A 57,301-nucleotide genomic window follows, 5' to 3' on the forward strand; every position below is an offset into this window, starting at 1 on the left:
CACATCCGTGTTCATCAAGGGGCTGTTCAGCGCGTTCTTGGCGCCCTGACCCTGCCGACGCCCGTCACGCCAGTTGTTGAAGAAGGGGTCGTCGAAGAAGTCACCGAAGATCGAATTGTTCATCAATGCGGGAAACATAGCCATAATCACATCTCCTGATTCTTTAAAGTCATAGTTTCTGCGGACCGAAACCCCAGGTGGACATCCTGACCTGTCCTCCCGGGCTCCCTGCCCTTCACTTTGTCCAAACTGTGGAACCGTGGTTTCATGCCCAATGTTCTCTCTGGGAATAAAAGTTGAGTCATAGTGACTCAACTTTGGCAAACAGTCTTGTTTTCCGTCCTCGTTCTCTCACTTTTCGGGCTTTGAATGACCACATGTCAGACATTAACGGCCGAAATTCTTGTGACACGACTTTGAAACATTTAACATAAAATGAGATTCCGCGAGCCCCCGTTGGCTCTTGAGGGCGGACCCAATCGTATGTTGACCGGACGGACCGGCCATTCCTAGTCAAAGGAGCTCAGATGCTCACCAACGAATACATCAAGCGCGTCTACCAGCAGGTTGAGAAGCGCGACGGCGACCAGCCGGAATTCCTGCAGGCTGTTCGCGAGGTTTTCTCCAGCCTGGAGCCCGTGGTGGAGCGGCATCCCGAGTATGAGGCCAATGGCGTGCTGGAGCGCCTGGTCGAGCCCGAACGTGCAGTCAAATTCCGTGTGGCATGGACCGATGACCAAGGCCATGTCCAGGTCAACCGCGGCTACCGGATCCAATTCAATTCGGCCATCGGCCCCTACAAGGGCGGCCTGCGCTTCCACCCGACCGTGACGGAGTCGGTCATCAAGTTCCTGGGCTTCGAGCAGATTCTGAAGAATTCGCTGACCGGACTTCCCATGGGCGGCGCCAAGGGCGGATCCGACTTCGACCCCAAGGGCCGCTCGGATGCTGAAGTCATGCGCTTCTGCCAGGCCTTCATGACTGAGCTGCAGCGCCACATCGGACAGTTCACCGACGTGCCTGCCGGCGACATCAACGTAGGGTCCCGCGAGATTGGCTACCTGTTCGGCCAGTACAAGAGACTGCGCGACGAGTACTCGGGTGTTCTGACCGGCAAGGACCTGACCTTCGGCGGCTCCCTTGCCAGGACCGAGGCCACAGGATACGGTCTGTGCTACTACACCCAGGAGGCTCTGCAGACGCTGCGCAAGGATTCCTTCCAGGGCAAGACCGTCGTCATCTCCGGTTCGGGCAACGTGGCCATCTTCGCCACCGAAAAGGCCCAACAACTTGGCGCCAAGGTGGTGACGGCATCCGACTCCAACGGATACGTCTACGATCCCAACGGGATTGACCTTGATGTCGTCAAGGACATCAAGCTGGGTCACCGCGGCCGAATTCGCGAGTATGCGGACCGCGTGGACTCCGCTGAGTACCACGAGGGCTGCAAGGGGGTCTGGACTGTGCCCTGCGACATCGCCCTGCCCTGCGCCACGCAGAACGAAATCGATGAGGAATCAGCAAAGGCCCTGGTCGCCAACGGATGCACCGTGGTCTGCGAGGGCGCCAACATGCCCTCCACCCCCGAGGCCATCCAGGTCTACCAGGACAGCAAGGTGCTCTACGGACCCGCCAAGGCCGCCAATGCCGGCGGCGTGGCAGTCTCCGGTCTGGAGATGAGCCAGAACTCGCTGCGCCTGCAGTGGACCTTCGACGAAGTGGACCAGCGGCTGAAGGACATTATGACCGGGATCTTCCAGAAGTCCTACCAGGCCTCCAAGGAATACGGGCATGAGGGCGACCTGATGCTGGGCGCCAATGTGGCCGGCTTCACCAAGGTGGCCGATGCCATGGTGGCCCAGGGCATCCTCTGAGATAGGACTTAGCCCATCTGAACAGAAGGGGTCCGACCTGCAGAAATTGCGGGTCGGACCCCTTATTGCGCTTTAGCGAACAGCAGGACTCAGGCGACCAGCTGGTCGATGACCTCGGGATCGATCCTCTGGCGCGGGTTGAAGTCCTTGGAGCCCAGATACCGGTAGATGCTGGCCTGCAGAGCCCTGGCCTCCGGATATTCGGTCAGATTCTGCAGGCCCATGGAGGAGAGCAGAAGTCGGCCCTTGCCGCAACGGCATTCCAGCAGCTGCGTCATGGGTCGCAGGTAGGCGTAGCTGTCCATCTCAGTGATGATGGACTGGTAGCGCTCGGGCAGGATGATCGCCCGCTGGGTGGCCATGGGCCACCACTGCCAGTCGGTGTGCGAGTCGGTCGGAAAATCGGCGAAAACAGGATGGTCGGCCTGAATGAACTGCCCCATGGTGCCGCTCTGGTCCTTGAATGTCCCCACCGACCAGAAGTCCGTGGAGAAGTGGGCCTGAACGGATTTGGGCAGGGACTGGGCCGTGGAGTCGGGACTCAGATAGACCATGCCCCCCTGGTCCAGGACCCGACGTGCTTGCTGGTCGAATCTCCTGGCCTCGTACAGCCCCTCTGGCCGGTCAAGTTGGCTGTCTTGGTAGACCCAGACCGGATAGACGTTGGTCACACCATCAATTTCCAGACTCAGACGGCAGCGTTGGTTGCCCTCAATGCCGTCCAGATCCAGTTCGAAGGCTCCCAGATCGGTCAGCTTGCCCACCGGGCAGGTGACCTGACGGAAGACACACTCCAGATCAACCCCCTGGCCCTGCAACCGCAGCCGCAGATCACCCCGGAGGGTGCGTCGGCCGTAGTTGGCCACCTTGACCGTCCCTGAAAGCCTCTCCCGGTTGGTATAGGCGTAGCGGTCCATGACTGCCAGAGGCAACTGGTCGGCGAAGAAGGACCGGAAGCGTTCAGGGCGGGCGAAGGGAAAGCGCTTGGGATACAGATGGGCATCCATCATGCCCACCAGGGCCGTGCCCTGCCCGGGAAAGTCCTGAAGACCCAGCAGTGAAAGCCCCGACATGGAGGGGGTCCGCAGGACGGACTCCACCTCCTCCCGGTAGCAGATCCGCGACAGTTCGCCTGTGGCGGCCACCCAGTCCAGCCAAGTGCTCTGGTCCAGGCCAGATTCACGGACCCTGTCACGAATCATTGCATAATTGTCAGGACGGGTGACTCCGGTGAACTCCTCGATCTCCCGGAAGTCCGGCAGCACCTCATACTGACCGACCTCGAAACCGTAGACCGGCACCGTGTACTCTTTGCGGACTGCCTGCATGGAGTCCTCGAAATTGTGGGCGGTGCCCGGATGAATCGCGTTGGTGGAACCACGCATATTGGCGAAGCAGCAGCGCAGGTCGTGGCCCTTGTAGGACTCGGAGGTGTAGACCTCGTTGCAGTCATCGCTGCCCAGCTGGCCATAGTGCGGGTTGGAGGAGTTGGCATAGAGCCGGGTGTCGTCAATGCTACGGGCATCCTTGATGAGCTGAGCCATGCGCTGGTGGCCGGTCGCATCCGCCCACAGCTCGTTGCCCAGGGTGAGCATGACAAAGGAGGGGTGGTTGGCCAGGAAGAGCAGTGTCTGCTCCAGTTCGGTGCGGTAGTAGCGGTAGCTGACATCCTCCCGGAAGGCATGTTGGTGGTCCCAGTGGGAGAGCTCGGGCTGCATCATCATCCCCATGCGGTCCGCCGCGACGAAGGCTGCTTCGGGCGGGCAGTGCGAGTGGAAACGGACCACATTCACTCCGTATGACCGGTAGGCCTCCAGAACACGAATCCAGGAGCCCACGTCCATGGGAGGGAAGCCGGTCTGCGGAAACTCAGCGCAATTGGCTTCGCCACGCAGGAAGAAGGCCCTGCCATTCAGAGCCAGTCTCCCCTGCTCATCGGCTGCGAAGTCTCGGATGCCGAAGTCCGTACTGACCCGCGAGAGCACCCTGGATCCGTCCGGCATCAGAAGTTCAACTGTCATGCCATGCAGACAGCCCTGGTATTCGTCCCAGCGATCCGCTCGGGCATCGAGCGGCAGATTGGACCAGGTCAGTGTTCGCCGCCCAGGTTCCAGATCTGCAGCGACCTCCAGAGGCTGGGCCAGCGCATCGGAAGAGAGCCTCAGGCGGCCATGGAATCCTTGGCCCGAATCCACATCAACCTGTACGGTCAGCACATCGCCATGGGGGTAGACGCGAACGCTATCGACAAAGGTGTCATCCTCCACACGCAGGCCAATGTTTCCCAGAAGTCCGTTCCAGTTGGTCTGGGTGTGGTCAGTGGCGGTCGAGGAATCCAGAATGGCATCGTGGGGCATGCCCTGATAGGCGTTGTCGGAATCCACCTGCAGCAGGTCATCGCCGGTCAGCAGCCCAGTAAGCTCGAAGATATGCGGGGTATTCAAGGTCTGAGGCCGATATGGCTCAACCAGGCGTTCACCGACCCTGACCTCCAGGCGACGAGCGCGCTCCACCTCGAAGAAGACCCTCTGCCCCGGCTGCGGGGTCCATCGAATCTGCCGGGACAATCTGACTGTCCCCTCGAAGGTGTGCCGCCTGGTCAGCCGGGAGCCGATGGGTCCGGGCTTGCCGCTGCCATAGTCAGCAGACAACTCCTGATCATCATGTCCGAGTCCGTTGGTGTCCAGTGTGCCCGGCAACAGGACGGTTCCCTGCAGCTCAGACGGGGACTGAACCTGCCAGGCTCCAGTCAATGCAATCTTGGTCATGCCTGCCTCCCGGTAAGAATTGCTCTATGATCCAACTCGTCAGTGAACAACCCGGCCTGGATATGGCCGGCATCCAGTTCCAGCACTTGTTTCAGGCACTCCCGAGCCTGATCGATCTGCCCTGTGCCGATGCGCGCCAGGGCCATCAGGTAGAGGCAGTGGACCCGGTTCATGCGGGTATAGTCCGCATCGAAGGTCAGGAAGTCAGGCAGGGAGACTGCGAAGTAGTCCTTTTCCACCTTGTCGTCCAAGTGCTGCTCGCCGAAGTCCAGCAGACGGTAGTAACAGGCATTGGCCGGACCCTGCTCGCCCAGGGCCTGATGAGCCAGCCCTTGGAAGAGAACCATCTCGGCGGGCTGATCGTTGTAGTAGAGCGACTCCCCCACCTGTCCGGAACCCAGGCAGGCCAGACGGAACTCCTGATCCGCAGCTTTCTCGTCACCTGCGGCTCGCCTGACCAGCCCCAGGTAGTAGTGCAGATCGTTGTCCTTCTGACCTTCCAGTTTGCCTTCGCCCAGGTTCTCCGGATAGGTCATGGCCCGTTCCAGCAGGTCAGCAGCCCGGTCCCAGTCCTGGGCCGCCATGGCATCCTTGGCCATCAATGTCAGGGAGATTCGGTATTGGGCGGTGATCTTGCCCTCGCCGCCCTCCCAGGGGTGGAAGCGTCGGTCGTTCATCAGCTGATAGGCCCGTTCGTAGCTGCCAGTCTGGTTGAGCAGGCTCAGGTATTCGATATAGAGATCGTCCCTGCGGGCCACAACCTCTGGATGCTTCTCAAATTCTTTCAGTCGACGGGCGAAGTTCCAGCCCATCAGTCTATGAAGCTGATCCCGCTCCAGAAAGACCCGTGCATCTTCGGGATCCAGCTGGCAGGCGGTCTCGATTTCCTGGTCGGCGGCCTGCCAATCGTGCCGCTTGTTGCCGTAGGCGATGGCCAGGTTGCGGTGAACGGTGGCGAAGTCGGGGTCCAGTTGCTGGGAATGCTCCCAGAGCTTGATGGCCCGGTCCGCCAGAGACTTGTCGTAGTAGAGGCAACCCAGATAATAAGCTGCCTTGGGACCATCGACCATGGTCATGGCCGTGCGCAGGGGGGCGATATCATCCAGGGAATTGGGGAAGCAGTAGTCCGAAGGCGCCGCCTCCGCGGCTTGGAAGGCCTGATAGGCCTGATCCTTCCGACCCAGCAGGTGCAGATACCAGCCTTGATAAAACCGGACCATAGGCTGATGCTGATCGGCCTGGCTCAGTAGTTGTAGAGCCTCCTCATAGGCGCCGAATGCGGCATAGTCACGTGCCGTCCGCAGCAGGTTGAGGTAATCCCCGCGCATCAGTCTGGACAGCTCGTCCGGATCACCGCCTGCCAGGACCCGCTCGTAGCCGGATACGAAGTCGAAACGATCCAGGGCCAGGTTCTCGCGGACCGCTTGGTCCGCCTGATCCTGCCTGCCCAGCCGACGCAGCAGATAGGCCTTGAACCCGCGGGCCCTGATGTTGTCGGTGTTGCGGGTCAGGGCACGCTGGACGAAATCCAAAGCCTGCTCCAGCTGGCCGCGACATGCCGCGATACAGGCCAGGCAGAAGAAGGCCCGTTCCTTTTGGGCATCATCCCAGGTGGCCTTGTAGAAGGCGTCGTAGGCCTCGTCCATTCGTCCCTGATAGCTCAAGGCGAGACCCAGATTGTAATGAGCCTCGGAATCATAAGGTTGGCTGTTGCGCCAGGTCAGCCGCTTGATGGCCGTGCGGAAGTGCTGTTCTGCTCCGACGAAGTCGCCGCGTCGAAGCAGGAGTCGGCCATAGGCGTTGTTGATGCGCGCATCGCCCGGGTCACGCTTGAGCCCCTCCAGGTAGTAGGGATCAGGCCTGTAAGTGGCATGGCGGTACTGTTCCAGGTGCAGACCGGTCAGCAGCAGTTCCTCATTGGTGGCGATACGCTCCGGCCGATCGGCGGCCTGGGCCGGCTCGGGAATCTTGCCCCCGGCTGGTGGCTGCGGACGATAGCTGACCAGGAGCCCTCCTTGAGCGTCCTCCACCCGGGCTGTCAGTGCAGTGGCCGGACGATCGCCTGTCTCGAATTCGGCCCTGACCTGATTGTCGGGGCCAAGAGTGCCCTGCCACTGGTAAAGGATGGATCCGTCATCTGCAGCGACCTGGATGTGCGCATCCTTCTGAACCCGTGTGGCATAGACGGTGACTCGCCCTTGCCCGGCCTTCAGCCCCTGGGCCTCGATCCCCTCATGCTCACCGGCGGCTCCGAAGGTCTGCTCGGGGCCGACTTCCAGGTTGAGGGCCGCATCCACACTGGCGTTCTTGACCAGACCCACCTGCTTGTAGGGCATGAAGTACTGGGTGAAGGTCTTGCCCTCGTATGGCTTGAGCCAGGTGAAGTCAGGCTGGTTGTCGGTGAAAACCCCGGTCATCAGCTCAACGTAGGGGCCGTCAGCATCGGTCAGATTGCGATCCCAGGCGTGGCCGAAGTCCCCGCAGCCCCAGGTCCACTGCTTCTTGCCCGGGGATACGTGATGGTCAGCCACATGCAGAATGCCAGCCTGCCGGGAGAAATCGTAGCCGCCGACGAAGTCATAGTCCGAATGGGCGGCCATATAGGAGGTGGGCACCGGCACGTTCTTGTAACGGCTGATGTCCACTCCCTGGGAGTAGTCGTGCTTGTAGTAGGTTCCCGTGGCGATGGGATAGCGGGAGACGTCGCGCTTGCCGTGGTCCATGACCGCAGTGACATCGGGTGGCATGACGGTCCTGGTGTGTTCGTTGACCGCCACGGCCGGGTTGGCCCACCATAGGAAGGACTGGGGCAGTGGTGTGCCGTTGTAGAGCCGGGACGAAATTTCGATGACGCTGACTCCGGGATGCAGGGCGATGGTGGTGGTGACCTGGGTGCCGTAGATGCGGTCGGTATCGTGGCAGACCACAGCCTTGCCACCATCCGGCAGGTCCTTGAGCGTGCAGTCCACCGGAAGGAAGGTGCTGGGCCGATGGTGCTGCGGCCAGTTGAACTCGATGCCGCCGGAAATCCAAGGGCCGGTCAGCCCTACCAGAGCAGGCTTGATGACCCGGTTGCGGTAGACGAAGTCATAGTCATTGGTCTTGTCCCGGGCATACTGGATTCGTCCGCCCAGCTCAGGCAGGACGGTCACCTCAAGGTATTCGTTCTCCAGGATGACCGCCTTGTAGTCCTGATTCTTGCATTCATCCGAGATGGTCTCGATGACCGGGTAAGGATAGACCCGTCCCGAAGAGCCCTGGTAGACTCGATTTTCAATAAATTGTGGATTCTTGTCCGGTTTTCCAATCCCGTAGGTTGGAATCGTAAGCTCTGTGACTTTTACTGTGACGCCCATGGTCATCAGCCCCTTGTCTGCTCAGCAAACTGTATATATTTGCTCTCAGTCTATAGTCGGAATCGGGCCTCAGAACCGCATAAATTGTTTGAAAATATTAAAAAATTGCTACTGGGTCGCCATGACTGACCAGCATCTGTTGAGCTCGGGTCGAATGCTGAAAATGCACGGATGCATACACATGAAAGGGGGTCGCCCCATCAAGGACCGACCCCCTAGGCTGACGTTCACTTAATGCCGGATCAAGCCTTTCAACATCTTCCTGCGATCTTCGGCAATCCCGTAGAGCCCTACTCCAGCTCCAGGGCTCCGGTGTAGAGCTGATAGTACTCGCCATGCTTGGCTATCAGCTCATCGTGGTTGCCGCGCTCGATGATCCGCCCATGGTCCAGGACCATGATCACATCAGAGTTGCGAACTGTGGAGAGCCGGTGGGCGATGACGAAGACCGTCCGGCCGCGCATGAGTGCGTCCATGCCCTGCTGGACCACCTCCTCGGTCCTGGTATCGATTGAGGAAGTGGCTTCGTCCAGGATCATGGCCGGAGGATCGGCCACAGCCGCCCTGGCGATTGAGATCAGCTGGCGCTGACCCTGGGACAGTCCGCTTCCATCCCCCTCGAGCACGGTCTGGTAACCCTGGGGAAGCATGCGGATGAAACTGTCGGCATTGGTCATCCTGGCAGCTTCAACGCATTCCTGGTCCGTGGCATCCAAGCGACCATAGCGGATGTTATCCAGGACAGTGCCGGTGAAGAGGTTGACATCCTGAAGGACGATGCCCAATGAGCGGCGGAGGTCAAGCTTGCGAATGTTCTTCACATCGATCCCGTCATAGAGGATCTGGCCCTGCTGGATGTCGTAGAAACGGTTGATCAGGTTGGTGATCGTGGTCTTGCCGGCCCCGGTGGCACCGACCAGCGCCACCTTTTGCCCAGGCTTGGCGAACCAGGTGATGTCGTGCAGAACAGGCTTGCTCGGGTCATACGCGAAGCTGACGTCGGTGAACCGCACATCCCCCTGGAGGAGGGTGTATCGCCCGTCAGGAGAGGTGATTGCCTGATCCTTGGCCTTCAGGGCAACGTCGCAGGCATCGCCGGGAAGCTTCATGGCGGCCTCCAGGGAGCGCCTGCCGTCGTCGTCGGCTTCGCGCTTCCAGGCCCAGTGCCCTGTCTCGTGGTCGACGGGGGTCATGGTCCGGCCGTCCGAGGCCAGTTCGACGCTGACCAATCTGACCGTACCCTGATCGGACTCGACGGGCTGGTCCATCAGGTCGAAGATCCGGGAGGCACCGGCCAGGGCCATCATGACCATGTTGAACTGCATGGAGACCTGGCCGATGGGGTTGATGAAGGAGCGGGAGAGGGTCAGGAGGGAGACGATGGTTCCCAGGGTCAGCGGCCCTGCCCCGGTCAGTCCCACGTTGCCCATGCCAGCGATGCCGGCCAGCCCACCGACGATGGCCAGGATGACATAGAGCAGGTAGCCCATGTTGCCCACGACCGGCATGGTGACATTGCCGTAGGTGTTGGCCCGGGCCGAGGCCTGGAAAAGCTCCTCGTTCCTCTCCTCGAAGACCTTGGCGGTAGCATCCTCGTGGTTGAAGACCTTGATGACCTTCTGTCCGTTGACGGCCTCTTCAACGAAGGCGTTCACCTGGCCCAGATAGCGCTGCTGGTGAACGAAGTACCGACCGCTTCGGGTGACCAGAACCCGGACCACCACAATAAGAACCGCCGCGAAGACCAGGGTCAGGACGGTGAAGGGGATGGAGAGCCAGAGCATGGAGATCAGTGCCGCCAGGGCGGACAGGACGGAGGAGACCATCTGCGGGAAGGACTGGGAGATTGCCTGACGGAGGGTATCCGTGTCGTTGGTGTAGCGGCTCATGGTGTCGCCGTGCTCATGGGTGTCGAAGAAGCCGATGGGCAGCTCCTGCTGGTGGGCGAACATCTGGTCGCGGATGGTCTTCAGGGTGCCCTGCTCCACCTTGACGATCAGCCAGTTCCAGAACCAGGAGCAGAAGGTCCCCACGGCATAGAGGCAGCCCATCAGAATCAGGGTCCTCATCAGCGGTCCCCAGTCAGGGTCGGAGGCCCCGACCAGGGGCAGGATATAGTGGTCGATCAGTGGCTGCAGGAAGAAGGCGGATGCGGCCTGGGCCCCGGCACTGATGATGATGCAGACCACGATCACCGCCAGCTGCCAGCGGTAGGCCAACAAGTAGCTCAGGAGGCGACGGGTCGTTCCCGGCGCGGCCTTGTCCAGACGGGGTTTGCGGTCCTTGAATGATCCGTCACTCATGGTCCTTGTCCTCCTCGCTCTGGTTCCTGGTCTGTGATTCGTAGATGGATCGGTACTCCTGACAGGTTCGCAGGAGCTCCTGGTGGGTGCCCTTGTCAAGAATCCTGCCCTCCTCCAGGACCACGATCATGTCCGCGTCCTCCACCGAGGCCAGACGCTGGGAGATGATGATCTTGGTGGTGTCAGGAATCTCCTGGCTGAAGGCGCGGCGGATCAGCTGGTCGGTCTTGGTGTCCACGGCGCTGGTTGAGTCATCCAGAATCAGGATGTCAGGCTTCTTCAGAAGGGCCCGTGCGATGCACAGACGCTGTCGCTGGCCGCCGGAGAGGTTGGTGCCGCCCTCGTCCAGGTAGGTCTGATAGCCATCGGGAAACTCCCGCACGAAACCGTCGGCCTGGGCCAGGGTGCAGGCGCGCACCAGCTCTTCGTCAGTGGCTCTGGGGTTGCCCCAGCGCAGGTTCTCGGCGATGGTCCCGGTGAAGAGGACATTCTTCTGGAGCACCATGGCCACCTGGTCGCGCAGGACGGTCAGATCATACTGGCGCACATCCACCCCGCCCACCTGGAGGGACCCTTCGGTTACGTCATAGAGACGAGGAATGAGCTGGACCAGGCTGGACTTGGAGGAGCCGGTCCCGCCCACGATGCCCAGGGTGGAGCCCGAGGGAACATCCAGATTGATATGGCTCAGAACGGGACGTTCGGACCGGTCCGAGTAGCGGAAGGTCACATCCTGGAAGCTGATGGATCCATTGGCCACCTTCATGACCGGCTTGGCGGGATCATGCACAGTGCTGACCTCGTTCAGAACCTGGCAAATGCGCTCGGCCGAGGCCTGGGAGATAACCACCATGACCACGATCATGGAGACCATGTTCATGGCCATCATGATCTGGATGGCATAGGTGACCAGAGCGGTCAGATCGCCTGTGGTCAGCCCCAGGGCAGCATTGTTCCCAGATGCCACAATCTGGGAGGCGCCCATCCAGGATATGACCAGCAGAGAAGCGTAGATGCAGAAGTTCAACAGTGCCGGGTTCAGGCTCATGATTCGCTCGGCCTTGCAGAAGGCTCGGTAGATGGCCACGGAAATGCCGTTGAATTTGTGCTCCTCGTAGTCCTCTCGGTTGTAGGATTTGACAACCCTGATACCTTGGAGGTTCTCATCCACCACATTGTTGAGGTGGTCGTAGGTATGGAAGACCCGCTCGAAGATGGGATGAACCAGCAGGGACAGGCCGATCAGCCCGAAGCCCAGGATGGGGATGGCAATCAGGAAGACCAGAGATATGGGCCTGGAAATCCTATAAGAAAAGAGCCAGGCCACAATGACCATGATCGGCGCCCTGACCCCTACCCTGATGACCATCTGATAGGCGTTCTGCAGATTGGTCACATCGGTGGTCAGCCTGGTGATGATGGACCCTGTGGAGAAGCGGTCGATGTTGGTGAAGCTGAAGGATTGCACCTTGGCGAACAGATCGCTGCGGACATTCCTGGCCAAGCCGGAAGAGGCGATGGCCGCGTACCGCCCGGACATGAACCCGGAGAACAGGGAGACGGCCGAGCAGGCCAACAATATCAGCCCGAACTTGAAGATGGCCGGCATGGACCTCCCCGAGACCCCTTGGTCGATCAGGGAGGCCATGATGGTCGGGATCACAATCTCTAGAACGCTCTCAAGAAAGACGAAGGCCGGAGCCAGAAAGCTGGCCTTCCGGTATTCGCGCAGGGAGCGCAGGATGGTTCGGATGGTGTGCTTCGGACGCGCTGGTTCCTGTTTATCCGATCTGACCACGGATGCCGTAGACCCCTTCAAATGGACCTCTTCTGTTTCTGTACTGGTTTCTCTATCTTTTACGGCCAATCACCGACATGCAACACCCTCGAAAGAGGGCCTGAATGCACCTAGGCTATCATCCTGTCCGCCAGGGTTGGGGGGACGCGCGGGGATTTCCGCCCTCCACAAAAAGAAGCTGTCACGCCCCTTGGGGTCATGCAGCTTCTATGCTTCAGTTAGTCCTATCAGCGAGTCTTACCAGTGTGTCCCGGACAGGGCATTCTCAGAGTTGATTCAGCTGTCGACAGGCCTCTCGCCCAATAGGCTATGGATTAGCGCTCATCCAACTTGGTGATGATCTCCTTGGAGATCTGGTCGACCTCGCCCTGGCCATCCACTGCAACCAGAAGGCCACGGGACTTATAGGTGTTCAGCAGCGGTGCAGTCTCCTTGGCATAGATATCCAGACGCTTGGCGATGGCCTCGGGAGTATCGTCTGCCCGCCCCTCTTCCTTAGCCCGCTTGGCGATGCGCTGCATGAGCACGTCATGGTCGGCATCCAGGGCCACCACAGCCGTCAGTGGCGTGCCCAGCTCTTTGAGCATCTTGTCCAGCGCCTCGACCTGGGAGGCCGAACGGGGGTAGCCGTCCAGAATCCAGCCCTGGGCTGCGTCGTCCATGCCCAGCCGGTCCTTGACGATCTTGTTGGTCAGCTCGTCTGGCACCAACTCACCCTTGTCGGTGTAGGCCTTGGCCTGCTTGCCCAGCTCGGTTCCGTTCTTCAGGTTGTAGCGGAAAATGTCACCGGTGGAGATGGCCGGAATCCCATAATGCTTGCTGAGCAAAGCCGCCTGCGTGCCCTTGCCAACACCTTGAGGTCCCATGATCAACAGTCGCTGTGCCATTCCCTATCCTTTGTTCGATGTTCTTGTTCTATTGTTCTTAGCTCTCCGGTCCCAGACGGCCTTAGCTGTCTTAGCCGCGCAGAACCTTCATTTACGTATGCTAGCGGCTACCTGGTCCAATACAGGTTCCACTCACTAAGCTCATGCAAACTGTCTCCCGGATATAACAAGGTCCGGCCCCATGCCGCCAAGGGCCGGGGCCGGACCTTCAACTGTCTTAGTCTGACACCACTTGCGGGTGTTCGGAAGAAGGGTCAGCCCTCCTTGTGTTCGCCCTCCAGCAGGAAGCCGGTGTACTGGAACTGCTCGGTCTGCGCCCTGGCCTGTCGCAGGGTATCCAAGCCGACACCAGCGATAATCAGAATGGTGGTGCCGCCGAAGGGCAGCTTGGAGTTGATCTTCAGCAGCATGATCAGCACCGTGGGAATCAGAGCCACAAAGAGCAGATAGATGGCGCCCACCGTGTTCAGGCGATTCATCACGTATGACAAGTACCGGCTGGTGGCCCGTCCGGCCCTGATACCCGGGATGAAGCCACCATACTCCTTCATGTTGTCGGCCGTCTCATCAGGGTTGAAGGTGATGGACGTGTAGAAGAAGCAGAAGAAGACAATCATGACCGAGTAGAGCACGATGTACCAGACCGAGGTCGTATTTGCCATGTTGGCATCAATCCACTTGACCCAGCTCTGATCGGAATTGCCGAACTGGGCAATAAGGGTCGGAATAGCCAAAATGGAGGAGGCGAAGATCGGTGGAATCACGCCGGACATATTGATCTTGAGCGGCAGATAGGTGGAAGAGCCGCCGTACATCTTGCGACCAATCATCCTGCGGGTGTACTGGACAGGGATGCGGCGCTGAGCCAGTTCCACGTAGTCGACCAGAATCAGAATAACCAGCAAAACGGTCACGACAATGCCGAACTTGACCCAGTCGCCGTCCTTGCCATTGGTCCCCCAACCGATGTTCCAAAGCTGGGGCAGGAAGCCGGAGCAGATGGAGATGAAGATCAGGACGGACATACCATTGCCGATGCCCTTGTCGGTGATCAACTCGGCCATCCACATAATGAAACCGGTGCCGCCGGTCATGATCAGAACCATGACGGCCATATTCCACCAGGAGCTGTCAGGAATGACCTGCTGTTGACAGGCACCGCCGAAGAGCGCACCCTTGTTGGCCGTAACCAGAATGGTCGTGGACTGCAGCACCGCCAGGCCGATGGTCAGATACCTGGTGTACTCGGTCAGTTTAGCCTCGCCTGACTGGCCTTCCTTGTGCAGAGCCTCGAAGCGAGGAATGACCACGCGCAGCAACTGCACCACAATTGAAGCAGTGATGTAGGGCATGATGCCCAGTGCAAAGATGGACAGCTGCAGCAGGGCTCCGCCCGAGAACAGGTTCACCAGACCGATGAAGTCCTCATTGCCGGCCGTGGTGATGCACTTTTGCACGGCGGGATAATCCACGCCTGGGGTAGGTATGAACGACCCGATGCGATAGATGATGATGATGCCAAGAACGAAGAAGATTTTCTTCCTCAACTCCTTGGTCCTGAAGGCCTGGATTAACGTCCTCACCTAAGTTCCCTCCCTACGCGCCCGCGCGTTGGTCCCGGTGCATCGCACCTTCTTGCTCCGACCAGCTTAACCGATGGCTCCGTCAAATCCCGACGGCAACCAGGCCGGAAACGAGTTCCGGCCCCCGCCCGCTTGGAGCGGGGAGGGCCGGAATCATCTGCCTTGCGGTCTGTCCCCTATGAGTATCAGTCCTCGGAGACGGACCCGCCTGCGGCTTCTATCTTGCTTCTGGCCGAGGCCGAGGCCTTGACGCCCTTGAGGGTGAAAGCAGCCTTGACGTCACCATCACCCAGGACTTTAACAGGGCGGCCCTTGCGGACCGCTCCCTTGTTGACCAGATCCTCGACAGTGACTTCGCCGCCCTTGGGGAAGAGCCCCTCCAGAGCACCCAGGTTGACCACCTGGTACTCCTTCTTGAAGGGGCTCCTGAACCCGCGCAGCTTGGGCAGCCGCATGTACAGGGGCAGCTGGCCGCCTTCAAAGCCCGGACGGACCTGGTAGCGAGCCTTGGTGCCCTTGGTGCCACGACCGGAGGTCTTGCCCTTGGACCCCTCGCCACGACCCACACGGATGCGGTCGCGCTTGGCGCCTGGAGCGGGACGCAGGTCATGCATCTGCAGGATGGTTGGCTCTTGCTTGTCGCTGGCCATAATCAGTCTGCCTCCTCTACGTTCACCAGGTGGCGGACCTTGTCAGCCATTCCCCGGTAGACGGGGGTGTCCTCACGCAGGACTGACTGGCCGATCTTGTGAAGGCCCAGAGACCTGACGTTCTCCTTCTGGCGGTCAGTGGCGTGAGCCACGCCCTTGACCAGGGTGATCTTGATCTGCTTGGTCATCACTCACCTGCCTTCGACTGCTCGTCAGCCTTGGCCTTGGCCTCTTCGCGCTCCTTGCGCTCGTCGGCGATGCCGGCTGCACGTGCGCGCAGGAGGGAGTCGGGGGCGACCTCCTCCAGGGGCAGACCGCGGCGTGCCGCGATCTCCTCGGGTTCCTCCAGCTGTTTCAGGGCAGCCACAGTGGCCCGCACCATGTTGACAGCCGTGGCCGATCCCATGGACTTGCTCAGGATGTCGGTGATGCCGGCGCACTCCAGGACTGCACGAACCGGACCACCGGCGATAACGCCGGTTCCGGGGGCTGCAGGCCGCAGGAGAACCGTGCCGGCCGCATCGTGCCCGATCACTGGATGGGTGACGGTGCCCCGGATGCGGGGAACAGTGAACATGTGCTTCTTGGCGTCCAGCTGACCCTTGGAGATGGCAGCGGGGACCTCACGGGACTTGCCATAGCCAACGCCCACGGTGCCCTTGCCGTCGCCCACGACCACCAGGGCCGCGAAGCTGAAGGTTCGGCCTCCCTTGTGGACCTTGGAGACGCGGTTGATGGTAACGACCCTGTCGAGCATGTCGTCACGCTCGTCGCGATCGCGACGGCCACGACGACCATCCCTGCGGCCGTCACGGGAACCGCTCCGACGACCACCGCGACGATCATCGTTCCGGTCGTTCCGGTCCCTTCTGCCACCCTGGCTGGACTGAGCGTTTGTAGAATCTTCAGTCACCTGGGTTGTTTCCTTTGTAGTTTCGTTGTCGCTCACAGTGCCAAACCTCCCTCACGGGCGCCTTCCGCAACCGCTGCGACCCTTCCGTGGTACTTGTTGCCACCACGGTCGAAGACCACGGTGGTGATGCCGGCCTTCTTGGCCTTGGCCGCGATCTGCTCGCCCACCTTGCGGGCGGCCTCGGTCTTGGTGCCCTTGAAGGAGCCGTAGTCCGAAGCCATGGTCGACTCGCTGACCAGGGTGACGCCCCTGGTGTCGTCGACGATCTGGGCGATCATGTTGCGGTTGGTCCGAGTGACCACCAGACGGGGGCGCTCTGCCGTGCCGGAAACGTGCTTGCGCAGACGGGCATGGCGGCGCAGACGGGCGATCTTCTTGCCTTTGCCTAGTATCGAGACCGTCATATCACTTACCAGCCTTTCCAGCCTTGCGCAGGATGTGCTCGTCGGCGTACTTGATGCCCTTGCCCTTGTAAGGCTCGGGAGCACGCAGGGCGCGGATGTTGGCCGCAGCCTGACCGACAGCCTGCTTGTCGATGCCGGAGACGACCACTTCGTTGGCGTTCGGCGTCTCGAAGGTTATACCCTCCGGGGGGTCGACGGTGATGGTGTGCGAGTAGCCCAGCGAGAACTCAAGGGACTTGCCCTTGGCGACCACGCGGTAACCGGTGCCGACGATCTGCAGGTGCTTGCTGTAGCCCTTGGAGACCCCTTCGACCATGGAAGCCACGATGGAGCGGCTCAGTCCGTGCTTGGCCTTGGTGGTGCGGTCCTCGTCTGCGGGGGTCATGATGATCTCATTGCCCTCGACCTTGCCGGTGATGCCCTCGGGCAGCGTGTACCCGTCGGAGCCCTTGGGGCCCTTGGCGGTGAATTCCTGGCCGTTAAAGGCCACCTCCACACCTGCCGGGACGGCGATGGGGAGCTTACCGATATGCGATGCCATGTTCAGCTCTCCTTTCTCACCATACGTAGGCGACGATTTCGCCGCCGATGCCCCTGTCGAGGCATTCCTTCTGGGTCATCAGTCCCGAGCTGGTCGAGATGATGGCGATTCCCAGCCCGCCCAAGGGCATGGGCAGGGAATCCGACTTGGCGTACCGGCGCAGGCCGGGCTTGGAAACACGCTTGATTCCCTGAATGGACTGGTGTCCATCGGGGCCATACTTGAGCGTGATCTCCAGATCCTGCCCGACGCGCGCCTCCTTGGCGCGGTAATCGGCGATGAAACCTTCGCGCTTGAGAATCTGCGCGATGTTCGCCTTGAACTTGGAGTACGGCATGTCGACTGTTTCATGCTTGGCCGCACTCGCATTACGCAGACGTGTCAGCATGTCTGCGATGGGATCTGTCATTGTCATGTGGGCTTATGCCCTTCCTCGCCGTGGTTTCCGCCGCCGGGCAGCAAGCTGCCGCGACCGCGGACCTTCAGCGTCGATCTTTACCAACTGGACTTCGTCACACCCGGCAGCTCGCCGCGATGGGCCTTCTCGCGAAGGCAGATGCGGCACAGGCCGAACTTGCGATAGACGGAATGAGGACGACCGCAGACCTGGCAGCGCGTGTAGCCACGCACCTTGAACTTCGGCTTGCGTGCCGCCTTGTTTCTCAGAGCGGTTTTTGCCATATCAGTTCTCCTTGAAGGGGAAGCCCAGCTGCTTGAGCAACGCCCGGGCCTCCTGATCGTTCTTGGTGGAGGTCACCACGGTGATATCCATACCACGCTGGTGATCGATCTGATCAGGATCGATCTCGTGGAACATGGACTGCTCCGTGAGGCCGAAGTTGTAGTTGCCCTGGCCGTCGAACTGACGGTCGCTGATGCCGCGGAAGTCGCGGATGCGGGGCAGAGCCAGGGTCAGCAGACGATCCAGGAACTCCCACATGCGCACGCCGCGCAGGGTGGCGAAGGCGCCGATGGCCTGTCCCTCGCGCAGGTGGAACTGCGCCACGGACTTCTTGGCCTTGGTGATCTTGGGCTTCTGGCCGGTGATGGCCGTCAGGTCCTTGACCGCGCCCTCAATCAGCTTGGAGTCGCGTGCCGCGGCACCCACGCCCATTGAGACCACGACCTTCTCGATCCTGGGCACCTGCATGGGGTTGGAGAACTTGAACTCCTTCTCCAGCTCGGGGACGATGCTCTCGCGGTACTGCTGCAGCAAACGAGGGACTGCCGGTGCTTCAACGGTGGTATCGCTCATGACAGCTCCTTGCCTGACTTCTTGGCGAAGCGGGTGCGCACGACCTTGACCTTGCCGTCACGCGCCTCCTCCTTGATGTTCACGCCGATGCGAGTCGGCTTCTTGGTCTCCGGGTCGATGACCATCACGTTGGAACGATGGATGGGCGCCTCTGTCGGAACAATGCCCGACTCCTGACCCTGCTGAGTGGCCCGCACATGCTTCTTGACGATCTGAATACCCTCGACAATCAGACGGTCATTGGGCAGAATCCGCAGAACCTTGCCCTCCTTGCCGCGATCCTTGCCGCGGATGACCTTGACCTGGTCGCCTGTCTTGATCTTGGCTACCACTTCAGATCACCTCCGGTGCCAGGGACACGATCTTCATGAAGCGCTTGTCGCGCAGCTCACGACCGACCGGTCCGAAGATACGAGTGCCGCGGGGTTCACGACCGGTGCCGAGGATGACTGCCGCGTTCTCGTCGAACTTGATGTAGGAGCCGTCATGCCGACGATGCTCCTTGACCGTACGGACGACGACCGCCTTGACGACCTCGCCCTTCTTGACCGACCCGCCGGGAATGGCATCCTTGACGGTGGCGACGATCACGTCGCCAATGCCGGCATAGCGTCGCTTCGACCCGCCGAGCACGCGGATGGCCAGAATCTCCTTGGCACCCGTGTTGTCGGCGACCTGAAGCCGCGATTCCTGCTGAATCATTGATTCTCCTTAGCCGCGCTGGTTCTCCGCAGACACCCCGCGCCAGGGCGGGATGAAATGCGGAGCCTGGCCGAACTTGTTACTTGGCGCGCTCGACAATGGAGTCGAGACGCCAGCGCTTGGTCTTGCTCAGAGGACGGGTCTCCATGATACTCACGAAGTCGCCCACATGGGCCTCGTTCTTCTCATCATGGGCCTTGACCTTGCGGTTGCTGCGGACGACCTTGCCGTACAGGGGGTGGGTCGAACGCTGCTCCAGCTCAACGGTGATGGTCTTGTCCATCTTGTCGGACACGACGTAGCCGCTGCGAACCTTGCGGAAGTTGCGCTCCTGCTTGTCAGCCATGCTTACTTCTCCTCAGCTTTGCTCTCGGCCTTTGCTTCGGCGGGCTCCTGGCTGATGCCCAGCTCGCGCTCACGCAGGACGGTGTACATCCTGGCGATGTCGTGCTTGACGGCCTTGAGGCGGGAGGTGTTCTCCAGCTGACCGGTGGCCGACTGGAAGCGCAGGTTGAACAGCTCTTCCTTGGACTTCTTCAGGAAATCCTCGATCTCCGCATTGGTCTTTTCATTCAGATTCTTGATGGAATACTCGGCTGTTCCTACTGACATCAGATGTCACCGCCTTCACGTGCAATAATCCGGCACTTCATGGGAAGCTTGTCAGTAGCGCGACGAAGGGCCTCACGGGCCACATCCTCGCTCACGCCGCCAATCTCGAAGAGCACCCGGCCGGGACGGACATTGGCCACCCAGAACTCGGGCGCACCCTTGCCGGAACCCATTCGGGATCCCAGTGCGTGCTTGGTCAGGGGGCGATCCGGGAAGACCGTGATCCAGACGCGGCCGCCACGCTTGATGTACCGGGTCATGGCGATACGGGCCGCCTCAATCTGCCGGTTGGTCAGGTAGGCAGGAGCCAGGGCCTGGATGCCGTAATCGCCGAAAGCGATCTCGTTGCCGCCCTTGGACATGCCCGAACGACCCGGACGATGCTGCTTGCGGTATTTAGTCCTCTTTGGGATAAGCACGGCTCACTCCTTTGCTTCGGTTGCGACGGGCGCCGAGGCGGTCTGCTCCTGAGCCGCCGCCGGCGGCGTGGCCACACCGCTGTTCTGCTTGGCTGCATCCTGCTCGCGGCGGGTGCGTCCCTCGGAGGGACGGACACCACGACGGGGACGACGATCACCGCGCCGACCGGGGCGGTTGTTCTGCTGAGCCTGCTGCTCCTCGAACTGACGCTCGGTCATATCGCCCTTGTAGATCCAGACCTTGACGCCGATGCGACCGTAAGTGGTTCTGGCCTCGAAGAAGCCGTAGTCGATCAGGGCGCGCAGAGTCTGCAGGGGCACACGGCCCTCGCGGTAGAACTCCGAACGGCTCATCTCGGCTCCGCCCAGACGACCTGACAGCTTGATTCTGATGCCCTTGGCGCCTGCGCGCATTGCATCCTGCTGAGCCTTGCGCATGGCCCGGCGGAAGGTGACGCGGTTGGTCAGCTGCTCGGCGATGCCCTGAGCCACCAGCTGGGCATCGATGGAGGCGTTCTTGACCTCGAAGATGTTCAGCTGGACCTGCTTGCCGGTGATCTTCTCCAGCTTGGCGCGCACACGCTCGGCCTCTGCTCCACGACGACCGATGACGATGCCCGGCCGGGCGGTGTGGATGTCGACGCGCACACGGTCGCGGGTCCGCTCGATGACAATCTTGGAAACGCCTGCGCGCTCCAGGTCCTTGTTCATCTCCTTGCGGATCTTGTCATCCTCAAGCACGAAGTCGCTGTAACGCTCCCCCGCCTTGTTGGAGTCGGAGTACCACTTGCTGCGGTGCTCCTCGGTGATGCCGAGTCGGTACCCAAACGGGTTGATCTTCTGCCCCATTATCGGGCTCCTTCCTTGTCGGCCACCACGACGGTGATGTGGCTGGTCCGCTTGTTGATGCGGGCCGCACGACCCTGGGCGCGGGCGCGGAACCGCTTCAGGGTTGTTCCCTCGTCCACGTAGGTCTCACGAACCACCAGCTCGTTCTCGCGGAAGGGCTGGTTGGCCTTGTCCGCCTTGACGCGCGCGTTGGCGATGGCGCTCTCCAGGCACTTGCGGACCGGAACGGCCGCATCCTGGGGGGCGAACTTCAAAATGGTCACGGCCTCGGTCGCCTGCTTGCCTCGGATGAGGTCGACGACGCGGCGAGCCTTGCGAGGCGTCACGCGAACGTGACGTGCAATTGCCTTAGCTTCCATGTGTCTCTACTCTCCCTCGCCTCAGCGGCGTGCTTTCTTGTCGTCCTTCACGTGACCCCTGAAGGTCCTGGTGGGGGCGAACTCGCCGAGCTTGTGGCCGACCATGGCCTCGGTGACGAAGACCGGGACATGCTTGCGGCCATCGTGCACAGCGAAAGTGTGCCCGATGAAGTCCGGGGTGATCATGGAACGACGGGACCAGGTCTTGATGACGTTCTTGGTGCCCTTCTCGTTCTGTTCGTCGACTTTTTTCTGCAAGTGGGCGTCGACGAATGGGCCCTTCTTGATGCTACGAGTCATCTTTCCGACACTCCCTTACTTGCGGTTCTTACCATTTGGACGACGACGCACGATCATCTTGTTGGAGGCCTTCTTGGGCCTGCGGGTGCGGACCTCGCCCTTGCCCCAGGGAGACACTGGCGGCTTGCCGCCACGAGTGCGTCCGCCATGCGGGTGGTCGACCGGGTTCATGGATTCACCACGGGTGATGGGCCTGCGTCCCATCCAGCGGGCACGTCCTGCCTTGCCAAGCTGGACGTTGGCGTGGTCATTGTTACCGACCTCACCCACCGTTGCTCGGCAGCGGGAGTCGACATTGCGAATCTCGCCTGAGGGCATACGCAGCTGGGCGTAGGCCCCGTCCTTGGCCACCAGCTGGACGGCAGCACCGGCCGAGCGGGCGATCTTGGCGCCGCCCAGGGGCCGCAGCTCGATGGCGTGGACGATGGTGCCGGTGGGGATGTTGCGCAGGGGCAGGTTGTTGCCGGGCTTGATGTCGGCCTGGGGACCGGTCTCGATGACGTCACCCTGCTTGATGCCCTGCGGGGCGATGATGTAGCGCTTCTCGCCGTCTGCAAAGTGCAGAAGGGCGATGCGGGCCGATCGATTGGGATCGTATTCGATCTCAGCAACCTTGGCGGGCACGCCGTCCTTATCCCAGCGACGGAAGTCGATGAGGCGGTACTGGCGCTTGTGCCCGCCGCCGCGATGGCGGCTGGTGACGCGACCATAGGAGTTGCGTCCGCCGGTCTTGCTCAGCTTGCGAACCAGCGACTTCTCGGGCTTGGAGCGCGTGATTTCGGCGAAGTCCGAAACCGAGGCGTTGCGACGGCCCGCGGTCGTCGGCTTGTATGTACGGATAGCCATAATCTAGTTCTTCCTTAACTTTTCTCGGCTAGCCTTCAGTTGTTGGTACCGAAGACATCGATCGACTGGCCCTCGGCCACCTTGACGATGGCGCGCTTCTCGGCGGCGCGACGACCCCAGCCCGTACGGGTCCGGGTCCGCTTGCCCTGCCGATTGAGGGTGTTGACCGATGTGACCTTCACGTTGAAGATCTGCTCGATGGCCTGCTTGATGGCAACCTTGTTGGCATCAGGGTCCACCACGAATGTGTACTGGCCGCGGTCCGAGTTGGCGTAGCTCTTCTCGGAGACGACCGGGCGCAGAATGATGTCGTGTGCTGGCTTGTGAATAGCTGCCATGAAAATCAGGCCTCCTTGACGGTCTCGGACTTGGCGCCGCCCTTGGCAGCCAGGAAGGCATCAAAGCCATCCTTGCTGAAGACGACATCCTCGGCCGTGACCACATCGTAGGTGTTGAGCTGATCGGCGAAGAGGACATGGACGGTGGGCAGGTTCCTGACGGAGAGCCACTCGTTGATGTTCTCACGGGACAGCACGACGGTGGTGAATCTGTTGTCGACCAGGGGCAGCAGGGCTGCCTTGGCGGCCTTGGTGGACGGGGTCTCGCCAATGCCGAAGTCGACCACATGCACGCGTCCGGCGTTGACACGGTCGGACAGGACGTAGCGCAGGGCTGCGGCCTTCATCTTCTTGGGGGTGCGCTGGGAGTAGTCGCGCGGCTGCGGGCCGTGGACAATGGCGCCACCTGTCCACTGGGGAGCGCGGATGGAGCCCTGACGAGCACGTCCGGTGCCCTTCTGCTTCCAGGGCTTGCGGCCGCCGCCGGAGACGGTTGAACGGGTCTTGACCGAATGCGTGCCCTGACGGGCCGCAGCCAGCTGGGCGACAACCACCTGGTGGATCAGCGGCACATGCGAGCGGACATCCTCCTCGGCAATGCCGAAGATCTGCTCGGGTGCGTCCACGGTCCCGGTGTTCTTGCCCTGGGCGTCGGTGATGTTCAGAGTCAACTTAGCCATGGTTTCAGGCTCCCTTCACTGCCGAACGGACCAGGACGATGGCGCCGCGGGGCCCGGGCAGGGCACCCTTGATGGCGATGACGCCCTTCTCGGCATCTGCGGAGACGATGGTCAGATTCTGGACGGTCGAGGTGTCGTGACCCATGCGGCCGGCCATCCGCTTGCCCTTGAGGATGCGGCTGGGCGTTGCGCAGGCGCCCACTGAGCCGGGACGACGCTCGTTCTTGTGCGAGCCGTGGGTGCGGCGGTAGGACTTGAAGCCCCAGCGCTTGATGGTGCCGGCAAAGCCCTTGCCCTTGGTGGTGCCGGTCACGTCGACCTCGCTGCCCTCGGGCAGCAGGTCCAGGCCCAGCTCCTGGCCGGGCTGATAGCTGTCGGCATCGGCGGTGCGGACCTCGACCAGGTGGCGACGCGGGGTCACTCCGGCCTTGGCGAAGTGACCAGCCAGCGGCTTGGTCACCTTGGTGGGGTCGATCTGCCCGTAGCCGATCTGGATGGCCTGGTAGCCGTCCTTCTCCTGGTTCTTGACCGCGGTCACCACGTTGGTGGACACGTCCACCAGGGTCACCGGGACGAAGAAGCCGTTCTCGTCCCAGACCTGGGACATGCCCAGCTTGCGGCCCAGGAGAGCCTTGCGGTTCCTCTGCTCTTCAGCCATGCGGTTTCCTCCTCCCCTACAGCTTGATCTCAATGTTGACGTCCGCCGGCAGATCGATGTGCATCAGCGAATCCACAGCCTTGGGCGTGGGATCCACGATGTCGATCAGACGCTTGTGAGTGCGCATCTCGAAGTGCTCGCGGGAGTCCTTGTACTTATGAGGAGAACGGATGACGACATACACGTTCTTCTCAGTCGGCAGCGGAACGGGGCCAACCACAGTTGCGCCCGCGTTCGTCACCGTCTCGACGATCTTCTTCGCCGATTGGTCGATGACCTCATGGTCATAGGACTTTAGCCTGATGCGGATTTTCTGTCCCGCCATTGCCGTCCGCCCTTTCTAGCGATCTATAAACTGATTACCCAGTCTGTTTCGAGGGCACGGAACGACAGCCACAGGAGACATTCCTCCCGACAGGCCTCAGCCGGATCCATGCGCAGCCCTGGAGAATCCCGTGGGGATGGGACTCCTCGCTGCACCCGCTATTGTGATTGACAAAATGCGAGCCCAAAACAGGCAACTTTCTTATTAAAGCACGAGGGTTCCCCTAGAAGAATCCGGGCGTGTCGCGCCGCTTCCAGGTGAACCCTCGGTTCAATTCTGGCCTCGTCAGGCCCCTTGTGAGGCCTCCTGGACCACATCCTCGCCCTGGCGGGCAACCCTCATCCGGTGGCCCTCCTCCTGGCTGACCCCATAGTAGGCGGCCACGGCGATGTCCTTCATGTCCTCAATCAGCGGAATGCGCGGGTTGGCCGGCGTGCACTGGTCCTCATAGGCTCGCATGCCGATCTGATCCAGGGACTGCCAGTAGAGGTCCTCGTCCACTCCGGCCGCCTGGAAGGAGTCATCCATGCCCAGGCGCTCGTCCCTGTAGGATTCCACAGCACGGGCCAAGAGCTCCACACCCTCCTCGGGAGTAGCGGATTCGATGCCCAGTACGTGCGCCATCTCCCGGTAGTGCTCCGGGGCCACATACTCGCTGTACTTGGGCCAGCTGGTCGGCTCGTCCGGAATCCGTCCATTGTAGCGGATCACATAGGGCAGGAGGATGGAGTTGGCGCGCCCATGGGCCACATGGCAGAGGGCTCCGATGGTATGCGCCATGCCGTGGCACATGCCAAGGAAAGCAGAACCGAAGGCCATGCCCGCCATGGTCGCCGCATTATGCATCTTCTCCTGGGCGCGCACCTTGGCCTCGCCGCCGGCAGTGCCTACGGCAGGCTCCAGGTTGTCCCAGATCAGCTTGGCCGCATGCAGGGCCATGGCGTCGGTGTAGTCATTGGCATAGACGGAAACAAAAGCCTCCATGCAGTGGGTCAGGGCATCGAAGCCCGAGTCGCAGGCCAGCTGCTTGGGCTGGGAGCGGGCCAGAACCGGATCGACGATGGCCACGCTGGGGGTCAGGGCGTAGTCGGTGATGGGGTACTTGTATCCGGTCTTATGATCGGTGATGACCGCGAATGGGGTGACCTCCGAACCCGTGCCCGAGGATGTGGGGATGCAGACCAGCCTGGCTTTGGTGCCCAGGGGCGGAATCTTGAAGGCCCGCTTGCGGATGTCGAAGAACTTCTCCCGAACATCGGCAAAGGAGATCTCCGGGTGCTCATAGAGCAGCCACATGATCTTGGCCGCGTCCATGGGGCTCCCTCCGCCCACGGCGATGATGGTGTCGGGACCGAACTCATGGCGCATCATGGCCGCACCGCGCTCCACCGTCTCCACGCTGGGCTCCGGTTCCACGTAGTCGATGATGCGGAAGGTGACCGGCTCGGGCCGGGCCCGCAGCTGATCGATGATCTTGTCGACAATCCCCAGCTGCTCCATGACCTTGTCACAGACGATGACGGCCCGGCGGATGCCGAACATGTCGCGCAGGTAGCGGATTGAGTTGGGCTCGAAGTAGGTCTTGGGGGGCACCTTGAACCATTGCATGTTGTTGTTCCTCCGCGCGATCCGCTTGATGTTGATCAGATTGACCGCCTGGACGTTGCCTGACACCGAATTGCCGCCATAGGAGCCGCAGCCCAGGGTCAGGGAGGGAGCGATGGCATTGTAGATGTCGCCGATGCCACCCAGGGAGCTGGGCTGGTTCCAAACAATCCGGCAGGCGTGCATGCGTTGGCCGTACTCGCGTACCAGCCTCTCGTCATCGGTATGGATGGCGGCTGTGTGCCCGGCGCCGTAGCGCAGCATCTGCTCACAGAGGGTGAAGCCCTCCTCCTTGTTGCCGGCCTTGAGCACAGCCTGAACCGGAGCCAGCTTCTCCAAGGTCAGGGGTTCCATAGGGCCGACCTGGTCGCATTGGGCAGCCAGGATGGTCACATCCTCAGGTATCTCGAAGCCGGCGTGACGGGCGATGAACTGGGGGGACTTGCCCGGAACCTCGGAGTTGAGTTTAGGAGCTGGTGCATCGGCGCCGGCATGGGCCCGCACGCCGAACATGTATTCCTCCAGCTTGGCCTTCTCCTCGGGGTTGACGAAGTAAGCCTTGCGCCGCTTCATCTCCTGGATTACCCGGTCATAGACATCCTGATGGGCGATGACGGCCTGCTCTGTAGCGCAGATCATGCCGTAGTCAAAATGCTTGGACAGGATCAGGTCGTTGACTGCCCGGGGGACGTTGACCCTGCGGTCCACATAGGCCGGGGCATTGCCGGCTCCTACACCCAGGGCCGGTTTGCCCGAGGAGTAGGCGGCCTTGACCATGCCAGTGCCGCCGGTGGCCAGAATGGTGGCCACGCCGGGGTGCTGCATGAGGGCGCCGGTAGCCTCGACCGAGGGGTGCTCAATCCATTGGATGCAATCCTTTGGAGCACCTGCTTCGATGGCTGCGTCGCGGACGATCCGGGCCGCCTCCACCGAGCAGCGCTGGGCGTAAGGGTGGAATCCGAAGACGATGGGACAGCGGGTCTTCAGGGCCAGCAACGACTTGAAAATGGCAGTCGAGGTAGGGTTGGTCACCGGGGTCACACCGGCCACGACTCCCACCGGCTCGGCCACCTCGATGATGCCGTCCACGTCGTTCTCGCTTATGATGCCCACGGTGCGCTGCCTGGCCAGGTAGTTGGTCACGTGCTCGCAGGCGAAGATGTTCTTGGTGGCCTTGTCTTCCACCAGGCCGCGTCCGGTCTCTTCCACGGCCATCTGAGCCAGGGACAGATGCTTGTTCAGGGCCGCGATCGAGGCCTTGGCCACGATCCGATCCACCTGTTCCTGGTTGAGCTCCTCAAAGGCGCGTAAGGCCGACTGCGCGCGGACGACCAGAGCATCCACCTCCATGCGAGCCGGCTCACTGCCGTCGACCTGGCAGCATCCCCTGCCACCTGACGACTCCTCCACTTGATGCTCATGCTTTTGCTTCTGCGTTCCAGCCAAGATATCGGCCCTCCTCATGTTCCGCGAATGCCGTTAAGGGCCAGCAGAAGGTCTCAGCAGTCTCAAGACCGTGCCCGTCCATAAAAGCATCCGTCATAACGTGACGAAAGTCACAATATAGACCCGAGGGGGCACCATTGAGCCCCAGGATGAGCGAACGTTCACTTGAAGCGTGTCGTGTGGGAATTCGTGGTTTTTCTGGTCATTTTCCGCACCGCAACGTGCGCTTTGTCGTTCGCTTGGGACTTGGCCGTCCAAGCGTGAATCCGGGCATGAAAAATCCCCAAGGTCCGTGAGAACCTCGGGGATAAAGGAAACTGCGAACGTCAGCGCTTGGAGAACTGCGGTGCGCGACGAGCCTTGTGCAGACCGGCCTTCTTGCGCTCCACCACGCGGGCATCACGGGTCAGGAACCCGGCCTTCTTCAGGGCAGGACGGTTGGCGTCACGGTCGATGGCGTTCAGGGCGCGTGCGACGCCCAGGCGGACTGCGCCGGCCTGGCCGGTCACACCGCCGCCCTCGACGCGCACAACCACGTCGAACTTGTTCTCGAGCTTGAGCAGCACGATGGGCGAGTTGACCTCGCGCTGATGCAACTTGCTGGGGAAGTACTCCTCCAGGGTGTGCCCGTTGATGCTCCACTTGCCGGAACCGGGAATCAGACGGACGCGGGCGACTGCCTCCTTGCGGCGGCCGGTGCCATAACCCGGCTCGATGGCGGAGGTGCCGGTGCCTGCACCGGCGTTGGTCTCGGAAGTGTAGGAAGCGCTGGTCTCCTCGGCCTCAAGAACCGCGGAGCTGTTGTTGTTGTCAGCCATAGTGATTATCTCCTCTGGTCCTACTTGGCCTGCTGGGCGACCTGATGGATCTTGTACTCAATGGGCTGCTGAGAGGTGTGAGGATGCTCCTCGCCTGCGAACACCCGCAGCCTGGTCAGCTGGACCTTGGCCAGCTTGTTCTTGGGCAGCATGCCCTTTACTGCCGTCATGACGATGCGCTCGGGGTTGTGCTCCATCAACTGCCCGTAGGAGTCGCGACGCAGACCGCCAGGACGGCCGGAGTGAGTGTAGAGCACCTTGTCGGTCTTGTTGCCCGTCAGCACCATCTTGGAAGCGTTGATGACGATAACGTTGTTGCCTGAGTCAGCGTAGGGCGCATAGGTGGGCTTGTTCTTGCCGCGCAGCAGATCGGCCACCTGGGCTGCCAGACGCCCCAGCACCACACCGGAAGCGTCGACGATATACCAGTCATGTGTCAGATCGGCTGGTTTCGGGGTGAAAGTCTTCACGATTCAACCTTTTCCTTGCATTGTGTTTCGGGCTCTCCGCGCCGCATGCTGCCATGCTGGCCGAAAGCCATGTATTCCGTGGGCTCCCTGAAAGTCCTAGACGGCGAGTGGGAAAAGCGCTTTGAGGACCCCTTAGGGAAACACAACAATCCATTATTATAACGCCTGAGTGCCGTTCGTCAAAATTCGCGTCGGACCCAGTCTCAGCGGGAGGCCGCTGCCCTTGCCACCTGCCCGTCCGGGTCCTCGCGAAGGGCATCAAGGGTTGCCTGCCCGGTGTTGGGATTCAGGGCCACGGCCCGGCGCACCATAGCGGCCAGCACACGAGGGGCATTCTGTTCATTGCGAGTGCCCAGAGCTCCCAGAAAGTCCAGGGTGTCAGCATCGGTACGCTCGTCCTGGGCACCTTCCAGGCGCATCTTCCAGGAGGTCATGGGGTTGGTCAACGCAGCAGCCCTGACTCCGGCATCCTCGTCCTTGGTGAGCAGACCAGCCAGCCAGTTCTTGTCGTCCTTGTTGGCAGCCACCGCCCGACGGACCTCCGGGCTGGAATCCTGGGAGAGCTTGACCAGGATGTTGGGGAAGGGCATGGTCTGCGCCAGGTAGATCCTGTCCTCCACCGGCGTGTGCTCGTTGCCGGCCACGGCCTCCAACAATGCCGTGAAGCGGGAGAAGGCGGCCTGGTCGGACCTGTCGGGCAGGGGGCTGCGGGCGAATTCGTGCAGCTCGGCCGTATCCGTAGAGTGCCTGAGCCTTTCGTAGAAGACGGTCAGGGCCTCGTGGGGCTTGCCGGCTGACGGTGATTCGGTTTCCGGTTGGTCCTGGGGATTGGTCATGCGGCCAGCTTAGGTCGTCTCCTTGATAACAGACTCGACCCGGCAACCCCTCTAGCATGGAGATAGCGCGGGAATCGAGGAGACGATAGGCATAGGAGGCAAGCCAATTTGCTCACCATACTGGATACGCCGCAGAAACCAGCCACAGGCTCTCTGACCGAGCGGAAGTCCGAGTTCATCGGCCAGGCCTGCCATGTGGAGGACCAGGAGGCGGCTATGGCCTTCGTCCAGGAGGTCCGCTTACAGCACCCCAAGGCCCGGCATGTCTGCCACTGCGCAATCTGGGGACCCGAGGGCCGCACCAGCGAACGCATGAGCGATGACGGGGAGCCCTCGGGAACGGCCGGCAAGCCCATACTCGAGGTCATGCGTCGGCAGGGACTGACCGACTGCGTCCTGACTGTGACCCGATACTTCGGAGGGATCCTTCTTGGATCGGGAGGATTGATCCGGGCTTATTCCTCGGCAGCCTCCCTGGCGCTCAAGGCGGCGAAATCGGCACGCGTACTCCCGACGCAGCGCTTCACGATCACTGTGGACTATCCAGAGTACGACTCCCTCCGCCGCCTGATCCGCAACTCCGGGGGCCACGTGGAGACCGAGGACTTCACCGATAGGGTCCGATTGACCTACGACCTGGAGCCCACAGCGGTGCAAGCCTTTGATGGTCGGCTGGATGACCTTCTGCAGGGCCGGGCCCAGCCCACTGCACTGGGTGAAGGCCAGAAGCTGATTCCTCTGTCTCAGGACAAGGCTTCGTCTGCCTCACGATAATCAATGCGAGCCATATAGCCATTATCCGGCTGTGGTCCACTCTGCCAGACAGGCCAGGCCAAGCACTGCCGCTCCTCCGCCGTGCAGGCTAGGACCCTGCCAGGCCGTGACCTAGGGGAAAAATATAAAACCATTAGAAAAAATAAGACCGGCAATCGTGCAAAATCGACAATCACCGGTCATCAGGCGGAGACGAGGAGATTCGAACTCCTGGACCGCTTGCGCAGTCAACACCTTAGCAGGGTGCCCCTTTCGGCCACTCAGGCACGTCTCCATGCAGGCTCCCGAGCCAGGACCTTAGCCCCAGAGTTTCGAGAACAAAACAATAGAATACCATGATTGACCGACCTGACTCGCCGGGGCGGCTGAAAGCAGCGGGCAGGGAACGGATTCGTTTATTTTCATGGACTAAAACCATAAAAGTGAATCTTTTCCAAGAATTTACGTTTGAGAATAATTTATCGCATTTTCCTCCGGGACCTCCTCCTATCATGGAGCTATGAGTACCGCACCAAGGCTTGCAGCCGCCAAGAAGGACTGGGGACATGACGAGACCGGTTGCACGGTACTGCACATTGATATGGATGCCTTCTACGCCTCCTGCGAAGTCGCTCGACACCCGCAATTGCAAGGCCGGCCAGTCATCATCGGCACCGGGCGGCGTTCGGTGGTCTCCGCGGCCAGCTACGAGGCCAGGGCCTTCGGCATCAACTCGGCCATGCCCCTGGCGCGTGCCAGGCGACTGTGCCCCCAAGGGGTCTTCCTTCCGGTTGACATGACCTATTACCGGAGCATCTCACAACGGATATTTGATACGGTTTTCTCACGAATCACCGATCAGATCGAGCAGGTCTCGGTAGACGAGTGCTACATGGACGTGTCCGGGGCGCTCATGCGCTGGGGCATGCCCACAGCCATCGCCCGGTGGATCCGAGCCAGCGTGGCCCGCCAGTTCCACGTGACCTGCTCGGTGGGCATCGCCACCAACAAGCTTGTGGCCAAGATGGCCTCCACCAACGCCAAACCCGACGGTATGCTGCTGATTCCCAAGGCCCGCCAGGCCGAGTTCGTCCAGCTGATGCCCCTGCGCGGCATTCCCGGCATCGGACCGGCCCTGGAGAAGCGGCTGAACGCCTGGGCCATCAAGGATGTGGCCGACCTGGCCACCATGAGCGAGCGAGATCTGACCCGGGCCACAGGCTCAACCGTGACAGCCAGGAAGTTGGCACAGGCCTCCCACGGCTTGGACGACGATCCGGTCCAGCCGCGAGCGCCAGAGAAGTCCCTGGGCGCGGAACGCACCTTCCTGCACGACACCACCAGCATGAAACAGGTCTGCGACCTCCTGCGCGCCTGCAGCAACGAGGTGGCCACCGGACTGCGATCACACGACCTGATCGCACGGACCATCACCGTCAAACTGCGCTTCGACGATCTGCGCTATATGACCAAGGCCCACACCCTGGAAACCCCGGTCAACTCAGCCAACCGGATCTATCCGCAAGCGGTCGGTCTGCTCAAGGCCATGCTAGGGCTGCCCGATGGTGTGCCCATGGATACACCCCTGCCCAGGCTGATCCGTCTGGCTGGTGTCAGCGCGTCCGGTCTGAGCCGGGTGGAGGACACTCCCATCCAGCCTTCCTTGGACGACATCATCCACGAGAGCAAACGTCGCACCGGCAGCGAGGCCCAGCGCCTGGACCAGGCAGAGGCCACCATGGACTCCATCAGGAGCCGCTACGGCAAGGGCTCAGTCAGCATGGGCCTCTAAGCGGCGCTACGCAGACGTCCTAAGGCCAGCTCCAGCTGCTCGTCGGTGATGGTTGACGAGAATCGCAGACAGTGGCCATCCCCATAGAACTCCCCTGGACTGGCCAGAATACCCAGACGGGACAGGTCCGCCATATCGGCCCAACAGTCGCCCGAGCGGGCTTGCGCCCAGATATAAAGGCCTCCCTGAGGCATGACGGCATCGTATCCGTAAGATCTGAGAGCTTCAGCCAGGGCATGCAGACGACTGGCGTAGACGCCACGCTGGACCATCACAGCCTCACCGTCCTCCAGGGCGGCCCGCATTGCCCGCTGCACCGGACCTGGCACAATCAGTCCCATCTGCTTGCGGTAGGCGGTCATGGCCTCCACCAGACGAGCATCGCCGGCCACCAGAGCTGCCCTGTATCCGGCCATGTTGGACTGCTTGCTCATCGAGTACAGACAGAGTATCCCCCTGGCATCGCCGCCACAGACTTCAGATTCCAGGATGCAGGGCGAAGCGGGAATCTGCGCATCCTGCCCAGCCTGGGCGGTCCCCGACCAATCCAGCAGGGCATAGCACTCGTCGCTCAGGACCGTGGCCCCTATAGAACGGGCCGCCCGTACGATCTTAGCCAACCCGACTCGGTCGATGATTCGACCACTGGGGTTGCCCGGCGAATTGATCCATATTGCTCGAACGCCGGGCAGATTCACCCATGAATCCGTATCAACAGGATCGTCCACGGTCGTCACCTGGGCCCCGGCCAGCTGGGTTCCGATGGCATAGGTGGGATAGGATACCGTCGGCTGCACCACCCGGTCCCCCGGTCCCAGATGCAGGAGTGAGGCCATGAGCGCCACCGCCTCCTTGGACCCGACCGTGGGCACCAGATCCGCCCCCAGGGCATCCAGGTCGACTCCGCGACGATGTCGGAACCAGTCGGCCGCGGCCTGCCTCAGGGGGGCGTCACCGGCAGTTTTTGGATATCCCCGTGCCTGACCGTCATTCGCAGCCGCCGCCAAGGCCTCCTTGACCGACCTGGGCACGGGATCCACCGGCGAACCCACCGACAGATCCACCAGACCACCGGCGCATTGCTCTCCACGCCGCCGATAGGGGTCAATCCTTGACCAGTCGTAGGGGGATTCGAAAGAGTGGAAACCCATGGCCCGCCTTTCTCTTATAAATAAGCCGCGGTGGGATGGCTCCCATCCGCGGCTCGTCAGCCTTTATCGACTACTTGTTGGGTGGCAGGGCCGCCACACCCTCCGGATCGTGGTCGTAGGGGCCGACCGCAGCAGCGCCGCCGGCATCCCCCACCTCGGCGAAGAAATCAGTAGCCGCGTCCTTGTACCAGGTCCACTCCTCGGGCAGGTCGTCCTCGTAGAAGATGGCCTCAACCGGGCAGACCGGCTCGCAGGCGCCGCAGTCCACGCACTCGTTGGGGTTGATATAGAGCGAACGGACGCCCTCGTAGATGCAGTCCACCGGGCATTCGTCCACGCAGGCCTTGTCCTTGACGTCCACGCAGGGCTGAGCGATGACGTAGGTCATGGGTTACCTCCTGAGTATGCGAGTATTCACTCTACACTGCAGCGCCGACGCTCTAGGTCAGTCGAGACCGGCCTGGGTGGCCTTGGATATCTTCCCACTGAGCTGATGACGACCGAGCAGGGAATGCCGGTAGGAATAGCCGAAGTAGATGGCCAGTCCAGCAGCCAACCAGACCACGAACCGGATCCAGGTCAGCACGGTCAGGTTGAGCATGAGCCAGAGGCAGGCCAGGGCGATCAGAATGGGAACCCAGGGGTTGCCGGGCATCTTGAAGGACCGGGGCAGGTCGGGCCGGCGCTTGCGCATGATGGGCAGGGAGATGGCCACCAGCAGGAAGGCCGAGAGCGTGCCGATATTGACCATGTCGGACAAGACGTCTATGGGGAAGCAGGAGGCCACCACAGCCACCACGATGCCGCCCAGGATCTGAATGCGGGCAGGCGTGCCATGACGGCCAGTGCGGGACAGGGCACGCGGAAGAAGCCCGTCGCGGCTCATGGCGAAGACAATACGGGTCAGCCCCAGTAGGAGCACCATGACCACGGTGGTCAGCCCCACCACGATGCCGAAGGAGATGATCTTGGCGGCCCAGGGAGCACCGACCATCTCGAAGCCGGTGGCCAGGGAGGGGTTCTTGGCCTTGGCCAGATCCTTGTAGGAGACCATACCGGTGGTGACAATGGCGACCAGGATGTACAGGGTGATGACGATCAGCATGCCCAGGCCGATTCCGCGGGGAATGGTCTTGTGGGGTTCCTTGGCCTCCTCGGAGGTAGTGGCGACAATATCGAAGCCCACGAATGCGAAGAAGACCAGGGCAGCGCCTGAGAGGATGCCAGGGACACCGTAGATGGTGGGCTGCATGCCAGAGACCCACTGCCAGAGCGGCTGACCCATGATTCCCGGAACGCTGGCACCCGGAACAGCCGAAGCCGGTTCGGACGGCGGGATGAAGGGCCGGTAGTTGTCCAACTTGACGTAGAAGAAGCCCACCACGATGACGAAAACCACGATGCCGATCTTGAGGACGGTCAAGGCGCCGTCGAACCGGGCCGAGAGCTTGGTGCCCAGGACCAGAAGGACCGTGAAGAGGGTGACGACCGCCAGCGGGGCCAGGTCCACGTCCAGGCCGCCCACATGGAAGCTGGAGCTGAATGAGGTGCCCCCCATCAGATGGATGAAGTCGTTCAGGTAGACGCCCCAGTACTTGGAGATGACCGAGGCAGCCATGAGCATCTCCAGAATCAGGTCCCAGCCGATGATCCAGGCCACCAGTTCGCCCATGGTGTTGTAGGTGAAGGTGTAGGCCGAGCCCGAAACCGGAATCATGGAGGCGAACTCCGCGTAACACATGACGGCTGCCGCGCAGACGATGCCTGCGATGACGAAGGAGATGATGACGGCCGGCCCCGCATGGAAGGCCGCCGCCTGGGCCCCCACCGAGAAGATGCCGGCGCCCACGGCCACTGCGACGGCCATGATAGCCAGATCCCAGGTGGTCAGCGTCCGCTTGAGCGACCTGCCCTCCTCCCCGGTCTCTGCCAGGGTCTGCTCAACCGATTTCTTCCTGAATAATTCCATCCTGCTCCCAATCGTGACTTATTGTGCCGTAAGCTCCTCCGGCCCATCACTATAGGAGATGGGAATGCACAAGTCCGGACTTTGCTCATTTCGGGATATTACCCGTTGGCAAGTCTTCCGGAATCGGCAACTCGATCAAGGCACAAGTATCCGCCAATATACAACAAGGCACCCCAGCCGTTTCGGCCAGGGTGCCCACTTGGTGAAACCCGTACTCTATTCAGTCGGGCCATCCTTGAATATGGCAATGTCCTGCATGCCGTTACGCTCATTGCAGGTCTGCTCACCGTTGACCACTGCAAGGACTTTCTTACGAAAATCGTTGAAAACCTGATCTCCAGGCTCATCCAGAAGACGACCGGCATCGAAGTCAATCCAACGATGCTTCTTGGTGGCCAGAGGTGTATTGGTGGCTACTTTCATTGTAGGCACGAAAGTTCCGAAGGGAGTGCCCCGGCCTGTAGTGAAGAGGACTACTTGTGCTCCGGCCGCGGCCATTCCCGTACTGGAGACAAGGTCGTTGCCTGGCGTCTGCAGCAGAGAGAGCCCAGGTCTAGAGATATGGTCGCCATAGTTGAGCACATCCTCGACCTCGCAACGACCGCCTTTGCGAATGCAGCCCAAGGATTTATCCTCCAGAGTCGTGATTCCGCCCTCCTTGTTGCCTGGAGACGGATTGTCGGATATAACTTCGCCGTATTTGCGGAAGAATCCCTTGAAATTGTTGATAAGGTCGACGATATCATGGAAGACCCGCTCGTCGCGTGCCTGGCTCATCAGGACCTGCTCGGCCCCGAACATTTCAGGGACCTCGGCCAGAACCACGGAACCGCCTTGGGTAACCACCCATTCAGCGAACCGACCGACCAGCGGGTTGGCCGTGATGCCTGACATTCCATCGGACCCGCCGCACTTGACACTGACCTTGAGTTCGGACATGGGCACCTCTTCACGGTGATCACCTTTGGCCGCCTCGTTAATCTGGTCCAGGAGGGCATCGGCCTCATCCAGCTCGTCCTCCACCTCCTGGCATATGATCCAACGAACCCGGTTCGTGTCATACTCGCCCAGGGTGCTCAGCATGTCCTCCATCTGATTGTTTTCACACCCCAGACCAACGAGGAGCACACCCCCGGCATTGGGGTGGGTGGCAATGTCCTGAAGACAACGCCTGGTGTAGACCAGATCGCCGCCGAGTTGGGAGCATCCATAAGGATGACGCGCCACGATCACCGAGTCAAAAGACCCGTTGCCGGGATGGCGGGCTGAAAAAGATCGTGCCATGGCGTTGCACAGACTATTGATGCAGCCTACGGTTGGGACGATATAGAGGTCGTTGCGGATGCCCACCTTGCCTGTCGCGCGCCGATATCCTTGGAAAGTCCCGGTCGGACTGCCCGGCTTGACCGTGTCGGTAACCGGCTGATAACGATAGTTCAGATCGGCGCCCAGGTTGGTGGCCACATTGTGCGTGTGGACCCATTGTCCTGTAGTGATAGCCTCCTTGGCATGGCCGATGGCATAGCCATACTTGATGACGTCCTCACCCTTGGCAATGTCCTGGAGCGCGAGTTTGTGTCCGCGAGGAATTTGGTCAAGCACCGTCACCTCGCCACGACCCTCTACCACGACCCTTTCGCCGGGCTCCAGATTTCTGGCAGCGACGGCCACCATATCCGTAGGATTAAGCAGAATCGTATCCTGACCGGTCCGCGCCGGTATATCATTGATGTAGTCATGTTTCAAACCAGCGGCTTTGCCGTCACCACAGGTGGAGACGAATCCTGTGGAGCCGCCCTCTGGAATCATGCAATGCTTCTTTGCGTCACTCATATTGTCAAGCTAACAAGCCCTCTATGATACCAGTCACTTTGTTGCCAGCCTTTGCACAGGAAAAGGCCCCGGACCCCCTCCTCTAAGGCTGGGTCCGCGGGCCATATTTGACTAGCGTTCCGACTTGAGATGCCGGTTAATCCCAATGAGAGCCGCCTGCCCCATGAGGATTCCCGCAAGAGAAGCCAGAAGGCACCGTCCTCATGCATAGTAAGCAGACCATGCTGAGGCTTATCCTTGACCTTGAAGGAGAGCTTGGCCCCACCCTCGCTCTGTGTTTATAAGGCACAGAGTCACGTTCGGCGTAACGCCTTGCTCAGTGGAACCCTGACCATCCACAGTAATCGGCGTGGCCGGTGAGGACGTAGGCGAGACAAAGTCAGGAAAGGCCGTAGATCCGAGAGCCATTTTGCCCAAGACCCTTGTTACCCCCGAATCGAACTGTCCACCGCCAAACCGTATAGCGCAAGTCTACCCTGCCGACTACTCGGGCCTTAGTCCTCAAAGAGGGCCAGAGCGTTCTCATAGGAGACCGCACGCACCAGAGGAGCCAGATACTCCTTGTCATCAGGTATGATACCTTGGGCGGCCCAGTCGCCCAAGAGCCCGCAGAGCACCCTGCGGAAGAGTTCATGCCTGGGGAAGGACAGGAAGCTGCGAGAGTCCGTGGTCATTCCTACCGCATTGCCCAGGAGTGAGGTTTCAGCCAGAACTTCGAGCTGCCGACGCATCCCGGTGACGGTGTCGTTGAACCACCAGGCATTGCCCAACTGAAGCTGGCCCCTGTCATCGCCTCCAAAGCAGCCTAAATCAGTGGCTATGGCCATGTAGTCGTTGGGATTGAGGGAATAGACGATGGTTCTGGGCAAAATGTTCGAACTCTGCGCCTGGTCAAGAAGGGCGGCAAGGGGGGCGGCAACCGAGTTGTCAGCCATGGAATCGTAACCCGTGTCGGCTCCAAGCTTCTGGAAAGCCGTCGAGTTGTTGTTGCGACTGGCCTGAAGGTGCAGCTGCATGGTCCAGCCCTTATCCTTGTAGATTCGCATCAGTTCAAGAAGGATGGCCGCACGATATTGGGCCTGTTCCTGCCTGTCCAGGCCTAGTCCGGCCTTGGCCTTGCTGAAAATGGCATCCAGGTTCTCAGCAGTCGCCGGAGCGAACTCAACCACATCGACAGCATGGTCGGAGAGTCTGGAACCATGCCGGTGGAAGTAATCCACCCGATCACGCAGAGCGTCGACAAGCCCGCTGAAGTCATTGATCGGCTTGCCACAGACCGACTCCATTGTGCCAATCCAATCGCCATACCCTTCGGCGGTCGGATTCAGGGCCGCATCAGGACGGAAGGCGGGAACCATCCTAAAGGGCTCCCCCTCCTTGGCGAATCGATCGTGGTACTCCAGATTATCCTCAGGGGAATCCGTGGTGCAGACAATCTTGACATTCATGCGACGCAGAAGTGCTCTTCGCGAGAAGTCCGGGGTGGCCAGCTCTTCATTCGTCTGGTCAAAGATGGATTTTGCGGTCTTGGTGGTCAGAGGTTCGGAGATGCCGAAGTACCGCTGCAGCTCCATGTGCGTCCACAGATAGACCGGGCTGCCCACAGCCTGTTCCATGGTCTGTGCATAAGCCATAAATTTGTCCCTGGGGTCACCGTCCCCGGTGATCAGCCGTTCCGGAACGCCATTGGCCCTCTCCAACCGCCATTTATAATGGTCTCCATAATTGTGGCCATCCGTCAGCCAAGCATCGACAATATTATCGAAGTTGGGATCCTCATAGATCTCCTTGGCGTGCAGATGGCAATGATAATCCACCAGAGGAAGATTCTCAGCTACGTCATGGAACAACTCCCGAGACAACTGCGTCCCGAGAAGAAAATCGTCATCCAGGAAAGCCACTACAAACTCCTTAGTCGAAAACAGCAAGTTCGGCATTCGAATTTCCGCGATGCTCAAAATCCTCCTGTACAGACCAACGGACAGGCGAAACAGTCACACGATCGGAACTCACATATGCTATTGGTCAGCCTATGCACGCCTGAAAAGGGACGGTCTTGATGTTGCCATGATTTGCCGGAACCTTACCTGTCAGGAATCCGACGTAGCCTTACCCGTGCTTTCCCTGACGATCAGGTGGGAGGGAATCGTGATGCTCTGCGCCGGATTAGTTCGGCCATTCAGCCGATCCAGAAGGATGCCGGCTGCTGTCTTTCCCAGTTTCGGCGGGGTGTTACCCACGCTGGACAATGGCGGATCACTTACCTGTGCCATAGTGTCGTTGTCGAATCCAATGATCACATAGTCGTCCGGACAGCGAATACCCTGACGACGCATAGCAGCCATGAAGCCCAAGGCCATCAGGTCATTGTGAGCAATGACGGCGCCCGTAGGATCATTCAGATACTGCTTCGCCAAGGCATACCCACCGACGAAAGTTGGAAGACCCGGCCAAATTCGTCTAACAGTCACTCCGCGCTTACGGAACTCTTCGTAAGTGTGATTCCACCTGACTCCCACCGACCATGACGCAGAAGGGCCATCGAGATAGGTCACTCGTGAAAAACCCATGGAAACCAACAGTTCAGCGGCCTGGCGGATACCAGTGCCAATATCGATGACCACACTGGGCACCCCACGCACAGTCCGGTTGACCACGACGATGGGCCTGGTCTGAGCGCACTTGCGGATCATGGCATCAGGCATTCTCGATGAGGTCAGAATTACCCCGTCCACATAGGCGGCGATCTTGTTGAAGGCCGCCCGCTCCCTACTGGCACTTTCCTCTGATTCCGCGACGATAAGGGCAAATCCAGCCAGATTGAACTCGTGTTGTACGGAACGGATGATGTCGGAGAAGAACTGATTGGTGATGTCCGGAACGATAATGGCGATCATGCCCTGCAGCGTCCTGGACGGAACCGTATCGACCGGCTCCGTATAGTACCCCAGTGCGTCGGCTGCGGCGAATATCCGCTTGGACGTGGCCGCACTGACCCTATCAGGCCGAGCGAATGCTCTTGATACCGTGGAGGGGGAGACGTCGGCCATGTCAGCCACCTCTCTGATTGTCACACGCCTGGAACGGTCATGACCGCTCATGGCCGAGATTCCTTCTCTGCCTCGTTTCGGCCCAAAGGCTTGCTCGACCTGGCACCCGTGCTCTGTCTGATGACCAGACGGGCTGGAACCGTCGGGGCTACAGACAGGTCGGTTCCGGAAAGACGCCGCATAAGGAGGTCGGCAGCCCCCCGCCCAAGGACTGAAAGGGACATATGAATGGTGGTCAGAGGCGGACTGCTCACCATGGACATGGTGTCGTTGTCAAACCCGATGACGGAGATATCACGAGGGCACTCGCAACCAAGCCGTCTGAGGGCTACGATCAGGCCGATTGCCATCAGATCATTATGGGCGATGACCGCACCTGTGGGGTCGTCCATATACTTCTCTGCGAAGGAATAGCCTCCGTAAAAGGTAGGAGCGCAAGGCAGCGAACGCTTGACGCTCATCCCCTTGGCGTCGCATTCATTGAAGATATGCCGCCACCGGATACCTCCTGACCATGAGGCTGCCGGACCATCCAAATAGGTGAGACTCCGATAGCCCAATGAGTACAGGTAGTCGACCGCTTGGCAGGCCCCCTTGGCCACGTCGATGCTAATGCTGGATACACCCCTGACGTCACGGTTGACGCTGACCAGGGGACGCAGCTGGGCGCACTTGCGGATCATGGCATCGGGCATCCTTGGGGAGACCAGGATGATTCCCGAGACCACGGGGGCGACCGTATCGACGATTGTTCGCTCCCTGGTGATGGACTCCCGGGTATCAAGAATCAGGGTTTCAAAGCGGAAGCGCTCACACTCGTCCTGGATGCTGCGAATGACGCCGGTGAAAAACTGATTGCCCAAGTCGGGCACAATGACCGCAACCAGCCCCCTGCCCTGCGAACCTGACCGACTGTCGACGATATCGCTGTGATAGCCCAGTGCATCAGCGACCTTCTGAACCATTCGAGCCGTCGAAATACTGACCCGATCCGGGCGCGAGAAGGTACGCGAGACCGTTGAAGGTGACACTCCAGCCTGGCGAGCCACATCATATATGGTGATACGGCGGTTGTCCGTGGAGGAATCACTACCCGAATCTGCTTCGGTCTTCATCTATATGTATCAGCCTTCCTTCGTATGCCCCATATCGCATGAAATGCACGCCAACAGCGCCGAGCACTCCTAACATCCAAGTATAAGTGACTCCCCGGTCCCACAGCAGCCGACAGCAGTTTGATGAGAAACAAATTGCAACTCCGAAAGCATACGGGCACTGACTTGGTAGGTTCGGAAGCAGGATGGGCAAGCGTTTACGCCTGGTCTCCGCGATATGTTTTTTGATAAAGGAAGGCACTGATGCTTCACCTTAGTGACGATATACATAATGAGTCCGCAGCCTGGCAGAAGGCTGGCGTGACTCTGCCAACCTACGACATCGAAGCCATGCGCCAGGCCACCAAGCGCTCACCTACCTGGGTCCACTTCGGGGCCGGCAATCTCTTCAGGGCAGTTCACGCCCCCATTGCCCAAAAACTTCTGGATTCCAGCGCCACCGACCGAGGCATATTGGTGGCCGAATCCTTCGACCCCGCTATCGTCGATCAGGCCTATACCCCCTTCGACGACCGCTATCTTCAGGTCATCCTGAAAGCGGACGGATCCATGAAAGCCTCCCTGGTCGCCTCAGTTGCGGGCGCCTACCCGCTGGGCGAGGATCCGAAACCCTTGCGTGATCTGAGGCTGGTCTTCCGCAATCCCAGCCTGCAGATGGTTACCACGACCATCACCGAGAAAGGCTATGCCCTGGTCGACTCCCAAGGCCGGCCGCTGCCGTGGATCGCTCCGGAATTCGAGGGCGGACCCGACAAAGCCAAGAGCGCCATCGCAGTCATCACGGCCCTCCTGCTGGAGCGCTACCAGGCCGGTGCCCTTCCACTGGCCCTGGTCAGCACCGACAACTTCTCACGAAACGGTGAGCGGTTCGGCCAAGCCGTCAGACAGATGGCTGACGAATGGATAGGAAGGGGCCTGGCCGAAAAAGGCTTCGGCGACTACCTCAGAGACAAGAACAAAATCACCTTCCCGCTGACCATGATCGACAGAATCACTCCCAACCCTGACAAGGAGGTGGGTCGTCGCCTCAAGGCTCTGGGCATCGCCGATGCGGAACCTTTCCGGACCAGAGGCGGAACCGCTATGGCCCCCTATACCAACACCGAGGAAACCTGGTATTGGGTGGTCGAGGACGACTTCCCTGCAGGACGCCCGCCTCTGGAGAAGGCAGGAGTCTACATGGCCGACAAGGATACGGTCAACGCCGCCGACCAGATGAAGGTCACCACCTGCCTGAACCCCCTGCACACGGCCCTGGCCGTCTTCGGGATGCTCCTAGGGTATCCGACCATGTCAAAGACCATCGCCGACCCGGACCTCAAGGCCTTGGTCACCCGCCTGGGGTATGTGGAAGGACTGCCTGTGGTCGAGGACCCGGGCATCTTCTCCCCCAAGGAGTTCCTCCGCCAGGTCATCGAGATCAGGGTTCCCAATCCTGGTCTGCCCGATACACCGGCGCGTATTTGCGCCGACACCTCCCAGAAGATTCCGGTCAGATACGGAATCACCATCAGCAAGTACATCCAAGCCAAGGACCTTGACACCGCCGATCTGGAAGCCATCCCACTGATTATCGCCGCCTGGCTGCGGCTGCTGATCGGTTCGGACGGCGATGGAACCGACGATGCCGGACGGCCGGTCAAGCTGAGCCCGGACCCGCGCCTGGAGGAGCTTCAGCGGATTCTGGTTGACATCCCACTCAATGGGTCAGCCAAGAAGGAGACTCTGACGACAACCATCAAGTCCATCCTGGCCGATACCTCCATCTTCGGAACCGATCTGAACGCCACCCCGCTGGCCGACAAAATCGAGACCTTCCTGACCGCCATGTGCCAGGGCAATGGCGCTGTAGCGAGCACCCTTCACAAGGCTGCAAGCGCCTGGTGACATCGGTATCTACTGACTGGACAAGGCAGGCAACAATCAGGTCCGCCCGATTCGAATATCGAATATAAGGAGAGAGCATTATGCACATGGGATTCCGCTGGTACGGCCAGGGCAACGACACCATCAGCCTGGATGATATTCGTCAGATTCCGGGGGTGGAGACCATTGTCTGGTCCCTGCACCATAAACAGGCCGGCGAGGTTTGGCAGCCGGATGAAATCGAAGATGCCATGGCCACAATCACCGAGCTGTCTGCCAGGGATCGGGCGGCAGGCATAACCAAGACCTTCAACGCCGATGTGGTTGAGTCTGTCAACGTCCACGAGTCCATTAAGACCGGTTCGACAGTCCTCGGGATCAGCCGGGACCAGGCCATTGACGCCTACATCGAGACCGTAGCCAACCTGGGCAAGGCCGGGGTCAAAGTCGTCACCTACAATTTCATGCCGGTCTTCGACTGGCTGCGCACGGAGATGTTCCACCCCTGCCCAGACGGGTCCACCGCCCTCTACTACAACCAGCACCAGGTGGACCAGCTCAGTCCGCAGGGAATCATCGACGAAACCCTGAAGGGGGCCGGATCCCTGACTGTGCCCGGCTGGGAACCTGAACGGCTTGCCCATCTGCCTGAACTGATGGAGGCCTATCAGGGAATGGACCACGAGCAGATGTACGCCAACTACAAGTACTTCCTGGATGCCGTAATCCCCACCTGCGAGCGCTACGGGGTCAAGCTGGCCGTCCACCCCGACGACCCTGCCTTCGACCTGTTCGGCTGGCCGCGCGTGGTCTCCAGCAAAGAGGGGATCCAACGAGTGCTGGACCTGAATCCCAGCCCCTGCAACGGACTGTGCCTGTGCCTGGGATCCTTCTCATCCAGACGGGGTAACGATGCTGTGGATGCAGTCAAAACCTTCATGGACAGGATCTACTTCAGCCACGTGCGCAACATCCGTTTCACCGACGAGCAGGGCTCATTCTACGAGGTAGGTCACCGCGCAAGCGAGGGCAACGTGGACACCGTCGGCATCATGAAGGCCTACGCCGAGGCCGATTACCAGGGCTACATCCGCCCCGACCACGGACGGCATTTATGGAGCGAGAACACGGAAGCCGGCAGACCACGGCCAGGCTACGGCCTCTATGACCGCGCCATGGGCATCCAGTATCTGCTTGGAGTCTGGGACGCTTACCGCTACAACCGTTGATGAAGCAAAATCAAGTATGGTCCCCTTGTCATGCTCTTTGGCAAGGGGACCCTTTATTCTCTCATTGCCGCCATTTTCGTAGCTTATTGCTTGGTCTCATCTGTCAAGACGAACCTAACCTGAAGGTGAAGCAGAAGGAATCCCAAACAATAAGGAAGTGTCTGATGCCGGTCTGGGTCAATCGCAAACCCGACCTGGCATCAGACACTTATTCAGTTTCCCGTCAGGACCACGCCCGGTGGGAAGTTTTTCAACCTTGGAAAGCCGACATATTGCAAACGCGAGAATCAAATTGCCTTGAAGCAACTGACTCCTCGTCTGCACTGTTGGCTCATGCCAATCGGTCAATCAGGGGCTGGACACCCCGGTCGGCCAAATCGTCCAGGTTCTTCTGTACAGCTTCCGTGAGTCCAGCAATCCTGGTCAGATCATGACCCCAAATGGAAGCATCAGCAAGAATCCGATTGACAAAATCATCCTGACCGGCAGCCTCTCGGAAGGCATCGACGACCTTGGGATCATCCCGAATCTTTACAGCATCACCGGCCTTGCCGCCATAAATCCACAAGAGGCATGACAGCGCCAGGACAATCCGTTCCGGAAGCCCACACCCCTGCTCTACGTTGGCCATAACCAGCGGGAGAAGCCGGGAGACGAATTTGGAGACCGAGTTCAGCCCTATGGAATCCAAGGAATGCTGGACAAAGGGATTGTCGAACCGCTCGCGAACCGCAGCAGCGAAGTTCTCCAGCTCCTCCTTGGGCAGGGTCTGTACGGGGATGATCTCCTCCTCCATCTCACGGGTAATGAAAGAGCGCATGGTCTTATCGCCCATGACCTGTCCTACAGTCCTGAGGCCGGCCAGCCGAGCCACCTGGGCCATGGTGGTATGAGGACCATTGAGCAGATAAACCTTGCGCTCACGGTAGGGCTGTACAGCATCACAGGTCACCAGGTCGATTCCTGCCTTTCGTGCGGGAAGCAGCTCATCAACCTTGCGCTGGGCGGTCTGGTCACCAGATACGACCCAGAGCAGGAAGGGCTCGGCCTTGACCATGTTCTGGTCCTCGTAGCCCAGCTTCCCCCAAAGCTCCTGGGCATCCTCGCGCGGATAGCCTGGGACTATCCGATCCACGAGAGTGGATACAAAAGTGTTCTCCCGATCAACCCATTCGATGAAGTCCTTACCCCACCCGAACCGTTCAGCGACATTTATCAGAGCACGATGCAGGGCCGGACCGTTGTCGGCGATAAGCTCGCAGGGCATAATCAGGTAGCCTGGCATGGACCTATCGAACCTACGCTTGAGCAGATGAGCCAACTTTGCCGGATATCCCGCTGGTGGCTGGTCCGTGACCTTATCCCCATCGTTGACGGCAATGCCTGCTTCGGTGGTATTGGAGATGATGATCTGCGTATCGGGATCATCGGCCAGAGCCAGAAACCCATCCCAGTCCTTGTAGGGGTCGAATGTCTTCCCGATGGAGTCAATCAGCTCATGGCTGCGGACAGACTTTCCATCCTTGAGTCCTTCCAGAATGACTGTATAAAGCCGCTCCTGGTCCTCGAGGACTTGGACTCTGCCGTTTTCAAGAGGCTGGACAACTGCTACGTTCCCCCCGAACAAGCCCTTGTTGTTGAGCTGCTGGACTATCCAATCAACGAATGCTCTGAGGAAATTTCCCTCACCGAACTGGATGATCTTGATGGGTCGTTGAGCTGCCCCTGTACTGGTCAGCCCCAGATGCACTGCCACTGCTTCCTGTAGTCTTTCCACGATGCTTCCCCTTTTCGTGCTCTTGCATCCCGCCCATACGGGAGATCCGGCCGGATCACTGAGCCGGCGACCGATGACCAGCCCTGGACTCAGATACTCAGCCTTGCACCACCTGCCTGGCCTGCGCACAGGCATCAGCAACGGCTTTCCAATCGCCTTGGCGCTGGGCCTGGGACGGTACAGGGAAACTCCCGCCCACAGCAAAGACGTTGGGCAGGTCGATGTATTCACGGGCGTTCCCGAACCCGACTCCTCCGGTGGGCAAGAAGCTCATCTCGGCAAAGGGACCAGAGAGCGCCTTCAAGGTCTTGACGCCGCCGTAAGCCTCGGCTGGGAAGAACTTAGTGAAACGCAGACCAAGATCGTAGGCTTTCTCAATGTCGCTGGGAGTCGCCGTTCCAGGCAAGACCGGTATCCGAGAGCCCAGGCACCAGTCGACCACAGCATCGCTGAATGCCGGGGAAACGATACCCTTGCAACCTGCCTCCACTGCCTGGCGTGCCTGGTCGACCGTGTGCACGGTTCCTGCCACCAGGGTCACCTCAGGCACCTGGTCGTGAATAGCCCGCATCCCGTCCAGGGCGGCAGCCGATCGGAAAGTGACCTCTGCAATGGGCACTCCACCGGAAGCCAGGGCCCTGGCCAGAGGAACCGCTTCCTCGGGTGAATGCAGGGTCACCAGGGGGACCACTTTGATTGTTCTTATCAGATCGATCAATCCAATCCGGTCCTCCGGTACGTCCTTCTTGCCAAACTCGCTCATGCCTGCTTCCTTCTCTTGTGGAATTGAATTTGTTGAATTGAATCCATCGCCTGTCCATGGAGGGCTTCAGATCGTCGCCCGGATAAACCGGCTCAGCCAACCTGTCTGACCATCGCCCGCTGGTGCCCGGCAATAAAATCATTTAACTGGGCCTTGTCGGGCAAGCCTTCATTGTCGGATACCACCTGGGTCTGCATGGCACCAACGGCACACCCGCGCTCCAAGGCTTCGGACATGCGTCGGCCTTCAAGCAGGGCCGACAAGACACCGGCTGCGAAACCGTCGCCGGCACCGACTGTGTCCACCACCGCATCAACCTTGAAACCAGGAACGTAGACACCATCGTGGCCGTCCGTCGCGTAGGCTCCATCGGGTCCGTCCTTGACCACCGCATAACGGGCGCCATTGTCAATGAAGGCCTGGCCGATATCGCGGACATTGTCCAGCCCGAACAGATGCCTGCCCTCGGAAATGCCTGGGAGGACCAAATCAGCCTTGGCGCTCAAGGACAGGAGCGTCTGCTTCATTTGCCTGTCGCTCTTCCAGAGAGCCGGACGTTCGTTGGGATCAAAGGAAACGAAAATCTGATTGGCCCGTGACAGCTCAACCAGCGCTTTGCTGGCTTCCAGGGCACTTTCCGAAAGCGCTGGAAGGATTCCGGTCATATGCATCAGCGAGATTCCGCTGCAATCGATGGCCTTGACATCGGCCGGACCCAAGGCCGAAGCCGCTGATCCCTTACGAAAGTAATAAGTCTTGGGGTCTCCCTGCTCTACCTTGGACTTCATCATAAAGCCAGTGGAACGAGTGGCATCCTTGCCAACCAAGGAGGTGTCCAAGTCGTTCTGCCGCATGAAGTACAGAATCCGTTCGCCTATTGGATCCTGACCTATGCGAGTCATATAGACCGGATGCTGGCCCAATCGCTCCAGGCCAATGGCCACATTGAGCTCCGCACCTGCCACCGAAGCGCTGAAAGATCCGACCTCGCTACAGGGCCCCTCCTCACCTGCAGCGAAGAGCCCCATACCCTCGCCGACCAGGAGGACCTTGCCGGGACGGACGCCGCTGACCGCTATGTCGTGGGAAACCGCCATACCATTCCTTCCATGACCAGGACCGATGGATCCGACAGGTCTGTTTCAACCAGCGACAACGCAGGTGACGGTCCGATTCGTCCATTGATGTTTTCAAGCTATGTGATAGAGCGGTGGCGGAGGAATATGTTGCCAGCTGTTGCTTATCCCGGCATTTTTATGAACGCTTTTTTTAAAAAAAGACCCCCAGATCTTTGCGTCGATCTGAGGGTCGGAAGAAACGGAGCTTGGAGCAGGGGTTACCAGGCCAAATCAATACCCGGGGTGACAGGTTCGGGAATCAGGTGGATGCCAAAGGTGGAATCCACACCTTTCTGGATGGCACGGGCCAGGGCCACCATGTCGTCTGAGCCGGCACCTCCCCGGTTGGTCAAGGCCAGCGTGTGCACGTCAGACAGGGCGGCAGCCGACCCCTGCTCCAAAGCGAATCCCTTATGGAAACCCGAATGATCAATCAGCCAGGCAGCTGAGGTCTTGACCAAAGCCGAGTCTCCGACAGGGTAACGAGGGGCATCCGCCGGCAGGGCATCCGCGGCCTCACGAGTGATGATCGGATTGGTGAAGAAACTCCCGCAGCTGTGGCGGTCAAGCAGCACCCGTTCGCCCCTGGGGCCGTGAAGGTCATCCTGGACCGCCTCCAGAGCCTCTTCCAAGTCGGAGGTTCGACGGCATGATCCCATCCAGTCGGTCAGGTACCTGTATGGATCCTCCAGCATCCCCTTGCCTGCTCTGACGGTCAGGACTGCCTGTCGAATCCGCTCCAGGGGAAAGGTTGCTCCGGGCTCCACGCCCAGGGCCTTGGCAAGCTGGGCCGAACCCACCTGAGCAGCGGACCCATGTCGCAAAACCAGGGTGACCGAAAGGACCACATACCGCGGCGTCGGGAAGAACCGTGCATCGGGCACAGCCGGCGCCTGGTACATGGTCTGCTTGAGCAAGGAGGTCCTGTATCCAAAACCCAAATCCGAGGCCTGTAAATAGGCGGTGACTTTGTCCTGGCGATCCCAGACCTCAACCGAGTCAACCAGACGTCCGACCTCCTGGCCGTAGGCGCCGATGTTCTGGACCACCGAAGCCCCGACAGTACCCGGGATGCCGGATAGGCCCTCCACCCCGATCAAATGCATGCGCACGCAGTAGGAGACCAGGTCATCCCAGTTGGTCCCTGCCGTGGCATTGATGTGAACGACGGGAAGCCCACCCTCAGGCGGAGCCACCTCGTCAGGCACGCTGATGTCCTGACGGGTATCACGCACAACCACGCCGGGGAAATCCTGGTCAGAGGCAAGCAGGTTGGATCCCCCACCGATCAGGCAGAGAGGCAGCCCCTTGGAATCCGTGCCCTCCACAGCCTCGATCATATCCACACGGCTTCGAGGCTGAACGAAGGCGGCCATGCCCCCTCCAACACCCACAGTGGTGATGTCGGCAAAAGTCGGAATGGCGTCTCGGGAGGATACATCAGACATGCAATTCACTGTATCATCGTCCCCTTATGAGGGCCTCTCCCGAGCAGGAACAGGGCGCCGCTGCTACACCAATTGCCTAAATCGAAATACCACCTGTCTCCCACGGTGATAATTAATTGGTTGCACTCAGAGAGCGAAGCAAGGCTGCACCCGACCGGCTGCAAAGTCCGGTCTGACCTACTGCTATCAGGTTTTCCTATACCTTTTGCAAGACCCGAGCAGGGCCAGGCGACGATTAGCGGCGATAGATATTACCTATATGCCGGGTCGTTGACTGGCCAGCTACCCGGGGGTTTTATGTGACAAGAGCTTTGGAAAACCGAACATCCAAAGCCCGGTTTCCGGACGAAATGCACCGGAAATACCTGGACACCTGACCGGGCGTCCATAGGACATCCACCAGGAAATGAGCATGCAATGACTAAAGACAGACGAACCCAGTTCCACCAGATAGCCCATGGCCAAGGGAACCGTCCCTGGCTGACCTCCGCCTGGCAGCACCACATCGGGCATGAGTACGGTGCCGAAAACTTTTCCGCAGCAACCCTGGATTTCGTCCGCAAGTGGGATTGGGACTGGGTCAAAATCAATCCGAGGGCCATTTATTATGCCGAGGTCTGGGACGCAGTCTACGACAAGGACCACTATGATTGGCTGGTCCCGCGCACTGTCCGCACAGCCATCCAGGAGGCAGGGGACATCGCCCGTATCGATTACCGCGACCCCGAAACCAACAAGGTCCTCCAAGAACAGGTCCAGGCCGCCAGGGCCATCCGAGACGGTCTGGAGGACCGAGCAGTCATCGACACGGTCTTCTCCCCGCTTTCGGTACTGCTTCAGCTGGCCGATCTCCCCCTCTATCCCGAGGGGCAGGGCTCCGCGCAGGAGAATGGCGGGAGTCTGAACAGACATACGCTGATCTTCGACCAGCCCGAAGCGGCCAAGCGAGCGCTGGACAAGATCGCCCGGACCCTTGCCGACTATGCAACTCTACTAGTCAGCCCCAAGGAGCAGGGCGGGGCCGGTCTGGACGGCATCTTCTTCGCTGAAACCGGCCTGGCCAGCCATGGCTACTTCAACCAGGAACAGCTCGAAGAATGGGCCAAGCCCTATGACCGAGTCGTCATCCAGGCGGTCAGACAGGCCAATTCGGAAGCCCTTGTCCTGGTGCACACCTGCCGGGAGGATGCGCACCCCGAAGAATTTACCGACCTGAATCCTGATTTCCTCCACTGGGACCAGTTCCGCCCGGGCAATCCTGAAATCAGCACCGACTTTCCTGCCGTACCCGTGGGCGGAGCCGACTTCGAACTCTTCAATCCAGGCGGCGATGTGGACCAGATCCGCGAGGAATTGGAGCAGACCATCCAGGCCCGTCAAGGTCACCCCTTCCTCCTGGCGCCCTTATGCACGGTCCCGACGCCCGCTGACGAGGAGGCCCTGCGCGTTCTGAGCGGAACCCGGGCCCCCGAGGAACTCTGAATCCACAACCAACCCACCGACATCAACCGTCAAACCCCAAGGGAGACATCATGGTCATCACATCAAAGCAGCACCATCAGCATCGTGGCACTTGCAGGGCAATGGTTGCCTTCACGATCACCATGGCCATGGCAGGGGCACTGTCGGCCTGCGGATTGGGAGGCGATCAGGGCTCCTCCGCAGGATCGTCGGACCATGTGACCATCGCAGCAATTTACCCTAAGACCGGTCTATACGCCGAGTACGGGAAGATGTTCCAGCAAGGCTTCGACCTGGCCAAGGACCAGATCAACAAGAAGGGCGGGATACAGGGCAAGCGCCTGGACATCGACTACTACGACACCCAATCAGATGCCAAGCAGGATGCCGCCGTCGCCCCCAAGATCGCTGCAGACAAGTCGGTCATCGCCGTTGTGGGCGATTACTCCTCGCCGGCATCCTCGGCTGCATCGCCCATCTTCCAACAGGCTGGACTGGTCCATTACGGCTTCAACAACTCCTCCCCGGTATTCACCAAATCCGGCGATCATGTCTGGACGCCCCAGATATCAGATAAGACCTACCAGGAGGTCAACGCCGTGGCGATATCCAAACGCGCGAAGAAGGTCTCCGTCGTCTATCTGGAAAACGACTGGGGGAAGGAATCATTCCAACACTTCAAAGACGCCGCCGACAAACAGGGGGTGCAGATCATCTACCAGTCCTCCTACCTGCCCGATTCCACTGATCTGACGCCGATTCTGATTCCGGCCAAGAACGCTGGCCCTGATGCCGTGGTGGACATCGGCTATGGACCAGACGGAGCGCTGGTTCTCAACACCCTGCGAGACAAGCTGGACTACAAGGGACCCTTCTTCGGAGGCCAGGAGACCAAGGAGTTCCTCTCCTTGACGGGGGCGAACTCCCAAGGAACCATCATCACCGGGAGCTTCTCAGCGACCGGCACCAAGGACCCCAAGGCCAAGGCCTTCGTCAAGAGCTTCGAGGACCGGTACCACATCGTCCCCGGCAACTTCGAAGTCACGGCCTACCAGGCCATCATGGACCTGGCCCACGCGGGTGAAAAGACCAGCCCCACCAGGGAGGGCATTCAGGAGGCACTGACCAAGGTCAAGGACTTCCCGCTCTATCAAGGCCAGGGTGGCACCTTCAAGTTCAATGCCAAAACCAGACGGGCAGATGTGATCCAGCCCATCCTCCTCCAGGTGGACCAGGGCAAATTCAAACAGATTGAGGAGTGAGCAACGATTATGCTCGAGACGCTCTTTCCCGGACTCATCCACGGCGGCGTCTATGCTCTGGCCGCCGTGGGCATGTCCCTGGTCTTCGGGGTAACCAATGTGGCCAACTTTGCACAAGGGTCGCTGGTTGCAGTTGGCATGATGACGGCCTGGTGGGTGGGCTCCTCCCTGGGCTGGGGGCTCATCCCCACCATCCTGGCCGTCGTTCTGGTCACAGGCCTTGTCGGGCTGGTTACCAACCTCCTGGTCATCACCCCACTGGAAGGTCGACAACCAATCGCTGCCCTCCTGGGCACTGTGGGCCTAGGGCAGGTCCTGGATAACGGGATGCAGCTGATCTTCGGGTCTCAGACCAGGCCCTTCCCCCAGCTGCTGCCCACTCACAACCTTCATGCCTTGGGCATCAGCTTCGGCACCTCCGACCTGGTCATGGGTCTGGTCGCCCTGGCCAGCATGGTTGCACTTTGGGCCTTCTTGACCTATGGCAGGGTCGGCCAGGCCATCAGGGCCACCTCCCAGGATTCCCAGGCCGCATTGCAGATGGGGGTGCCCGTCACCTCCATTCGCACCATAGCCTTCGTCATCGGCTCGGTCCTGGCTGGCATCGCCGGAATTTTCATCGGCCTGTTCAAGACGAACATCAACCCCATGGACGGCAGCGCCATCGGCATGACGGCCTTCGTGGCCGCAGCCATCGGTGGGCTGGGCTCCATCCCCGGAGCCATCATCGGCGGCCTGATCCTGGGTTTGGCCGAAGCCGTCGGCGTAGGGCTCTTCGGCGATGGCGTGCATGATCTGATCACCTTCGGCACGCTCCTGCTGGTCCTGATCCTGAAACCATCCGGCTTCCTGGGCCGCAGGGCAGACATGGGCAAGGAGCCCATGACCGGAACCCTCCCAGAGGCAGCCAGACCCATCCGACTGCCGCTTTGGGCCAACCTCGGCCTTGCAGTCGCAGCTCTGGCCACCCCCTTCATTTTCTCCGACCATCTGGCCGGCATCGGGACCCAGATTACCATTTACGCTATCGCCGCGGTGGGCCTGACACTGATCTCAGGATCAGCCGGTCAGACCATCCTGGGACTGGCAGGACCTGTGGCCGTGGGAGCCTACGCCTCGGCGCTGTTGACCATGCGTCTGCATTGGCCCTTCGCCCTCTCCCTGCTGGGTGCGGCCATCATCGCCGCCCTGGCCGCATCCCTGCTGACATTCCCGGTATGGAAGCTCAGTGGTCACTATGTGGCTATCGCCACCATAGGGGTGGGAGCCGTTATGGTCGCCATCATTCGCATCTGGGAACCTCTGACCAGGGGCTCACTAGGCCTGCAGGGCATTCCTCTGCCAACTTTCCTGGGCAAACCGCTCTACACCCAGCAGATGCAGTATCTGTTGGACCTGATCATCCTTCTTCTGGTCCTTGCGGTGACCTCCCGGATCAGGTCCTCACACCTGGGCCACGTCTTCGAAGCCATTGGCGAGGACGGACAGGCAGCCTGGTCCCTGGGGATCAGGACCGGGGCCTACAAGGCGCTGGCCTACGCCCTGGCATGCGGATCAGCAGGTATCGCAGGCGCCCTGCTGGCACATCAGTACACCTACATCGATCCGACCCTCTTCAACCCGACCATGTCGACCCTGATCCTGACCATCATCGTCCTGGGTGGGATGAAGTCTCCGACCGGAGCCGTGATCGGCTCTCTGATCCTGGTAGGGGCCCCTGAACTGCTGCGCATCCTACCCGAGGTGAGAATCATGGCCTACGGACTTGTTCTGATCATCTTCATCATCTGCAGGCCACAGGGTCTGTTCTCAACTAAAAGGAGGGCATGATGACCGACAGCCGACACATTCCCGAGCCTGCAGGCGACAATCCTGATCAGTCTCTGCTCAGCGTGCGCAATCTGGGCAAGAGCTTCCAGGGGCTGCAGGCAGTGGCCGATGTGAACATGGACCTGGCAACCGGCCAGGTGATAGGCATTATCGGCCCCAACGGATCAGGAAAGTCCACGACCATCAACCTGATCTGCGGCTTTCTCAAGCCTGACTCGGGCCGGATCAGTCTGAGGGGACGCACTGTGACCGGCCTACCCGCTACGGACATGGCCGAGCAGGGTGTGTCCCGCACCTTCCAAAACGGCAGGGTCTTTCCGACCATGAGCGTCGAGGAGAATGTGGCCGTAGGATTCCATAAGCGCTTGGAAGCCCGTAGACCCTTTCGACGTCTGGAGCGGTGGCCCATCCTGCGATGGATCCCCCTGTTGGCACAGACCTGGCTGACGCTGGTGCCCGGTCCCGCCTGCCGTAGGGAAGCGGTGGTCGAGCGCAAGGCCGTCCAGTCCGAGATCGACAGATTCAGCGAGCGCCTGGAAGAGCGTCGGACACAGGCCGCCTACACGCTCTCCTATGCCAACCGGCGACGCACCGAGATAGCAAGAGCCCACGTAAGTTCCCCCGACATCCTTGTTTTGGACGAGCCCACTGCAGGTATGAACCAGTCGGAGACGGCCGAGGTGCTGCAACAGCTCCTGGAACTCAAGGCCCAAGGACAGACCATGCTACTGGTCGAGCATAAGATCGACCTGATTGAGGCGCTTTGCGACCAGGTCATCGCCATGGACGGCGGTCGGATCATTGCCTCAGGACCTCCCAGGCAGGTCAGCGCCGATCCCCGCGTCGTCGCCGCATACCTGGGCGACCGCAGACCCCGCAACGATGCCCCCATGAACGGACAGGCGGATGTTCTGGCCCGGCAGAACGCTCTGGCTCCGGCCACCGTTGCAGAAACCAGTCTGAAAGCCAAATCCGAGTTGTCTGACAGCGATGAGGGGAAGCCAAACGCCCAAGGGGGCCGAACCTTGCTCTCCTTGGATGCCATCGATGTAAGCTACGGCCCGGTCAAGGCCTTGGACCATGTCAGCCTTCATGTTCCCCAAGGCGGCATCGTCTGCCTTCTGGGTGGAAACGCTTCGGGCAAGTCAACGACCATGAAGACCATCCTGGGCCTGCTGGCCCCAAGGGAGGGAACCATCCGCTTGGACGGACAGGAAATCACCCACACCCCCACCAAGGATCGGGTCCGTTCCGGAATCGCCTCGGTCCCTGAGGCAAGAAGGGTTTTTGCGGCAATGAGTGTGGAGGAGAACCTACGCATGGGTGCCTTCACCCAAAGGGAACGCAGTCAGATCGGACAGGATCTGGATGCCATATATGAGCGCTTCCCGCGCCTGGCCGAACGCCGTGGACAGCAGGCTGGTACCCTTTCAGGAGGTGAGCAGCAGATGCTGGCTTTCGGCAGGGCCCTGATGAGCCATCCTCGGCTGATATGTATGGACGAACCGACCATGGGCCTCTCGCCCAAGCTGGTCGACCAGGTACTGGAACAGATCGCCGCCCTTCGCGACCAGCTGGGCATCTCCATTCTTCTGGTCGAACAGCAGGCCGAGCTGGCCCTGTCAATCGCCGACTACGGGTACGTGCTACAGAACGGCCTGATCCGTCTGGAAGGACCGGCCCGACAGCTCTTGACTGACGAACGTGTCCGCCAGGCATACCTGGGCAAGGCAACTCCCGATAACGGGCAATAAGGAACACCTATGGAAGGAACCTTGCCCGAGGCCGTGAAAGAAGATTCGATGGTTAGCTAGGAAAATTCACAACCGGAAACCAGCAGAGGAATACATCCGCATGAGCAAAGGATTCGCAACAAAGGCCGTCCATGACGGCTATGACTGTCAAGGCCTGGGCGGAGGCGCGGCCAGCGTCCCCATCTACCAGTCGGCCGCCTTTGACATGGTCACTGCCGACCGGGGTGATGCCCTGGCCGCCGGTGAAATTCAAGGATTCTCCTACTCACGCCTGGCCAACCCCACGGTCAAGGTCCTGGAGGACCGCCTGGCCAGCCTTGAGGGAGGCAAGGGGGCCGTAGCCATGGCCTCAGGGATGGCCGCCGTATCGTCAGCCCTCATGTGTGCAGCCGAGGGCGGCGGGAGGCTGATCTCCCCGGTCGATCTCTATGGGACATCCGTGGATGCCATGAAGACCTTCTTCCCCAACTTCGGCATTGAGACGGATTTCGTGGACGACATCAACGACCTTGATGCAGTGGAATCCCTGATCCAGGACAACACCAGGGCCATCTTCGCCGAGTCCGTGGCCAATCCGTCCACAGCCATCGCCGACATTCCCGGCCTGGCCGACCTGGCCCACCGGCATGGGCTGGCCCTGATCATCGACAATACGGTGCCCACGCCATATCTGCTCAACCCGATCAACTTCGGTGCCGACATCGTCGTCCACTCGACCACCAAGGGAATCAGCGGCCACGGCAACGCCCTGGGCGGGGTCATCGTGGATGCGGGACGGTTCGACTGGGGTAACGGCCGCTTCCCGCAGATGAGCCAGCCCGAACTGATCATCAGCGACGAGCGGCACGGGTCCATGGTCAGCTTTCTGGATGCCTTCGGCAAGATGGCCTTCCTGCACAGGGTCCACACCAAGTACCTGCACACCTTCGGGGCGGTCATGAGCCCCTTCACCGCCTACCTGCAGCTGGCCGGTCTTGAGACCCTGGCACAGCGGGTCACCACCGAGGTGAAGACGGCGGAAGCCCTGGCCCGCCATCTGCTAACCATCCCCCAGGTGGAAGAGGTAAACTATTCGGGTATTCTCGAGGGCCGGCACCAGGGCGATGCAGACCAGCAGGACCGCCTGGCCTTGACCCTGCTGCCCAAGGGTGTCGGCACCATCCTCTCCTTCAAAGTCCAGGGCGGCTATGAGCAGGTCAAACGCATCGTGGACTCGGTGCGTCTCATGAGCTACATGCCCAACATCGGCGACTGCCGCACCCTGATTGTGGACCCTGCCAGAATCACCCACAGGGAGGTTCCAGGCCCCTACCGCCTCAGCGCAGGCGTGGGCGACGATCTGATTCGAATCTCCGTGGGTCTGGAGAACCCGGGTGACCTGATCGCCGACCTGGATCAGGCCTTTGCGGTCGCCTACCGGGACACTCTCTGAAGACCGAGCCCCCTATATCGCAGAACCCATAATGCGGGGCAGGCATATAGACAGATTTGCATGAGGAAGCACCCTTGCATAAAAAAGAACCCGGCCAAATGGT

At 60.3% G+C, this 57,301-nt stretch carries 53 protein-coding genes, 1 tRNA gene and 1 pseudogene (1 of these 55 only partly in view); 11 read left to right on the top strand and 44 right to left on the bottom strand.

Features of this window, described 5'->3' with window-relative positions; genetic code table 11:
* A protein-coding gene (locus ACNAOV_RS07110; protein WP_045935704.1) for an Hsp20/alpha crystallin family protein crosses the window boundary here: on the bottom strand, window positions 1–144 show its start. 318 nt of this gene lie to the left of the window's left edge; 144 of the gene's 462 nt are visible here — the first part of the coding sequence; its start codon is at window positions 142–144; the stop codon falls past the left edge of the window.
* Window positions 145–527: 383 nt separating this feature from the next.
* Here ACNAOV_RS07110 and gdhA point away from each other — a divergent pair, with 383 nt between their 5' ends.
* Window positions 528–1,874 carry an NADP-specific glutamate dehydrogenase gene (gene gdhA / locus ACNAOV_RS07115; protein WP_416517169.1) on the top strand — a complete coding sequence of 449 codons (1,347 nt, stop codon included), beginning with the start codon at window positions 528–530 and terminating at the stop codon, window positions 1,872–1,874.
* 89 nt (window positions 1,875–1,963) lie between these two features.
* Here the strand turns inward: gdhA and ACNAOV_RS07120 are convergent, their stop codons facing one another.
* From ACNAOV_RS07120 to adhE, 28 genes and pseudogenes are all read right to left on the bottom strand, one after another.
* Complete coding sequence (locus ACNAOV_RS07120) at window positions 1,964–4,642, bottom strand: glycoside hydrolase family 2 TIM barrel-domain containing protein (protein ID WP_416517170.1); 2,679 nt, start codon at window positions 4,640–4,642, stop codon at window positions 1,964–1,966.
* On the bottom strand, window positions 4,639–8,004 hold the full coding sequence (locus tag ACNAOV_RS07125; protein ID WP_416517171.1) for a DUF5107 domain-containing protein: 3,366 nt from the start codon (window positions 8,002–8,004) through the stop codon (window positions 4,639–4,641). Before ACNAOV_RS07125 ends, ACNAOV_RS07120 begins: the two co-directional genes overlap by 4 nt.
* A gap of 284 nt (window positions 8,005–8,288) precedes the next feature.
* Window positions 8,289–10,301 (bottom strand): ABC transporter ATP-binding protein, encoded by a 2,013-nt coding sequence (locus ACNAOV_RS07130; RefSeq protein ID WP_416517172.1) that lies wholly within the window; start codon window positions 10,299–10,301, stop codon window positions 8,289–8,291.
* Window positions 10,294–12,099 carry an ABC transporter ATP-binding protein gene (locus tag ACNAOV_RS07135; RefSeq protein WP_416517173.1) on the bottom strand — a complete coding sequence of 602 codons (1,806 nt, stop codon included), beginning with the start codon at window positions 12,097–12,099 and terminating at the stop codon, window positions 10,294–10,296. The genes ACNAOV_RS07130 and ACNAOV_RS07135 overlap by 8 nt, the downstream gene beginning before the upstream one ends.
* A 314-nt stretch (window positions 12,100–12,413) precedes the next feature.
* Window positions 12,414–12,986, bottom strand: a complete 573-nt coding sequence (locus ACNAOV_RS07140) for an adenylate kinase (protein ID WP_416517174.1) — start codon at window positions 12,984–12,986, stop codon at window positions 12,414–12,416.
* Between the two features lie 254 nt (window positions 12,987–13,240).
* On the bottom strand, window positions 13,241–14,569 hold the full coding sequence (gene secY / locus ACNAOV_RS07145) for a preprotein translocase subunit SecY (RefSeq protein ID WP_324612006.1): 1,329 nt from the start codon (window positions 14,567–14,569) through the stop codon (window positions 13,241–13,243).
* Between the two features lie 185 nt (window positions 14,570–14,754).
* Complete coding sequence (gene rplO / locus ACNAOV_RS07150) at window positions 14,755–15,219, bottom strand: 50S ribosomal protein L15 (RefSeq protein WP_154312770.1); 465 nt, start codon at window positions 15,217–15,219, stop codon at window positions 14,755–14,757.
* Window positions 15,220–15,221: 2 nt separating this feature from the next.
* Complete coding sequence (rpmD, locus tag ACNAOV_RS07155; protein ID WP_015022341.1) at window positions 15,222–15,407, bottom strand: 50S ribosomal protein L30; 186 nt, start codon at window positions 15,405–15,407, stop codon at window positions 15,222–15,224.
* Window positions 15,407–16,168 carry a 30S ribosomal protein S5 gene (rpsE, locus tag ACNAOV_RS07160; protein ID WP_416517175.1) on the bottom strand — a complete coding sequence of 254 codons (762 nt, stop codon included), beginning with the start codon at window positions 16,166–16,168 and terminating at the stop codon, window positions 15,407–15,409. The genes rpmD and rpsE overlap by 1 nt, the downstream gene beginning before the upstream one ends.
* A complete protein-coding gene (rplR, locus tag ACNAOV_RS07165) occupies window positions 16,165–16,536 on the bottom strand; it encodes a 50S ribosomal protein L18 (protein ID WP_015022343.1) in 372 nt (123 codons plus the stop codon). Before rplR ends, rpsE begins: the two co-directional genes overlap by 4 nt.
* A 1-nt stretch (window position 16,537) precedes the next feature.
* Window positions 16,538–17,077 (bottom strand): 50S ribosomal protein L6, encoded by a 540-nt coding sequence (gene rplF / locus ACNAOV_RS07170; protein WP_198180436.1) that lies wholly within the window; start codon window positions 17,075–17,077, stop codon window positions 16,538–16,540.
* 16 nt (window positions 17,078–17,093) lie between these two features.
* Window positions 17,094–17,492, bottom strand: a complete 399-nt coding sequence (gene rpsH, locus ACNAOV_RS07175) for a 30S ribosomal protein S8 (protein ID WP_416517176.1) — start codon at window positions 17,490–17,492, stop codon at window positions 17,094–17,096.
* A gap of 80 nt (window positions 17,493–17,572) precedes the next feature.
* Complete coding sequence (locus tag ACNAOV_RS07180) at window positions 17,573–17,758, bottom strand: type Z 30S ribosomal protein S14 (RefSeq protein ID WP_015022346.1); 186 nt, start codon at window positions 17,756–17,758, stop codon at window positions 17,573–17,575.
* A gap of 1 nt (window position 17,759) precedes the next feature.
* Entirely contained in the window at window positions 17,760–18,332 is a 573-nt protein-coding gene (rplE, locus tag ACNAOV_RS07185; protein ID WP_024626788.1) for a 50S ribosomal protein L5, read from the bottom strand.
* Window positions 18,329–18,664: a 50S ribosomal protein L24 gene (gene rplX, locus ACNAOV_RS07190; protein ID WP_015022348.1), complete on the bottom strand. Its 336-nt coding sequence runs from the start codon at window positions 18,662–18,664 to the stop codon at window positions 18,329–18,331. Before rplX ends, rplE begins: the two co-directional genes overlap by 4 nt.
* A 1-nt stretch (window position 18,665) precedes the next feature.
* Complete coding sequence (rplN, locus tag ACNAOV_RS07195) at window positions 18,666–19,034, bottom strand: 50S ribosomal protein L14 (RefSeq protein ID WP_015022349.1); 369 nt, start codon at window positions 19,032–19,034, stop codon at window positions 18,666–18,668.
* Window positions 19,035–19,113: 79 nt separating this feature from the next.
* Window positions 19,114–19,380 carry a 30S ribosomal protein S17 gene (gene rpsQ, locus ACNAOV_RS07200; protein WP_015022350.1) on the bottom strand — a complete coding sequence of 89 codons (267 nt, stop codon included), beginning with the start codon at window positions 19,378–19,380 and terminating at the stop codon, window positions 19,114–19,116.
* A 2-nt stretch (window positions 19,381–19,382) separates the two neighbouring features.
* Window positions 19,383–19,646 carry a 50S ribosomal protein L29 gene (rpmC, locus tag ACNAOV_RS07205; protein ID WP_015022351.1) on the bottom strand — a complete coding sequence of 88 codons (264 nt, stop codon included), beginning with the start codon at window positions 19,644–19,646 and terminating at the stop codon, window positions 19,383–19,385.
* On the bottom strand, window positions 19,646–20,065 hold the full coding sequence (rplP, locus tag ACNAOV_RS07210) for a 50S ribosomal protein L16 (RefSeq protein WP_015022352.1): 420 nt from the start codon (window positions 20,063–20,065) through the stop codon (window positions 19,646–19,648). The genes rpmC and rplP overlap by 1 nt, the downstream gene beginning before the upstream one ends.
* 3 nt (window positions 20,066–20,068) lie before the next feature.
* A complete protein-coding gene (gene rpsC / locus ACNAOV_RS07215) occupies window positions 20,069–20,914 on the bottom strand; it encodes a 30S ribosomal protein S3 (protein WP_154312772.1) in 846 nt (281 codons plus the stop codon).
* Entirely contained in the window at window positions 20,914–21,273 is a 360-nt protein-coding gene (rplV, locus tag ACNAOV_RS07220; protein ID WP_015022354.1) for a 50S ribosomal protein L22, read from the bottom strand. The genes rpsC and rplV overlap by 1 nt, the downstream gene beginning before the upstream one ends.
* Before the next feature lie 21 nt (window positions 21,274–21,294).
* Window positions 21,295–21,573, bottom strand: coding sequence for a 30S ribosomal protein S19 (rpsS, locus tag ACNAOV_RS07225; protein ID WP_015022355.1), 279 nt, complete (start codon window positions 21,571–21,573; stop codon window positions 21,295–21,297).
* A 15-nt stretch (window positions 21,574–21,588) separates the two neighbouring features.
* The gene (gene rplB / locus ACNAOV_RS07230) at window positions 21,589–22,419 is read right to left on the bottom strand and encodes a 50S ribosomal protein L2 (RefSeq protein ID WP_015022356.1); all 831 of its coding nucleotides are present in this window, start codon (window positions 22,417–22,419) and stop codon (window positions 21,589–21,591) included.
* Between the two features lie 35 nt (window positions 22,420–22,454).
* Window positions 22,455–22,757, bottom strand: a complete 303-nt coding sequence (gene rplW / locus ACNAOV_RS07235) for a 50S ribosomal protein L23 (protein ID WP_015022357.1) — start codon at window positions 22,755–22,757, stop codon at window positions 22,455–22,457.
* Window positions 22,758–22,762: 5 nt separating this feature from the next.
* Window positions 22,763–23,437 (bottom strand): 50S ribosomal protein L4, encoded by a 675-nt coding sequence (gene rplD / locus ACNAOV_RS07240; protein ID WP_029678067.1) that lies wholly within the window; start codon window positions 23,435–23,437, stop codon window positions 22,763–22,765.
* 4 nt (window positions 23,438–23,441) lie between these two features.
* The gene (gene rplC, locus ACNAOV_RS07245) at window positions 23,442–24,095 is read right to left on the bottom strand and encodes a 50S ribosomal protein L3 (protein ID WP_015022359.1); all 654 of its coding nucleotides are present in this window, start codon (window positions 24,093–24,095) and stop codon (window positions 23,442–23,444) included.
* 16 nt (window positions 24,096–24,111) lie between these two features.
* The gene (gene rpsJ, locus ACNAOV_RS07250; RefSeq protein ID WP_006295278.1) at window positions 24,112–24,420 is read right to left on the bottom strand and encodes a 30S ribosomal protein S10; all 309 of its coding nucleotides are present in this window, start codon (window positions 24,418–24,420) and stop codon (window positions 24,112–24,114) included.
* A 285-nt stretch (window positions 24,421–24,705) separates the two neighbouring features.
* Window positions 24,706–27,381 (bottom strand): annotated as a pseudogene (gene adhE, locus ACNAOV_RS07255) (bifunctional acetaldehyde-CoA/alcohol dehydrogenase); the annotation flags it as partial.
* Window positions 27,382–27,620: 239 nt separating this feature from the next.
* Here adhE and ACNAOV_RS07260 point away from each other — a divergent pair.
* The gene (locus ACNAOV_RS07260) at window positions 27,621–27,767 is read left to right on the top strand and encodes a hypothetical protein (protein ID WP_155804957.1); all 147 of its coding nucleotides are present in this window, start codon (window positions 27,621–27,623) and stop codon (window positions 27,765–27,767) included.
* 30 nt (window positions 27,768–27,797) lie between these two features.
* On the opposite strand, the gene rpsI is transcribed toward ACNAOV_RS07260, so the two are convergent.
* The 3 genes from rpsI to ACNAOV_RS07275 form a co-directional block, all read right to left on the bottom strand.
* Entirely contained in the window at window positions 27,798–28,289 is a 492-nt protein-coding gene (rpsI, locus tag ACNAOV_RS07265; RefSeq protein WP_015022361.1) for a 30S ribosomal protein S9, read from the bottom strand.
* 20 nt (window positions 28,290–28,309) lie between these two features.
* Complete coding sequence (gene rplM, locus ACNAOV_RS07270; RefSeq protein ID WP_029678070.1) at window positions 28,310–28,759, bottom strand: 50S ribosomal protein L13; 450 nt, start codon at window positions 28,757–28,759, stop codon at window positions 28,310–28,312.
* A 203-nt stretch (window positions 28,760–28,962) separates the two neighbouring features.
* Complete coding sequence (locus ACNAOV_RS07275) at window positions 28,963–29,595, bottom strand: AbrB family transcriptional regulator (protein WP_029678071.1); 633 nt, start codon at window positions 29,593–29,595, stop codon at window positions 28,963–28,965.
* Window positions 29,596–29,703: 108 nt separating this feature from the next.
* Here ACNAOV_RS07275 and ACNAOV_RS07280 point away from each other — a divergent pair, with 108 nt between their 5' ends.
* Window positions 29,704–30,369 carry an IMPACT family protein gene (locus tag ACNAOV_RS07280; protein WP_416517177.1) on the top strand — a complete coding sequence of 222 codons (666 nt, stop codon included), beginning with the start codon at window positions 29,704–29,706 and terminating at the stop codon, window positions 30,367–30,369.
* 187 nt (window positions 30,370–30,556) lie between these two features.
* Here ACNAOV_RS07280 and ACNAOV_RS07285 read toward each other — a convergent pair.
* Window positions 30,557–30,643, bottom strand: a tRNA-Ser gene (locus ACNAOV_RS07285).
* A gap of 225 nt (window positions 30,644–30,868) precedes the next feature.
* Here ACNAOV_RS07285 and dinB point away from each other — a divergent pair.
* Complete coding sequence (gene dinB / locus ACNAOV_RS07290; RefSeq protein ID WP_416517178.1) at window positions 30,869–32,140, top strand: DNA polymerase IV; 1,272 nt, start codon at window positions 30,869–30,871, stop codon at window positions 32,138–32,140.
* Here the strand turns inward: dinB and dapC are convergent.
* The 7 genes from dapC to ACNAOV_RS07325 all read right to left on the bottom strand — a co-directional run bounded on the left by dapC (window position 32,137) and on the right by ACNAOV_RS07325 (window position 41,258).
* Entirely contained in the window at window positions 32,137–33,291 is a 1,155-nt protein-coding gene (gene dapC, locus ACNAOV_RS07295; RefSeq protein WP_416517179.1) for a succinyldiaminopimelate transaminase, read from the bottom strand. The two genes, dinB and dapC, sit on opposite strands and share 4 nt — an antisense overlap.
* 70 nt (window positions 33,292–33,361) lie before the next feature.
* Window positions 33,362–33,679 (bottom strand): ferredoxin, encoded by a 318-nt coding sequence (gene fdxA, locus ACNAOV_RS07300; RefSeq protein WP_029678075.1) that lies wholly within the window; start codon window positions 33,677–33,679, stop codon window positions 33,362–33,364.
* A 57-nt stretch (window positions 33,680–33,736) separates the two neighbouring features.
* Window positions 33,737–35,260, bottom strand: a complete 1,524-nt coding sequence (locus tag ACNAOV_RS07305; protein WP_029678076.1) for an amino acid permease — start codon at window positions 35,258–35,260, stop codon at window positions 33,737–33,739.
* Window positions 35,261–35,476: 216 nt separating this feature from the next.
* On the bottom strand, window positions 35,477–37,093 hold the full coding sequence (locus tag ACNAOV_RS07310) for a UxaA family hydrolase (protein WP_416517180.1): 1,617 nt from the start codon (window positions 37,091–37,093) through the stop codon (window positions 35,477–35,479).
* Window positions 37,094–37,587: 494 nt separating this feature from the next.
* Complete coding sequence (gene uxaC, locus ACNAOV_RS07315) at window positions 37,588–38,994, bottom strand: glucuronate isomerase (RefSeq protein ID WP_416517181.1); 1,407 nt, start codon at window positions 38,992–38,994, stop codon at window positions 37,588–37,590.
* Window positions 38,995–39,183: 189 nt separating this feature from the next.
* Window positions 39,184–40,194 (bottom strand): LacI family DNA-binding transcriptional regulator, encoded by a 1,011-nt coding sequence (locus tag ACNAOV_RS07320; protein WP_416517182.1) that lies wholly within the window; start codon window positions 40,192–40,194, stop codon window positions 39,184–39,186.
* Window positions 40,191–41,258, bottom strand: coding sequence for a LacI family DNA-binding transcriptional regulator (locus ACNAOV_RS07325; RefSeq protein WP_416517183.1), 1,068 nt, complete (start codon window positions 41,256–41,258; stop codon window positions 40,191–40,193). Before ACNAOV_RS07325 ends, ACNAOV_RS07320 begins: the two co-directional genes overlap by 4 nt.
* A gap of 243 nt (window positions 41,259–41,501) precedes the next feature.
* Between ACNAOV_RS07325 and ACNAOV_RS07330 the strand changes: the two genes are divergently transcribed.
* Together ACNAOV_RS07330 and ACNAOV_RS07335 are read left to right on the top strand one after the other, a co-directional pair.
* A complete protein-coding gene (locus tag ACNAOV_RS07330) occupies window positions 41,502–43,145 on the top strand; it encodes a mannitol dehydrogenase family protein (protein WP_416517184.1) in 1,644 nt (547 codons plus the stop codon).
* A gap of 80 nt (window positions 43,146–43,225) precedes the next feature.
* Entirely contained in the window at window positions 43,226–44,353 is a 1,128-nt protein-coding gene (locus tag ACNAOV_RS07335) for a mannonate dehydratase (RefSeq protein WP_198203299.1), read from the top strand.
* 331 nt (window positions 44,354–44,684) lie between these two features.
* Here ACNAOV_RS07335 and ACNAOV_RS07340 read toward each other — a convergent pair whose 3' ends face one another.
* The 4 genes from ACNAOV_RS07340 to ACNAOV_RS07355 form a co-directional block, all read right to left on the bottom strand.
* Window positions 44,685–46,130, bottom strand: coding sequence for a tagaturonate reductase (locus tag ACNAOV_RS07340; protein ID WP_416517185.1), 1,446 nt, complete (start codon window positions 46,128–46,130; stop codon window positions 44,685–44,687).
* Window positions 46,131–46,227: 97 nt separating this feature from the next.
* Entirely contained in the window at window positions 46,228–46,893 is a 666-nt protein-coding gene (gene eda, locus ACNAOV_RS07345) for a bifunctional 4-hydroxy-2-oxoglutarate aldolase/2-dehydro-3-deoxy-phosphogluconate aldolase (protein WP_416517186.1), read from the bottom strand.
* A 92-nt stretch (window positions 46,894–46,985) separates the two neighbouring features.
* Window positions 46,986–47,990, bottom strand: coding sequence for a sugar kinase (locus tag ACNAOV_RS07350; RefSeq protein WP_416517187.1), 1,005 nt, complete (start codon window positions 47,988–47,990; stop codon window positions 46,986–46,988).
* 239 nt (window positions 47,991–48,229) lie between these two features.
* Entirely contained in the window at window positions 48,230–49,459 is a 1,230-nt protein-coding gene (locus tag ACNAOV_RS07355) for an FAD-binding protein (RefSeq protein WP_416517188.1), read from the bottom strand.
* A 417-nt stretch (window positions 49,460–49,876) separates the two neighbouring features.
* Here ACNAOV_RS07355 and ACNAOV_RS07360 point away from each other — a divergent pair, with 417 nt between their 5' ends.
* The 5 genes from ACNAOV_RS07360 (at window position 49,877) to ACNAOV_RS07380 (ending at window position 57,198) form a co-directional block, all read left to right on the top strand.
* Entirely contained in the window at window positions 49,877–50,941 is a 1,065-nt protein-coding gene (locus tag ACNAOV_RS07360) for a uroporphyrinogen decarboxylase family protein (RefSeq protein ID WP_416517189.1), read from the top strand.
* A 50-nt stretch (window positions 50,942–50,991) separates the two neighbouring features.
* Entirely contained in the window at window positions 50,992–52,182 is a 1,191-nt protein-coding gene (locus ACNAOV_RS07365) for an ABC transporter substrate-binding protein (RefSeq protein ID WP_416517190.1), read from the top strand.
* 9 nt (window positions 52,183–52,191) lie between these two features.
* Window positions 52,192–54,012 carry an ABC transporter permease gene (locus ACNAOV_RS07370; protein WP_416517191.1) on the top strand — a complete coding sequence of 607 codons (1,821 nt, stop codon included), beginning with the start codon at window positions 52,192–52,194 and terminating at the stop codon, window positions 54,010–54,012.
* Window positions 54,009–55,766: an ATP-binding cassette domain-containing protein gene (locus ACNAOV_RS07375; RefSeq protein WP_416517192.1), complete on the top strand. Its 1,758-nt coding sequence runs from the start codon at window positions 54,009–54,011 to the stop codon at window positions 55,764–55,766. The genes ACNAOV_RS07370 and ACNAOV_RS07375 overlap by 4 nt, the downstream gene beginning before the upstream one ends.
* 100 nt (window positions 55,767–55,866) lie before the next feature.
* Complete coding sequence (locus ACNAOV_RS07380) at window positions 55,867–57,198, top strand: O-acetylhomoserine aminocarboxypropyltransferase/cysteine synthase family protein (protein WP_416517193.1); 1,332 nt, start codon at window positions 55,867–55,869, stop codon at window positions 57,196–57,198.
* Window positions 57,199–57,301 lie beyond the last annotated feature (103 nt).

It is taken from the genome of Bifidobacterium asteroides, assembly GCF_048001765.1.
GTDB lineage: Bacteria > Actinomycetota > Actinomycetes > Actinomycetales > Bifidobacteriaceae > Bombiscardovia > Bombiscardovia asteroides_K.

What these genes read in the sequence shown, in the direction of transcription:
- gdhA (WP_416517169.1), top strand. Translation starts at nt 528, where the DNA reads ATGCTCACCAACGAATACATCAAGCGCGTCTACCAGCAGGTTGAGAAG.
- ACNAOV_RS07120 (WP_416517170.1), bottom strand. Translation starts at nt 4,642, where the DNA reads ATGACCAAGATTGCATTGACTGGAGCCTGGCAGGTTCAGTCCCCGTCT.
- ACNAOV_RS07125 (WP_416517171.1), bottom strand. Translation starts at nt 8,004, where the DNA reads ATGACCATGGGCGTCACAGTAAAAGTCACAGAGCTTACGATTCCAACC.
- ACNAOV_RS07130 (WP_416517172.1), bottom strand. Translation starts at nt 10,301, where the DNA reads ATGAGTGACGGATCATTCAAGGACCGCAAACCCCGTCTGGACAAGGCC.
- ACNAOV_RS07140 (WP_416517174.1), bottom strand. Translation starts at nt 12,986, where the DNA reads ATGGCACAGCGACTGTTGATCATGGGACCTCAAGGTGTTGGCAAGGGC.
- rplO (WP_154312770.1), bottom strand. Translation starts at nt 15,219, where the DNA reads ATGGCCAGCGACAAGCAAGAGCCAACCATCCTGCAGATGCATGACCTG.
- rpmD (WP_015022341.1), bottom strand. Translation starts at nt 15,407, where the DNA reads ATGACCAAGCAGATCAAGATCACCCTGGTCAAGGGCGTGGCTCACGCC.
- rplR (WP_015022343.1), bottom strand. Translation starts at nt 16,536, where the DNA reads ATGACGGTCTCGATACTAGGCAAAGGCAAGAAGATCGCCCGTCTGCGC.
- rplF (WP_198180436.1), bottom strand. Translation starts at nt 17,077, where the DNA reads ATGGCATCGCATATCGGTAAGCTCCCCATCGCCGTCCCGGCAGGTGTG.
- rpsH (WP_416517176.1), bottom strand. Translation starts at nt 17,492, where the DNA reads ATGACAATGACAGATCCCATCGCAGACATGCTGACACGTCTGCGTAAT.
- ACNAOV_RS07180 (WP_015022346.1), bottom strand. Translation starts at nt 17,758, where the DNA reads ATGGCAAAAACCGCTCTGAGAAACAAGGCGGCACGCAAGCCGAAGTTC.
- rplE (WP_024626788.1), bottom strand. Translation starts at nt 18,332, where the DNA reads ATGAGCGATACCACCGTTGAAGCACCGGCAGTCCCTCGTTTGCTGCAG.
- rplN (WP_015022349.1), bottom strand. Translation starts at nt 19,034, where the DNA reads ATGATTCAGCAGGAATCGCGGCTTCAGGTCGCCGACAACACGGGTGCC.
- rpsQ (WP_015022350.1), bottom strand. Translation starts at nt 19,380, where the DNA reads ATGGCTGACAAGCAGGAGCGCAACTTCCGCAAGGTTCGCAGCGGCTAC.
- rpmC (WP_015022351.1), bottom strand. Translation starts at nt 19,646, where the DNA reads ATGTCAGTAGGAACAGCCGAGTATTCCATCAAGAATCTGAATGAAAAG.
- rpsC (WP_154312772.1), bottom strand. Translation starts at nt 20,914, where the DNA reads ATGGGGCAGAAGATCAACCCGTTTGGGTACCGACTCGGCATCACCGAG.
- rplV (WP_015022354.1), bottom strand. Translation starts at nt 21,273, where the DNA reads ATGGAAGCTAAGGCAATTGCACGTCACGTTCGCGTGACGCCTCGCAAG.
- rpsS (WP_015022355.1), bottom strand. Translation starts at nt 21,573, where the DNA reads ATGACTCGTAGCATCAAGAAGGGCCCATTCGTCGACGCCCACTTGCAG.
- rplB (WP_015022356.1), bottom strand. Translation starts at nt 22,419, where the DNA reads ATGGCTATCCGTACATACAAGCCGACGACCGCGGGCCGTCGCAACGCC.
- rplW (WP_015022357.1), bottom strand. Translation starts at nt 22,757, where the DNA reads ATGGCAGCTATTCACAAGCCAGCACACGACATCATTCTGCGCCCGGTC.
- rplD (WP_029678067.1), bottom strand. Translation starts at nt 23,437, where the DNA reads ATGGCTAAGTTGACTCTGAACATCACCGACGCCCAGGGCAAGAACACC.
- rplC (WP_015022359.1), bottom strand. Translation starts at nt 24,095, where the DNA reads ATGGCTGAAGAGCAGAGGAACCGCAAGGCTCTCCTGGGCCGCAAGCTG.
- rpsJ (WP_006295278.1), bottom strand. Translation starts at nt 24,420, where the DNA reads ATGGCGGGACAGAAAATCCGCATCAGGCTAAAGTCCTATGACCATGAG.
- ACNAOV_RS07260 (WP_155804957.1), top strand. Translation starts at nt 27,621, where the DNA reads ATGAGCGAACGTTCACTTGAAGCGTGTCGTGTGGGAATTCGTGGTTTT.
- rpsI (WP_015022361.1), bottom strand. Translation starts at nt 28,289, where the DNA reads ATGGCTGACAACAACAACAGCTCCGCGGTTCTTGAGGCCGAGGAGACC.
- ACNAOV_RS07275 (WP_029678071.1), bottom strand. Translation starts at nt 29,595, where the DNA reads ATGACCAATCCCCAGGACCAACCGGAAACCGAATCACCGTCAGCCGGC.
- dinB (WP_416517178.1), top strand. Translation starts at nt 30,869, where the DNA reads ATGAGTACCGCACCAAGGCTTGCAGCCGCCAAGAAGGACTGGGGACAT.
- dapC (WP_416517179.1), bottom strand. Translation starts at nt 33,291, where the DNA reads ATGGGTTTCCACTCTTTCGAATCCCCCTACGACTGGTCAAGGATTGAC.
- fdxA (WP_029678075.1), bottom strand. Translation starts at nt 33,679, where the DNA reads ATGACCTACGTCATCGCTCAGCCCTGCGTGGACGTCAAGGACAAGGCC.
- ACNAOV_RS07305 (WP_029678076.1), bottom strand. Translation starts at nt 35,260, where the DNA reads ATGGAATTATTCAGGAAGAAATCGGTTGAGCAGACCCTGGCAGAGACC.
- ACNAOV_RS07310 (WP_416517180.1), bottom strand. Translation starts at nt 37,093, where the DNA reads ATGAGTGACGCAAAGAAGCATTGCATGATTCCAGAGGGCGGCTCCACA.
- ACNAOV_RS07320 (WP_416517182.1), bottom strand. Translation starts at nt 40,194, where the DNA reads ATGAGCGGTCATGACCGTTCCAGGCGTGTGACAATCAGAGAGGTGGCT.
- ACNAOV_RS07325 (WP_416517183.1), bottom strand. Translation starts at nt 41,258, where the DNA reads ATGAAGACCGAAGCAGATTCGGGTAGTGATTCCTCCACGGACAACCGC.
- ACNAOV_RS07330 (WP_416517184.1), top strand. Translation starts at nt 41,502, where the DNA reads ATGCTTCACCTTAGTGACGATATACATAATGAGTCCGCAGCCTGGCAG.
- ACNAOV_RS07335 (WP_198203299.1), top strand. Translation starts at nt 43,226, where the DNA reads ATGCACATGGGATTCCGCTGGTACGGCCAGGGCAACGACACCATCAGC.
- eda (WP_416517186.1), bottom strand. Translation starts at nt 46,893, where the DNA reads ATGAGCGAGTTTGGCAAGAAGGACGTACCGGAGGACCGGATTGGATTG.
- ACNAOV_RS07350 (WP_416517187.1), bottom strand. Translation starts at nt 47,990, where the DNA reads ATGGCGGTTTCCCACGACATAGCGGTCAGCGGCGTCCGTCCCGGCAAG.
- ACNAOV_RS07355 (WP_416517188.1), bottom strand. Translation starts at nt 49,459, where the DNA reads ATGTCTGATGTATCCTCCCGAGACGCCATTCCGACTTTTGCCGACATC.
- ACNAOV_RS07360 (WP_416517189.1), top strand. Translation starts at nt 49,877, where the DNA reads ATGACTAAAGACAGACGAACCCAGTTCCACCAGATAGCCCATGGCCAA.
- ACNAOV_RS07365 (WP_416517190.1), top strand. Translation starts at nt 50,992, where the DNA reads ATGGTCATCACATCAAAGCAGCACCATCAGCATCGTGGCACTTGCAGG.
- ACNAOV_RS07370 (WP_416517191.1), top strand. Translation starts at nt 52,192, where the DNA reads ATGCTCGAGACGCTCTTTCCCGGACTCATCCACGGCGGCGTCTATGCT.
- ACNAOV_RS07375 (WP_416517192.1), top strand. Translation starts at nt 54,009, where the DNA reads ATGATGACCGACAGCCGACACATTCCCGAGCCTGCAGGCGACAATCCT.
- ACNAOV_RS07380 (WP_416517193.1), top strand. Translation starts at nt 55,867, where the DNA reads ATGAGCAAAGGATTCGCAACAAAGGCCGTCCATGACGGCTATGACTGT.